The sequence below is a fragment of the Roseomonas chloroacetimidivorans genome, from assembly GCF_049629625.1.
Lineage (GTDB): Bacteria > Pseudomonadota > Alphaproteobacteria > Acetobacterales > Acetobacteraceae > Roseomonas > Roseomonas chloroacetimidivorans.
Genome location: NZ_JBNBZS010000003.1, coordinates 110,433 through 165,179, shown reverse-complemented (window position 1 = coordinate 165,179; position 54,747 = coordinate 110,433). Strand labels below are relative to the sequence as shown.

The 54,747-nt window shown below is 69.0% G+C and carries 57 protein-coding genes and 1 pseudogene (2 of these 58 running past the window's edge); 25 read left to right on the top strand and 33 right to left on the bottom strand.

Features of this window, described 5'->3' with window-relative positions; all coding sequences use genetic code 11:
* The 5 genes from ACO1BU_RS03035 to ACO1BU_RS03015 form a co-directional block, all read right to left on the bottom strand.
* Positions 1-625, bottom strand: partial view of a hypothetical protein gene (locus ACO1BU_RS03035; RefSeq protein ID WP_424134421.1) — the 5' portion only. Its footprint begins 128 nt before the window's first position; only the first 625 of its 753 coding nucleotides appear in the window; it begins with the start codon at positions 623-625; its stop codon lies off the left edge, out of view.
* A 121-nt stretch (positions 626-746) separates the two neighbouring features.
* Complete coding sequence (locus tag ACO1BU_RS03030) at positions 747-1,925, bottom strand: M20 aminoacylase family protein (RefSeq protein ID WP_424134420.1); 1,179 nt, start codon at positions 1,923-1,925, stop codon at positions 747-749.
* 80 nt (positions 1,926-2,005) lie between these two features.
* Positions 2,006-2,542, bottom strand: coding sequence for a GNAT family N-acetyltransferase (locus tag ACO1BU_RS03025; protein ID WP_424134419.1), 537 nt, complete (start codon positions 2,540-2,542; stop codon positions 2,006-2,008).
* A 21-nt stretch (positions 2,543-2,563) separates the two neighbouring features.
* Positions 2,564-4,243: an energy-dependent translational throttle protein EttA gene (gene ettA / locus ACO1BU_RS03020; protein ID WP_424134418.1), complete on the bottom strand. Its 1,680-nt coding sequence runs from the start codon at positions 4,241-4,243 to the stop codon at positions 2,564-2,566.
* Between the two features lie 104 nt (positions 4,244-4,347).
* A complete protein-coding gene (locus tag ACO1BU_RS03015) occupies positions 4,348-4,581 on the bottom strand; it encodes a hypothetical protein (protein WP_424134417.1) in 234 nt (77 codons plus the stop codon).
* A gap of 305 nt (positions 4,582-4,886) precedes the next feature.
* On the opposite strand from ACO1BU_RS03015, the gene ACO1BU_RS03010 reads away from it, so the two are divergent.
* Entirely contained in the window at positions 4,887-5,462 is a 576-nt protein-coding gene (locus tag ACO1BU_RS03010; RefSeq protein WP_424134416.1) for a LysE family translocator, read from the top strand.
* Between the two features lie 37 nt (positions 5,463-5,499).
* Here the strand turns inward: ACO1BU_RS03010 and ACO1BU_RS03005 are convergent, their stop codons facing one another.
* Together ACO1BU_RS03005 and ACO1BU_RS03000 are read right to left on the bottom strand one after the other, a co-directional pair.
* Positions 5,500-6,117 carry an SH3 domain-containing protein gene (locus ACO1BU_RS03005; RefSeq protein WP_424134415.1) on the bottom strand — a complete coding sequence of 206 codons (618 nt, stop codon included), beginning with the start codon at positions 6,115-6,117 and terminating at the stop codon, positions 5,500-5,502.
* 60 nt (positions 6,118-6,177) lie between these two features.
* The gene (locus tag ACO1BU_RS03000) at positions 6,178-6,633 is read right to left on the bottom strand and encodes a GNAT family N-acetyltransferase (RefSeq protein WP_424134414.1); all 456 of its coding nucleotides are present in this window, start codon (positions 6,631-6,633) and stop codon (positions 6,178-6,180) included.
* Between the two features lie 90 nt (positions 6,634-6,723).
* Between ACO1BU_RS03000 and ACO1BU_RS02995 the strand changes: the two genes are divergently transcribed.
* From ACO1BU_RS02995 to ACO1BU_RS02960, 8 genes are all read left to right on the top strand, one after another.
* The gene (locus ACO1BU_RS02995) at positions 6,724-7,149 is read left to right on the top strand and encodes an OsmC family protein (RefSeq protein ID WP_424134413.1); all 426 of its coding nucleotides are present in this window, start codon (positions 6,724-6,726) and stop codon (positions 7,147-7,149) included.
* 212 nt (positions 7,150-7,361) lie between these two features.
* A complete protein-coding gene (locus tag ACO1BU_RS02990) occupies positions 7,362-8,174 on the top strand; it encodes a carbon-nitrogen hydrolase family protein (protein WP_424134412.1) in 813 nt (270 codons plus the stop codon).
* Positions 8,175-8,211: 37 nt separating this feature from the next.
* A complete protein-coding gene (locus ACO1BU_RS02985) occupies positions 8,212-9,831 on the top strand; it encodes an ABC transporter substrate-binding protein (protein ID WP_424134411.1) in 1,620 nt (539 codons plus the stop codon).
* A 69-nt stretch (positions 9,832-9,900) separates the two neighbouring features.
* Entirely contained in the window at positions 9,901-11,166 is a 1,266-nt protein-coding gene (locus tag ACO1BU_RS02980) for an aminopeptidase (RefSeq protein WP_424134410.1), read from the top strand.
* 43 nt (positions 11,167-11,209) lie between these two features.
* Complete coding sequence (locus ACO1BU_RS02975) at positions 11,210-11,578, top strand: DUF2946 family protein (RefSeq protein ID WP_424134409.1); 369 nt, start codon at positions 11,210-11,212, stop codon at positions 11,576-11,578.
* A gap of 70 nt (positions 11,579-11,648) precedes the next feature.
* Positions 11,649-12,122, top strand: coding sequence for a copper chaperone PCu(A)C (locus tag ACO1BU_RS02970; protein WP_424134408.1), 474 nt, complete (start codon positions 11,649-11,651; stop codon positions 12,120-12,122).
* Positions 12,123-12,138: 16 nt separating this feature from the next.
* Positions 12,139-12,651, top strand: coding sequence for a YcnI family protein (locus ACO1BU_RS02965; protein WP_424134407.1), 513 nt, complete (start codon positions 12,139-12,141; stop codon positions 12,649-12,651).
* Between the two features lie 296 nt (positions 12,652-12,947).
* Positions 12,948-14,864, top strand: coding sequence for a PAS domain S-box protein (locus ACO1BU_RS02960; RefSeq protein ID WP_424134406.1), 1,917 nt, complete (start codon positions 12,948-12,950; stop codon positions 14,862-14,864).
* Positions 14,865-14,944: 80 nt separating this feature from the next.
* Here ACO1BU_RS02960 and ACO1BU_RS02955 read toward each other — a convergent pair whose 3' ends face one another.
* Positions 14,945-16,378 (bottom strand): MFS transporter, encoded by a 1,434-nt coding sequence (locus tag ACO1BU_RS02955; RefSeq protein WP_424134405.1) that lies wholly within the window; start codon positions 16,376-16,378, stop codon positions 14,945-14,947.
* 62 nt (positions 16,379-16,440) lie between these two features.
* A complete protein-coding gene (locus tag ACO1BU_RS02950; RefSeq protein ID WP_424134404.1) occupies positions 16,441-17,643 on the bottom strand; it encodes a phosphoserine transaminase in 1,203 nt (400 codons plus the stop codon).
* A 258-nt stretch (positions 17,644-17,901) separates the two neighbouring features.
* On the opposite strand from ACO1BU_RS02950, the gene ACO1BU_RS02945 reads away from it, so the two are divergent.
* Together ACO1BU_RS02945 and ACO1BU_RS02940 are read left to right on the top strand one after the other, a co-directional pair.
* On the top strand, positions 17,902-18,504 hold the full coding sequence (locus ACO1BU_RS02945; RefSeq protein WP_424134403.1) for a hypothetical protein: 603 nt from the start codon (positions 17,902-17,904) through the stop codon (positions 18,502-18,504).
* A gap of 86 nt (positions 18,505-18,590) precedes the next feature.
* Positions 18,591-19,625 carry an AI-2E family transporter gene (locus tag ACO1BU_RS02940; protein WP_424134402.1) on the top strand — a complete coding sequence of 345 codons (1,035 nt, stop codon included), beginning with the start codon at positions 18,591-18,593 and terminating at the stop codon, positions 19,623-19,625.
* A gap of 13 nt (positions 19,626-19,638) precedes the next feature.
* Here the strand turns inward: ACO1BU_RS02940 and thiD are convergent, their stop codons facing one another.
* The 13 genes from thiD to ACO1BU_RS02875 all read right to left on the bottom strand — a co-directional run bounded on the left by thiD (position 19,639) and on the right by ACO1BU_RS02875 (position 32,782).
* Positions 19,639-20,448 carry a bifunctional hydroxymethylpyrimidine kinase/phosphomethylpyrimidine kinase gene (thiD, locus tag ACO1BU_RS02935; RefSeq protein WP_424134401.1) on the bottom strand — a complete coding sequence of 270 codons (810 nt, stop codon included), beginning with the start codon at positions 20,446-20,448 and terminating at the stop codon, positions 19,639-19,641.
* Entirely contained in the window at positions 20,445-21,824 is a 1,380-nt protein-coding gene (gene glmM, locus ACO1BU_RS02930) for a phosphoglucosamine mutase (protein WP_424134400.1), read from the bottom strand. Before glmM ends, thiD begins: the two co-directional genes overlap by 4 nt.
* A gap of 89 nt (positions 21,825-21,913) precedes the next feature.
* A complete protein-coding gene (locus ACO1BU_RS02925) occupies positions 21,914-22,075 on the bottom strand; it encodes a hypothetical protein (RefSeq protein WP_424134399.1) in 162 nt (53 codons plus the stop codon).
* Between the two features lie 76 nt (positions 22,076-22,151).
* Positions 22,152-23,210 (bottom strand): dihydropteroate synthase, encoded by a 1,059-nt coding sequence (gene folP / locus ACO1BU_RS02920; RefSeq protein WP_424134398.1) that lies wholly within the window; start codon positions 23,208-23,210, stop codon positions 22,152-22,154.
* Between the two features lie 115 nt (positions 23,211-23,325).
* Positions 23,326-25,251, bottom strand: coding sequence for an ATP-dependent zinc metalloprotease FtsH (gene ftsH, locus ACO1BU_RS02915; protein WP_424134397.1), 1,926 nt, complete (start codon positions 25,249-25,251; stop codon positions 23,326-23,328).
* A gap of 91 nt (positions 25,252-25,342) precedes the next feature.
* The gene (gene tilS, locus ACO1BU_RS02910) at positions 25,343-26,503 is read right to left on the bottom strand and encodes a tRNA lysidine(34) synthetase TilS (RefSeq protein WP_424134396.1); all 1,161 of its coding nucleotides are present in this window, start codon (positions 26,501-26,503) and stop codon (positions 25,343-25,345) included.
* 50 nt (positions 26,504-26,553) lie between these two features.
* A complete protein-coding gene (locus tag ACO1BU_RS02905) occupies positions 26,554-27,480 on the bottom strand; it encodes a YbgF trimerization domain-containing protein (protein WP_424134395.1) in 927 nt (308 codons plus the stop codon).
* Between the two features lie 115 nt (positions 27,481-27,595).
* Positions 27,596-28,087: a peptidoglycan-associated lipoprotein Pal gene (gene pal / locus ACO1BU_RS02900; RefSeq protein ID WP_424134394.1), complete on the bottom strand. Its 492-nt coding sequence runs from the start codon at positions 28,085-28,087 to the stop codon at positions 27,596-27,598.
* A 37-nt stretch (positions 28,088-28,124) separates the two neighbouring features.
* Positions 28,125-29,468, bottom strand: a complete 1,344-nt coding sequence (gene tolB, locus ACO1BU_RS02895; protein WP_424134393.1) for a Tol-Pal system beta propeller repeat protein TolB — start codon at positions 29,466-29,468, stop codon at positions 28,125-28,127.
* A 141-nt stretch (positions 29,469-29,609) separates the two neighbouring features.
* The gene (locus tag ACO1BU_RS02890) at positions 29,610-30,836 is read right to left on the bottom strand and encodes a hypothetical protein (RefSeq protein ID WP_424134392.1); all 1,227 of its coding nucleotides are present in this window, start codon (positions 30,834-30,836) and stop codon (positions 29,610-29,612) included.
* Between the two features lie 7 nt (positions 30,837-30,843).
* Positions 30,844-31,311: a protein TolR gene (tolR, locus tag ACO1BU_RS02885; protein ID WP_424134598.1), complete on the bottom strand. Its 468-nt coding sequence runs from the start codon at positions 31,309-31,311 to the stop codon at positions 30,844-30,846.
* A 58-nt stretch (positions 31,312-31,369) separates the two neighbouring features.
* Positions 31,370-32,134: a protein TolQ gene (gene tolQ, locus ACO1BU_RS02880; protein ID WP_424134391.1), complete on the bottom strand. Its 765-nt coding sequence runs from the start codon at positions 32,132-32,134 to the stop codon at positions 31,370-31,372.
* Positions 32,135-32,356: 222 nt separating this feature from the next.
* Complete coding sequence (locus ACO1BU_RS02875; protein ID WP_424134390.1) at positions 32,357-32,782, bottom strand: YbgC/FadM family acyl-CoA thioesterase; 426 nt, start codon at positions 32,780-32,782, stop codon at positions 32,357-32,359.
* A 182-nt stretch (positions 32,783-32,964) separates the two neighbouring features.
* On the opposite strand from ACO1BU_RS02875, the gene ACO1BU_RS02870 reads away from it, so the two are divergent.
* A complete protein-coding gene (locus tag ACO1BU_RS02870; RefSeq protein ID WP_424134389.1) occupies positions 32,965-33,273 on the top strand; it encodes a hypothetical protein in 309 nt (102 codons plus the stop codon).
* 57 nt (positions 33,274-33,330) lie between these two features.
* On the opposite strand, the gene ruvB is transcribed toward ACO1BU_RS02870, so the two are convergent.
* The 6 genes from ruvB to rplU form a co-directional block, all read right to left on the bottom strand.
* A complete protein-coding gene (ruvB, locus tag ACO1BU_RS02865) occupies positions 33,331-34,371 on the bottom strand; it encodes a Holliday junction branch migration DNA helicase RuvB (protein WP_424134388.1) in 1,041 nt (346 codons plus the stop codon).
* Positions 34,372-34,466: 95 nt separating this feature from the next.
* Positions 34,467-35,687 carry a class I SAM-dependent DNA methyltransferase gene (locus tag ACO1BU_RS02860; protein WP_424134387.1) on the bottom strand — a complete coding sequence of 407 codons (1,221 nt, stop codon included), beginning with the start codon at positions 35,685-35,687 and terminating at the stop codon, positions 34,467-34,469.
* 313 nt (positions 35,688-36,000) lie between these two features.
* Positions 36,001-36,264, bottom strand: a complete 264-nt coding sequence (locus tag ACO1BU_RS02855; RefSeq protein ID WP_424134386.1) for a hypothetical protein — start codon at positions 36,262-36,264, stop codon at positions 36,001-36,003.
* Positions 36,265-36,378: 114 nt separating this feature from the next.
* On the bottom strand, positions 36,379-37,380 hold the full coding sequence (gene obgE / locus ACO1BU_RS02850) for a GTPase ObgE (RefSeq protein WP_424134385.1): 1,002 nt from the start codon (positions 37,378-37,380) through the stop codon (positions 36,379-36,381).
* 72 nt (positions 37,381-37,452) lie between these two features.
* On the bottom strand, positions 37,453-37,722 hold the full coding sequence (gene rpmA, locus ACO1BU_RS02845) for a 50S ribosomal protein L27 (protein WP_424134384.1): 270 nt from the start codon (positions 37,720-37,722) through the stop codon (positions 37,453-37,455).
* A 29-nt stretch (positions 37,723-37,751) separates the two neighbouring features.
* The gene (rplU, locus tag ACO1BU_RS02840) at positions 37,752-38,066 is read right to left on the bottom strand and encodes a 50S ribosomal protein L21 (protein WP_424134383.1); all 315 of its coding nucleotides are present in this window, start codon (positions 38,064-38,066) and stop codon (positions 37,752-37,754) included.
* Between the two features lie 667 nt (positions 38,067-38,733).
* On the opposite strand from rplU, the pseudogene ACO1BU_RS02835 reads away from it, so the two are divergent.
* From ACO1BU_RS02835 to ACO1BU_RS02800, 8 genes and pseudogenes are all read left to right on the top strand, one after another.
* Positions 38,734-39,094: pseudogene (locus ACO1BU_RS02835) on the top strand (hypothetical protein).
* Between the two features lie 256 nt (positions 39,095-39,350).
* On the top strand, positions 39,351-40,769 hold the full coding sequence (locus ACO1BU_RS02830; RefSeq protein WP_424134382.1) for an MmgE/PrpD family protein: 1,419 nt from the start codon (positions 39,351-39,353) through the stop codon (positions 40,767-40,769).
* Positions 40,766-41,716, top strand: coding sequence for a branched-chain amino acid ABC transporter permease (locus ACO1BU_RS02825; RefSeq protein WP_424134381.1), 951 nt, complete (start codon positions 40,766-40,768; stop codon positions 41,714-41,716). The genes ACO1BU_RS02830 and ACO1BU_RS02825 overlap by 4 nt, the downstream gene beginning before the upstream one ends.
* A gap of 5 nt (positions 41,717-41,721) precedes the next feature.
* Positions 41,722-43,497 (top strand): branched-chain amino acid ABC transporter ATP-binding protein/permease, encoded by a 1,776-nt coding sequence (locus ACO1BU_RS02820; RefSeq protein ID WP_424134380.1) that lies wholly within the window; start codon positions 41,722-41,724, stop codon positions 43,495-43,497.
* Positions 43,484-44,191 carry an ABC transporter ATP-binding protein gene (locus tag ACO1BU_RS02815; protein ID WP_424134379.1) on the top strand — a complete coding sequence of 236 codons (708 nt, stop codon included), beginning with the start codon at positions 43,484-43,486 and terminating at the stop codon, positions 44,189-44,191. Before ACO1BU_RS02820 ends, ACO1BU_RS02815 begins: the two co-directional genes overlap by 14 nt.
* A gap of 46 nt (positions 44,192-44,237) precedes the next feature.
* Positions 44,238-45,497, top strand: a complete 1,260-nt coding sequence (locus tag ACO1BU_RS02810) for an ABC transporter substrate-binding protein (protein WP_424134378.1) — start codon at positions 44,238-44,240, stop codon at positions 45,495-45,497.
* Between the two features lie 22 nt (positions 45,498-45,519).
* Complete coding sequence (locus ACO1BU_RS02805; RefSeq protein ID WP_424134377.1) at positions 45,520-46,236, top strand: SDR family NAD(P)-dependent oxidoreductase; 717 nt, start codon at positions 45,520-45,522, stop codon at positions 46,234-46,236.
* 44 nt (positions 46,237-46,280) lie between these two features.
* Entirely contained in the window at positions 46,281-47,273 is a 993-nt protein-coding gene (locus tag ACO1BU_RS02800; RefSeq protein ID WP_424134376.1) for an Ldh family oxidoreductase, read from the top strand.
* A gap of 42 nt (positions 47,274-47,315) precedes the next feature.
* On the opposite strand, the gene ACO1BU_RS02795 is transcribed toward ACO1BU_RS02800, so the two are convergent.
* Entirely contained in the window at positions 47,316-48,314 is a 999-nt protein-coding gene (locus tag ACO1BU_RS02795) for a Bug family tripartite tricarboxylate transporter substrate binding protein (RefSeq protein WP_424134375.1), read from the bottom strand.
* A gap of 147 nt (positions 48,315-48,461) precedes the next feature.
* Here ACO1BU_RS02795 and ACO1BU_RS02790 point away from each other — a divergent pair, with 147 nt between their 5' ends.
* The 3 genes from ACO1BU_RS02790 to ACO1BU_RS02780 are packed head-to-tail and all read left to right on the top strand — an operon-like array spanning position 48,462 to position 50,523.
* Positions 48,462-48,797 (top strand): carboxymuconolactone decarboxylase family protein, encoded by a 336-nt coding sequence (locus tag ACO1BU_RS02790; protein WP_424134374.1) that lies wholly within the window; start codon positions 48,462-48,464, stop codon positions 48,795-48,797.
* 5 nt (positions 48,798-48,802) lie between these two features.
* Positions 48,803-49,738, top strand: coding sequence for an NAD(P)-dependent oxidoreductase (locus ACO1BU_RS02785; protein WP_424134373.1), 936 nt, complete (start codon positions 48,803-48,805; stop codon positions 49,736-49,738).
* Complete coding sequence (locus ACO1BU_RS02780) at positions 49,735-50,523, top strand: N-acyl homoserine lactonase family protein (protein ID WP_424134372.1); 789 nt, start codon at positions 49,735-49,737, stop codon at positions 50,521-50,523. Before ACO1BU_RS02785 ends, ACO1BU_RS02780 begins: the two co-directional genes overlap by 4 nt.
* Positions 50,524-50,558: 35 nt before the next feature.
* On the opposite strand, the gene ACO1BU_RS02775 is transcribed toward ACO1BU_RS02780, so the two are convergent.
* The gene (locus ACO1BU_RS02775) at positions 50,559-51,470 is read right to left on the bottom strand and encodes an NAD(P)-dependent oxidoreductase (protein WP_424134371.1); all 912 of its coding nucleotides are present in this window, start codon (positions 51,468-51,470) and stop codon (positions 50,559-50,561) included.
* Positions 51,467-51,880, bottom strand: coding sequence for a carboxymuconolactone decarboxylase family protein (locus ACO1BU_RS02770; protein ID WP_424134370.1), 414 nt, complete (start codon positions 51,878-51,880; stop codon positions 51,467-51,469). Before ACO1BU_RS02770 ends, ACO1BU_RS02775 begins: the two co-directional genes overlap by 4 nt.
* Before the next feature lie 170 nt (positions 51,881-52,050).
* Here ACO1BU_RS02770 and ACO1BU_RS02765 point away from each other — a divergent pair, with 170 nt between their 5' ends.
* Positions 52,051-52,770 (top strand): GntR family transcriptional regulator, encoded by a 720-nt coding sequence (locus tag ACO1BU_RS02765; RefSeq protein WP_424134369.1) that lies wholly within the window; start codon positions 52,051-52,053, stop codon positions 52,768-52,770.
* Between the two features lie 103 nt (positions 52,771-52,873).
* On the opposite strand, the gene ACO1BU_RS02760 is transcribed toward ACO1BU_RS02765, so the two are convergent.
* A complete protein-coding gene (locus ACO1BU_RS02760) occupies positions 52,874-53,200 on the bottom strand; it encodes an NIPSNAP family protein (protein ID WP_424134368.1) in 327 nt (108 codons plus the stop codon).
* A gap of 170 nt (positions 53,201-53,370) precedes the next feature.
* Here ACO1BU_RS02760 and ACO1BU_RS02755 point away from each other — a divergent pair, with 170 nt between their 5' ends.
* The gene (locus ACO1BU_RS02755; RefSeq protein ID WP_424134367.1) at positions 53,371-54,339 is read left to right on the top strand and encodes a Bug family tripartite tricarboxylate transporter substrate binding protein; all 969 of its coding nucleotides are present in this window, start codon (positions 53,371-53,373) and stop codon (positions 54,337-54,339) included.
* Between the two features lie 36 nt (positions 54,340-54,375).
* Here ACO1BU_RS02755 and ACO1BU_RS02750 read toward each other — a convergent pair whose 3' ends face one another.
* A protein-coding gene (locus tag ACO1BU_RS02750) for an NAD(P)-dependent oxidoreductase (protein ID WP_424134597.1) crosses the window boundary here: on the bottom strand, positions 54,376-54,747 show its 3' portion. 564 nt of this gene lie beyond the right edge of the window; 372 of the gene's 936 nt are visible here — the last part of the coding sequence; its start codon lies off the right edge, out of view; its stop codon occupies positions 54,376-54,378.

Here is a 54,747-nt window from a genome sequence, read left to right as displayed (position 1 = left end):
GGGGCTGGAGGTGAAGGCCGGAAGAGGGCGAGTTGAAGCGGTCGAGCACGGCGTTCACGGCGATGATCTGCTTGGCCTTTACCTCGGAGGAAGCGGTCCTGGGGATCGGGATCTTCCTCTGGATCTCCTTCTGCACGCCATTGACCATGATGGGCGCGCCCGTCTTGGAATTAAACAGCTTCTCCAGCACGATCTTTTCGGAGGCCGGGGTCACGATGACCCGGCTCTCCTTGAACTGTGCGCCATGCAGGAGCGCCGCGAGCTTGTTCTGGTTGAGGTAGTGCACCACGACGCGGGGAACGCCTGTATCGAGACGCCTCAGCGCGAGCTGCCCGATCTCGGAGTTAAGGAGCTCGCACAGCAGGATCGCCATTTCCCCCTTCCCCATCCAGGCTGAACTGAGATTCTCCGGGCTGTTCAGGAAGCGATCCGCGAAGTCCTTCTCGCCAATGCCAAGGCCGCGCGAGCCTGGTGCCCCGCGGAGAAGGTGACGGCCAATGGAATGCGCGACATTGCCTTCGGTAACCATATTCGTCATCCGGCGGCCGTTACGGACCATCAGTGATTCTGACTGATTGATGATCTTGATGGTATCGGAAGGAAAATACTCTCTCGCCAGGGCCATCGGGCCGATCCTCGCCAGTGCTGGCAAGCATCATGGAAACGATCTCAATCTACTGTCCACAGCGACGTGATCCCCCTGCTCCGAGCAGTATCGGACGGAAGAACGCCTCGCCTGGATGGCATCATGCCCCTGCCAATTCACGCTCCACGATCCGTACAAGACAGCTTGCCCCGATCGGAAGCAGGTCGTCGTTGAAGTCGTAGCGACCGTTATGGACTGGGGTGCGGCTGGTCTCCGCCTCCCCTGCCTGGCCGAGCAGGAGGAAGGCGCCGGGCGTCTCGCGCAGCATATAGGCAAAATCCTCGCCGGCGGTCAGCGAGGGCAGGTCGGGCTTGATGCCGGCCTCCCCGACCACATCGGCCGCAGCCTCGGTGGCCAGCATGGCCTGGGCGGGCGTATTGATGGTGGGCGGATAGGAGTAGTTCAGGTCCAGCTCCAGCCGCACGCCATGGGCGGCGGCGGTACCCTCAACCATCTGGCGGAACAGCGCGGCCAGACGGTCATGCGTCTCGGGGCGCAGGGTGCGAATGGTTCCGCGCAGCTCCACCATCTCCGGCAGCACGATGTCGGAGGTGCCGGCATGGAACTGGCCGACGCTGACGACAGCCGTGTCGTGCGGGTCCGTGCGGCGGCTGACCAGGGTTTGCAGCGCGTTATAGATCTGCACGGCGCAGGGCAGCGGGTCGAGGCCGTTATGCGGCTCGGCGCCGTGGCTGCTCTTCCCGAAAAGGCGGATGCTGAAATAATCCACGGCCGCCAGCACCGTGCCCGGGCGGATGGCGACCATGCCCAGCGGCATGCTCGGATGGTTGTGCAGCCCGTAAACGGTGTCGCAGGGAAACCGCGTGAAAAGGCCCTCCTTCACCATTTCCAGCGCGCCGGTCAGGCCTTCCTCGGCAGGCTGGAAGATGAAGTGGACCGTGCCCGGGAAGTCGCGCGTGGCGGCCAGGTGCTTGGCGGCGCCGAGCAGCATCGCGGTGTGGCCGTCATGGCCACAGGCATGCATGGCATTCGGATTGGTGCTGCGATGCGCGAAGTCGTTCAGCTCCGGCATGGGCAGCGCGTCCATATCGGCGCGCAGCCCGATGCTGCGATTGCCCGGGCGCTTGCCGCGCAGCACGCCGACGACACCTGTCCGGCCGATGCCGCGATGCACCTCGATGCCCCAGGATTCCAACTTCTCCGCCACGATCCCGGAGGTGCGAATCTCCTGAAAACCCGTTTCGGGATGGGCGTGGAAGTCGCGGCGCCACTCCTGCATCTCCGGGCGCAGGGCTTCGATGGGGGCAAGGGTCGGCATGGTAGGGCTCCCGGCAGGACCGCCCGAGGATGCGGCGGGAAGAACCAGTCGGCAACCGGTCCTGCCAAAGGCTGAATGCCCTAACGGACGCTCTCGAAGACCAGCATCCGGTGCCCCTGGTTCCGGAACTCACCAGCAGGGGTCATCCCGATATCGGCCATGACGGCACAGGAGGCCGTGTTCGTCTCCCGCGCGACGGCAATGATACGGCGCAGGCCGGCAGCGTGGCCGTATTCCAACGCCGCCTTTGCCGCCTCCCGCGCATAGCCATGACCGCGGCAATGCGGCCAGAGCGCATAGCGCAGGGCGACGCCGCGCCCATCCGGGCGCTCCATCAGCCCGACGATGCCGAGGAACTCGCCATCCTCGGTGCGGTGCACGGCCCAGGTGCCATAGCCCCGCACCTCCCAGAAATCGATGTCGTCCTCCAGCTCCTCCTGGGTGCGCTCCGGCGTGCGCACGCCATGAAGCATCAGCCCGAAAGCCTCGGGATCAGCCTTCAGGCGGATGAGGTCGGGAAGGTTTTCCTTCCCGACAGGCAGAAGCGTCAGCCGCGCCGTTTTCACGACGCGGGAATAGATGAGCTGCGAAGCGGCCTGCATCGTGCCGCTACCCAATCAGATGCGTCATCCTGACCCTCACCGGGTCAGGGGACGGTACTTGATCCGATGCGGCTCATCAGCCGCCGCGCCCATGCGGCGTCGCTTGTCGGCCTCATAGGCCTGATAGTTACCCTCGAACCACTCGACATGGCTGTCGCCCTCGAAGGCGAGGATGTGGGTCGCGAGGCGGTCCAGGAACCAGCGGTCATGCGAGATGATCACCGCGCAGCCCGCGAAATCCGTCAGCGCCTCTTCCAGGGCGCGGAGGGTGTCCACGTCCAGGTCGTTGGTCGGCTCGTCCAGCAGCAGCACGTTGTGCGGGTTCTTGAGCATCTTCGCGAGATGCACGCGGTTGCGCTCACCGCCCGAGAGCACGCCGACCGGCTTCTGCTGGTCGCCACCCTTAAAGTTGAAGGCAGCGCAATAGGCGCGCGACGGCACCTGGCGCTTGCCCATGGTGATGAGGTCCTGGCCCTCGGAAATCTCCTGCCAGACCGTGTTCTTGTCGTTCAGCGTGTCGCGGCTCTGATCGACATAGCCGAGCTGCACGCTGTCACCGACGACCAGGGTGCCGCTATCGGGCTTGTCGCGGCCGGTGATCATCTTGAACAGCGTGGTCTTGCCGGCGCCGTTCGGGCCGATGACGCCGACAATGCCGCCGGGCGGCAGCTTGAAGGACAGGTCGTCGATCAGCAGGCGGTTGCCGTAGCCCTTGCGGATGTGCTCGGCCACAATGACCGTGTTGCCCAGGCGCGGCGCAGGCGGAATCTGAATCTCGGTGGGGTCCGGGGCCTTGTCGAGGCTCTTCTGCAGAAGCTCCTCATAGGCCTGGATGCGCGCCTTGCTCTTGGATTGGCGGGCGGCGGGGGAACGGCCGATCCACTCCTGCTCCTCGGCCAGCTGACGCTGGCGGGCGCTCTCTTCCTTCTCCTCCTGCTGGAGGCGCTTGCGCTTGGCGGCGAGGTAGGAGGAGTAGTTGCCCTCATACGGGATGCCGCGGCCACGATCGACCTCGAGAATCCAGTTGGTCACGTTATCCAGGAAGTAGCGGTCGTGGGTCACGACCAGCACGGCGCCCTCGTATTCGCGCAGCGTCTTTTCCAGCCAGGACACGCTCTCCGCGTCCAGGTGGTTGGTCGGCTCGTCCAGCAGCAGCAGGTCGGGCTTCTCGAGCAGCAGCTTGCAGAGGGCCACGCGGCGGCGCTCACCGCCGGAAAGATGGGTCACGGCGCTCTCGGCCGGCGGGCAGCGCAGGGCGTCGAGGGCGATGTCCACCGTACGGTCGAGATCCCAGCCATTGGCGGCGTCGATCCGCTCCTGCAGCTCGGCCTGCTCGGCCAGCAGGGCGTTCATCTCGTCCTCGGACATTTCCTCGGCGAACTTCATGCTGATCTCGTTGAAGCGCTCGAGATCGGCGGTCAGCGTGCCAAAGGCGTCGCGGACATTCTCGCCCACGGTCTTGGTGGGATCGAGATGCGGCTCCTGGGAGAGATAGCCGACGCGCACGCCCTCGGCCGCCCAGGCCTCGCCGCCATACTCCTTATCCTGCCCCGCCATGATCCGCATCAGGGTCGACTTACCCGCGCCATTGGGGCCGAGAACGCCGATCTTGGCGGTGGGCAGGAAGGACAGGGTGATGCCTTTGAAGACCTCACGGCCGCCCGGATAGGACTTGGTGAGGTCCTTCATGACGTAGACGTACTGGTAGGCGGCCATGGTAGGGCTCCGGTAGGCGTGCTGCAGCGCCGCGTTCTAACCGCGGCACCCTGCCACGCCAAGGCAAGGGTTAAGGAAGGTTCAGGAGAGGGTACGGGGCGCGGTCAGCGCCATTTCGGGGTGCGGTCCCGCGCCCGGTGGGTAGGGGCATGGAAGTCCGGTGGCTTCCCGGCCACCCAGGCCAGAAATCCGGCCAGGCGCGGCTCCGCGCGCAGGGCGCCCGGATCGGCTAGTTCACGGGCCAGCTCGGTCTCGCTGAAGTGGGCATGGATGGCCTGGTGACAGATATGATGCAGCCGGACCGTTCCTCTATGCGTGCCGCCCTTTAGCCGGGGCACCAGATGATGGCGGCTGGCGCGCGCGCCGGGCGGAATCGGGCGCTGGCAGAGCGGACAGGGCGCATCGGCGTCGACCGGGGGTGGGGCTGCGCGATCACTGCGCGCGGCACGTTTCTCGTGGCGACGGGACACACCCCTAATATGGGAAGGCGATGGCGCCGGGGAAAGCCCATTCGCTCTTTGGTGCAGCAAAGCCAGAACGATCCGGCTTTTGCCGCCTTGGCCGCCTGGTGGCCCCGGCGATAGAAGCTCCCCTGACGGGCTGCCGCAGGGGATGCGCCACGGGGCCCGACCCCGGAGAGGCCATGCAGGACCCGACCCTTTTCGTTCTGACCGTGTTGCTGATCCTCGGCACACCCGGCCCGACCAACACGCTGCTGGCCACCGCGGGCGGAACCATGGGGTTCCGGCGGGCGCTGCCCCTGGTGCCGGCGGAGGCCTGCGGATACCTGATTTCCATCCTGAGCGTCGGCCTGGCGCTCGGGCCGGTGATCGCCTCCATGCCGGCGGTGGCTATCGGATTGCGGCTGGCGGTCGGGGCCTATCTGGCCGGGCTGGCGGTGAAGCTGTGGCGGCGGGGGGCGGTGGACCTCTCCGTGGCGCCGGTCACCCCCCGGCAGGTCTTCGTGACGACGCTGCTGAACCCCAAGGCGCTTGTCTTCGCCCTGGGTGTCATTCCCTTCGGGACGGCGGTCTGGTGGCCCTATCTGCTCGGCTTTGTCGGGCTGCTCGCCGGGGTAGCGCTGAGCTGGATCGCCCTGGGCGCGGCGCTGGGCCGCGCGGCCGGCACATTGGGGCACGCCGGGCTGGTGCCACGCCTCGGGGCGGCGGTGGTCGGCGCCTTCGCCGTGGTGCTGGTGGTCGGGCCGATGTTCCGCTGAGGGGAAGGGGCTCGCCCCCTCCCCGCGCGGACAAGGGCTATTCGTGGCGGTCGCGCCGTTCCTCGCGGCGGTCCTGGCGCTCCTCGCGCCGGTCCTCCCGCCTGTCCCGCCGCTCATCGCGCCGCTCGTCCCGCCAATCGCGGCGATCGTCATGGCGGTCATCCCGCCAGTCCGCCCGGCGGTCGTGCGGGCCGTCGCGCCGATCGGGGCCTCGGTCGGGGTGCCAGCCGGGAGGCGGCGGCCCGCGGAAGGCCGCGCGCGGAGGCGGCCCTCCCCAGCGGTCGCGGTCCGCGTACCAGGGCCGGCCGCGGTAATGGCTGCCCCAGTAGTCGCCGAAGCTGAAGGCAATGATGGGCACGCCCACCCGCGGCGCGTATTCGACCAGCGGCACGCGGCGGCTCTCATAGAGATTTTGCAGGTAGTTGGACGAGACCCAGCCGCGCACCTGGCCAAAGCCGACATCGCACCAGCTATAGCCCTCGAGGCAGCCGAAAATCTCGACCGGAGCGCCGGCCGGGACCACGGTCACCTGGGGATAGTTAGTGCCGGGGCCGGCGCGCAGGTTGACATTGCCGGTGGCGAAGCCGGGGGCGGCGGAGGCCGGCGCGGCAAGGGCCAGGAGCAGCGCGGCGGCCGGAAGGAAGGCGGATCGCATCGGGTTCTCCTGCGGTGTCCGGGGTGAACGTCTCTTCGTGCCCTGCGATGCGCGGCAGGATTATGGCGTATCGATACTGCGCTTCCGGAGAGGACGGGCGAAATTGCTCCCCACCCCCGTAAAGCCGAGGGCCTGGAGAAAGGCCGTCGCGCCTCCCTCCTCCGGCGGGGCGGCTTCCAGCAGGTCGCAGCCGGCGGAGCGGGCGGCCTGGGCGCCAGCCTTGATGAGCAGGCGACCGATGCCGTTGCGGCGTTCCTCCTCCGCCACCGCCAGGGCGGTGATCCGGGCCAGGGGGCGGTCCGTGGTCAGGGTCGGGTGCCAGTGCAGCGCGATGACCCCGATCGCGGCGCCGTTCCAGCCCGTGGCGACAAGGACGGCCGAGGCAGGGTCCTGCGCCAGCGCTTCCAGCCGCTGGGCCATTCCGCGCGGGGTGCCACCGAGCAGGGCCGCGAGGTCCGAGGAATCGGCCGGCAGCGCGGCACGAAGATCCACGCCGTATCGTGTTCCCGGTGCCATGTGTTCTTCCCTTGCCTGCCGGGCGTCGCGCCGCCCCAATGCTCTGACGGGGCGGGCGCGTCGTCGGCCCATGTTATGAGGAGAAGCGCGATGAAGAGGCACGGTTCCGCCAGCTGGCAGGGCGGCTTCAAGGACGGCCGCGGCACCATCTCCACCGAGAGCGGAGCGCTGAACGCCCATCCCTATGGCTATGCCATGCGCTTCGAGGGGGTGAAGGGCACCAATCCCGAGGAGCTGATCGGCGCCGCCCATGCCGGCTGCTTCACCATGGCGCTCTCGGCCGTGCTCGGCGGGGCGGGGCTGACGGCGGAGCGGATGGACACGGGCGCGGAGGTCACCTTCGACAAGGTGGGCGAGGGCTGGGCGATCACCAAGATCCACCTGACGCTGCGCGCGAAGGTGCCGGGCACGAATGACGCGCAGTTCCAGGAGCTGGCGGCCAAGGCGAAGGAGAATTGCCCGGTCTCCAAGGTGCTGAACGCCGAGATCTCTCTGGACGCGACCCTGGAGGCCTGATTCGCGCGGCTGCGGCCAGTGCCGGACGGCGTGGGCGCCCCAGAACGCCCGCGCCACCGGCACGTCCATTGCACCGGACGGTCGGATGCCGCGGCCCGGCACGCCATGTCCCTGTCGGGCTTGCGCGCGCTCTGGCACGGCCGGATTGTACCGGGATTCGCGTGCCGCGTCGGAACGACTCCCCACGCGATCCGTCCGACCGGAGAGGAACGATGCCGCATGTGACAATCGGGATGCTGAAGGTGAACAAGAACACCTTCGGCCCGGATTCCAGCAACCGGATCACGGAATTCGGGATGACCGTCATGCAGGCCGATGCCGTGCTACGGGCCCAGCAGGCCGGCCGCCCCGGTGTGCGCATGCTCCTGGCGCCGGAGTATTTCTGGTCAGGCTATGGAGAGATCGGCCAGCGCTACAGGCAGCAGGGCGCGCTCGCCATGACGCGCGGCGCAAAGCACGGCCTCTATTCAGGGCTCAAGAAGATCTCCTCCAAGGCCGGGTCGCTGGTCCTGGTGGCGGGATCCATCTTCTACCAGAAATCCGATGGCACCCGCACCGTCGCATATAATCTCTGCCCGGTGCTGCGGGGCGGCAAGTTCCTCCTGAAGGCCTACAAGGACTTCGACGACGGCACCGCGGGAAAGATCAGCGCGGACCTGGTCTATGACACGAAGAGCAGCGATCCGTTCTTCAGCGTGGAAGGGGTCAATTTCGGCCTGGAAGTCTGCGGGGACCATAACAGCGTGGGTGGCAAGGGCGGTAAGTTGAAGAGGTGGAACGCCAGCGCCAACAAAGCCATCGACGTGCATATTCTCGTCTCGGATTCCATGACGGTTCTGGCGGGCAGCGTGGCCGCACGGCCAGGCGGTTATGTCGCGCAATGCGACATCGGCGGCGCCGATATGGGGATTGCCGTCTATCCCGCTGGCGGTCCCTATGACAGGAACAGCGCCCTTCCCGCCTCGGGCATCTCGAGCGCGCAGGTCAATGGCGGCAGCATAGTGTACTACTCGCTGGCCGTCTGAGCGGAGAGGCTCCGCCGGCATGAATGGGAGAGGGCCAATGACATCACGCCGCACCCTTCTGGGCACCGCCGCCCTGGGTACCGCTGCCGCGGCGATGGTCCGCGCAGCCCCCGCGATGGCCCAACCCGGCATCGTGCAAGGGGAGGCGGCCCATACGCTCCGCTTTATCCCGCAGGCGGATGTGGCGCAGATCGATCCGCTCTCCTCCACCTCCTATGCGCTGCGCAATCACGGGCATATGTGCTGGGACACGCTCTACGGGCTGGATGCGGATTACCGGCCGCAGCCACAGCTCGCGGAGGGGCATGTGGTGGAGGATGACGGGCGGCGCTGGGTCTTCACCCTGCGCGACGGCCCGACCTTCCACGACGGGGAGAAGATCCGCGCCGCCGACGCGGTCGCCTCCGTCCGGCGCTGGATGGCGCGCGACACGCATGGGCAGACCCTGGCCGCACGGATGGACGAAATCCGCGCCCTGGACGACCGGCGTTTCGAGATCCGGCTGAAGCGGCCCTTCGGCGTGATGCTGGACGCCCTGGGCAAGGCCTCCTCCTACCCCTGCTTCATCATGCCGGAGCGCTTCGCGAACCTGCCGGCGACGCAGCAACTGACGGAGATCGTGGGGTCCGGCCCCTATCGCTTCGTGGCGGAGGAGCGCCGCTCGGGATCGCAGGTCGTCTATCGCCGCTATGACCGCTACGTCCCGACACCCGTGGGCACGCCCGGCGTGACAGCCGGGCCGAAGCTCGCGCATTTCGAGCGGATGGTCTGGCTGAACATCGCCGATCCCGGCACGGCCAGCGCCGCGCTGCAGGCCGGGGAGGTGGACATGTGGGAGCGCATGCAGAACGACCAGCGCCCCATCCTGGCCCGCCGGCGGGACGTGGTGATCGACCGGATCGAGACGGTGGGCACGGTGGTGATGCTGCGCCCGAACCACCTGCACCCGCCCTTCGACGACCCGGCGGTGCGGCGCGCCCTGTGGCCCGCGATCGTGCAGTCCGACTACATGCAGGCCATCATGGGCGATGATCGCCGCCTGTGGTCCGATGGCGTCGGCTGCTTCCCGCCGGGCTCCGCCCTGGCCTCGGATGAGGGTCTTTCGGTGCTGACGGGGCCGCGCGACATCGCGGCCGCGAAGGCCGCCGTGGCGGCTACCGGCAAAGCGGGCGCGAAAGTCGTGGTGCTGGATCCGGCGGACCAGCCGAACAACAACGCCCTGACGCTTGTCGCGATCGACATGCTGAAGAAGGTCGGCTTCGAGGTGGAGGACGCGGTCTCCGACTGGGGCAGCATGCTGCAACGGCGTGGCAACAGGGCGCCGCCATCCCAGGGCGGGTGGAACGCGGTTGTCGTGCTGTTCGGGGGCGATGACCTTTCCAACCCCGGCGGGCATCCGCTGCTGCGGGCCAATGGCCAGGATGCCTGGTTCGGCTGGCCGACTATCCCGCGGCTGGAAAGCCTGCGCGACGAATGGCTGGAAGCACCCGACGCCGAGGCGCAGAAGCGCATCGGCCGGGCCATCCAGGCGCAGTTCTTCCAGGATGTTCCTTACTGGCCGCTGGGCCAGTATTTCGTGGACTGCGCCTACCGCCGCGGGCTCCAGGTGGGACGGCGGGGGATGACCCTGCCGCTGAACGTGAAGCGGGAGGCCTGATCGGGGGTCCCTCCCCCCTTGCCCATCCCTGTCCCGGCTTCGATCTTCGCGGGGACAGGAGATTTGCCTATGGACCTCGCTCCCTTTACCGCCGCCTCCTCCCCCGACACGGCCTCCGATGACGCCCGCCTGAACAAGCTGGCGGAACTGGCCGTGAAGGTGGGGCTAGGGCTAGTGCCCGGGCAGGAACTGATGATGACGGCGCCAGTCGAGGCGCTGCCCCTGGCCCGGCTGATCACCGAGCATGCCTACAAGGCCGGCGCTTCCCTGGTGACGACCATCTTCTCCGACGAGAAGTCCACCTTGCTGCGCTACCAGCATGCACGGGACGAGAGCTTCGATGTCGCGGCCGGCTGGCTCTATGAGGGCATGGCCTCGGCCTTCCGCGGCGGCGCGGCGCGGCTGGCCATTGTGGGTGCGGATCCCTCGCTGCTCTCTGCGCAGGATCCGGCGAAGGTGGCGCGGGCCAATAAGGCGCTGTCGCGCGCCTATCGCCCGGCGCTGGACCTGATCACGGACGGCTACATCAACTGGACCCTGGTACCCTTCGCGCATCCGGCCTGGGCGCAGGCGGTGTTCCCCGACGCCACGCCCGAGGAAGCCGTGGGTAAGCTGTGGGACGCGATCTACTCGATCACCCGCGTGACCACGCCCGACCCGATCGCCGCCTGGGCCGCGCATAACGCCAATCTCAAGGCGCGGCAGGATCGGCTGAACGAGCAGCGTTTCCACGCCCTGCATTTCCGCGGGCCGGGCACGGACCTGATCGTCGGGCTGGCAGAGGGCCATGCCTGGATGGGCGGGGCGAGCACCGCCAAGAACGGCGTCTATGGCAACCCAAACATCCCGACGGAGGAGGTCTTCACCACCCCGCACCGGGCGATGACCCAGGGCGTCGTCTCCGCCACCAAGCCGCTCTCCCACCAGGGCACGCTGATCGACGGCATCCGCGTGCGCTTCGAGGCAGGCGCGATCGTGGAGGCGCATGCGACGCGCGGCCAATCCGTGCTGGAGCAGATGATCTCCACCGATGCCGGCGCGCGGCAACTCGGCGAGGTGGCGCTGGTGCCCAGCTCCAACCCCATCGCGAAGAGCGGGATCCTGTTCCTGAACACGCTCTTCGACGAGAACGCGGCCAGCCACATCGCGCTCGGCCAGGCCTATTCCAAGTGCTTCGTGGACCAGTTCTCCGAGGAGGAACTGGTGCGACGCGGAGCGAACCGCAGCCTGATCCATGTGGACTGGATGATCGGCTCCCCGGAGGTCGAGGTGGACGGGCTCGACGCGGCCGGGAATCGCACGCCGGTGATGCGCGGCGGCGAGTGGGTCTCCTGACCGGCGGGTGACTTCAGGAGGCGGCTCGGCTAGAGCCGTCTCCATGCGCCGCCTGCGGTCCGGCCTGGTTCGCCTTCTCGCCCTTCTGCTGCTGCTCCAAGGGGCATCGGCGATGGAGCCGCATGCGCGCGCCCTGGCCGCGCTGGGCCGCGCCAGTGCGGTGGAATTGTGCAGCGCCCATGGCCCTCGGACCATCCTGGTCGGAGAGGATGGGCAGCCGGCGGATCATCAGACCGTGCCGGATTGCTGCGCGCCCTGCCTGGCGCCCAGCGCCGCACCGCCGCCCACGCCGCTGATCCTGCCGGTTCCCACGGGATACGCCCTGCCCGCCACGGCACCCGAGCGGCCCGGGCTCCCCCCGCTTCCGCCCCGCGCGCCGCCTCAGCTTCCGCGCGCGCCACCCTTCGCCTGATCCGTTCCTTCCGAACCCTTTGATACGGGCGCTGCTGCGCGCCCATCCTTCGCTTCAACGGATCAGAATCATGTCCCTTTCCCGTCGCGCCGTGGCCGGGCTGGCCGCGCTGGGCGCCCTTGCCTTCATTCATCCTCTTGCCGCGCAGCAGGGCGGCATTGCCGTCGAGCAGCCCTGGGCCCGCGCGGCCATCAAGGGCGGCACCGGTGGCGCCTTCCTGACCCTGCGCAACACCGGCAGCCAGCCGGACCGACTAATTTCCGCCTCCACCCCCCTGGCCCGCAGCACCGAGGTGCATGAAACCGTGCGGGACGGCGAGGTGATGCGGATGCGGCCCGTGGCCGGGCTTGAGGTGCCGCCGGGCGGTAGCGTCACGCTGCGCCCGGGCGGGGCGCATCTGATGATGATGGGACTGACCGAGGCGCTGCGGCCCGGCACCACCCTGCCCCTGACCCTGACCTTCGAGCATGCGGGCAAGGTCGAGCTGCAGGTGCCCGTGCAGGCCGCAGGCGCCACCGCGCCCGCCATGCAGCATCAGCACTAAGCGGGAGGGACGGACCATGGCCCTTCGTTCCGCAGCGGCCGCGCTCGGCCTTCTCGCAATCCTTGCTGCCCCGGCCCACGCACATGTCGTGCTGGACCGGGCCGAGGTGCCGGCGGACAGCTATGTCCGCCTGACCTTCTGGGTGGGCCATGGCTGCCAGGGGGCGGCCACCACGGGCATCCGCATCACCGTGCCGCCCGAGCTGCGCGCCGCCCGGCCCATGCCGCATCCGGGCTGGATGCTGGGCGTCAGCCCGGCACCGGTGGCTGACCATGCCGGCCATGCCGGGCACCACGCCGCCCCTGCTCCGGGCGAGATTGCCTGGACCGGCGGGCGGCTCGACGACGCCTTCTTCGACGAATTCGTGCTACTCGTCCGAACCCCGGCCGAGCCAGGCGGGGTGATCACCTTCCCCGTCCTGCAGGAATGCGAGGGCGGGGCCGTGTCGCGCTGGATGGCCCGGCCCTCGGCCCCAGGGGAGCGTGTGCGGGATCCAGCGCCGGCCGTGCGCGTGGTGGCGAAGCCGTAGCGCCGACGACGCGCCTGGGGCGGGAGCTTTCTCGCCCCATCCGCCTTGCCCTTGCGGACCCTGTGCCGACCGGCCTGGATATGGCGTGGCAGGTTCCACCCGAACCGGTCCGTGATGAGGCCGCATTGCCCTGTCCAACTTCTACGTCAGGGCAGTCGCCCAATCTTAGGCCCTGGGCAGCACAGGCAGGGTGAGATGACCCTCATCGCGCCCGAAAGTTTCAGAACTAACAAATAACGGCCACGTGACGCCTGGACCGTGATATCCTGGACACAAGGTCTTTGGAGTTAACGCCTTTGGCCCTCAGACTTATGACGGCTACCCAGCCCCCCTGGTCCGGGTGGTTCAGCCGCGACCTGATCGAGAATATGCCGGTCGCGGTTTATGTCTGCGATGCAGAGGGGGTTCTGGTCGCCTACAACAGGCGAGCCGAGGAGCTCTGGGGCGTCACTCCCGCTCTTGGGAACACCCAGCAGCGCTTCTGCGGGGCGCACCGCCTCTATCTGGCCGACGGTACCTACGTACCACATTCCGAAACACCCTTGGCCGATGTCCTGAGAACCAGGAAGGCCATCAGCTTCGAGGCGATCGTCGGACGCCCGGACGGCACCCGGCGCAACGTATCCGCCAATGTCGCCCCGCTGTTCGACGACTCCGGCACCTTCATGGGTTTCGTGAACTGCGTTCTCGACAACACCGAGATCAAGCGGGCCGAGGCAAGCCGGGACCGCATGTGGCGGCTCTCGGCCGATCTCCTGCTGGTCACGACGCTTGAGGGTACCGTCACCGCCATGAACCCGGCCTGGACGGCCCAGCTCGGCTGGACCGAGGCCGAATTGCTCGGGACGAACTTTCTTGACCTGATTCATCCGGATGATGTCGCCGCGACGGGTAAAACTGCGCGTTCTCTGAAGGCCGGGCAGCCCGCGCCGCGCTTCGAGAACCGCTGCCGCACCCGGGACGGGGGCTACCGCTGGCTATCATGGACCGCCACCCGGGATGCGGAGTTCCTGCACGCCACGGCACGCGACATCACGACCGAGAAGGAGCAGGCCGCAGCCTTGCTGGCCGCTGAGGAGGCCCTGCGCCAATCGCAGAAAATGGAGGCGATCGGCCAGCTCACGGGCGGCGTGGCGCACGACTTCAACAACCTGCTGACCATCATTCGCTCCTCCGCCGACCTGCTCCGCCGCCCCGGGCTGCCGGAAGAGCGCCGTCAGCGCTACGTCGATGCCATCGCCGACACTGCAGACCGCGCAGCCCGCCTGACCGGCCAGTTGCTTGCCTTTGCGCGGCGGCAGGCGCTCAAGCCCGAGATATTCGATGCCTGCGAACGCGTCCGCTCGGTCGCGGAGATGATACGGACCCTGACGGGCTCTCGCGTGGCGGTGCAGGTCGATCTCGACTACCAGAAATGCGCCGTGGTGGCCGACATCAGCCAGTTCGAGACGGCCCTGATCAATCTCGCCGTGAATGCCCGGGACGCGATGAACGGGGAAGGCCGGCTTACCTTGCGTGTCCGGCAGACCGACCGGGTGCCGCCGGTGCGGGGCCACACGGGAGCCGCAGGCAGGTTCGTGGCGGTTTCGGTGTCCGATACGGGCTGCGGCATCGCCCCTGAGGCGCTGGTGCGGATCTTCGAGCCATTCTTCACGACCAAGGAGGTCGGCAAGGGCACCGGCCTCGGGCTTAGCCAGGTCTATGGCTTTGCCAAGCAGTCCGGCGGAGAGGTCCAGGTCGAGAGTGAACCTGGCCGCGGCAGCAGCTTCACGATCTATCTTCCCGAGGCCAGGCCGGAATCGGCGAGTGGCTCGCGGCCGCACCTGATGGAGGAAGGAGCCGCCGAGCTTCGCGCACGGATCCTGGTCGTGGAGGACAATTCCGAGGTCGGCGAGTTCTTGACCCAAATGCTGCGCGAGATGGGGCACGAGACAACCTGGGCACCCAATGCCCAGACAGCGCTCATGCTCCTGGACCGGGATCCAGGGGCCTATGACGTCGTGTTCAGCGATGTGGTGATGCCGGGCATGAGCGGCCTCGAACTGGCCGAACACATCCGCGCCACCCATGCGGACCTGCCTGTGGTTCTCACGAGCGGCTACAATCACGTGAGCGCCCCGGAAGACGTGCATGGCTTCGAGCTGCTGAGAAAGCCCTATTCCATCAGCGCGCTGTCTCGCGTGCTCATGCGGACCCTGATGGAACGGGTTTGAACCGGAAGGGCGGCATGGGTGGCCTCACCGCCGCCTTCACCACATAGCGGCGTGCCACGAGGTCAGGTGCATCGCAGGCCTCAGAGGTCGGCCGCCTGCGACAGTGGCCGCGCCACATCCTCCAGCGAGCGTCCTTCCGCCGCGAAACCGAGCTTCCACTCCGTGCCTGCCGCCACGAGCATCAGCGCCGCGCCGAGCAAATAGCCCCACATGATGTCGCTACGGTCGCCACCCTCGATCAGCCAGCCGAACAGCGCCGGCCCCACCACGCCGCCAATGGCGGTGCCGAAGGCATAGAACAGCGCGATGCCCATGGCCCGCATTTCCAGTGGGAAGCTCTCCCCTACCGTCAGATAGGCTGCCGAAGCGGCGGCTGAGGCGAAGAAGAAGATCACCGTCCAGGCCAGGGTCTGCTCCCAGGCGCTCAGCCAGCCCTGGGCGAAGGCGAAGCCCGTTGCGGCCATCAGCAGGCCTGCCAACCCGTAGGTGGCGGTGATCATGGTCCGCCGCCCGATCGTGTCAAAGAAATGCCCGAGCAGCAGCGGGCCCATCAGGTTGCCCAGGGCGAAAGGCAGCATGAACCAGCCAATATGGGCAGATTGGATGCCGTAGAACTGCGTCAGCACCAGCGCGTAGGTGAAGAAGACCGCATTGTAGCAGAAGGCCTGGCAGGCCATCAGCACGATGCCCAGCAGCGCGCGCTGCGGGTAGGTGCGGAACAGCGTGGTCGCGACCTCGCCAAGCGTGGTGTGAGTGCGCGGATCGATCCGGATTGGCTTTCCCGTGATTGGCGGTAGCGGCCCCTTCTCCTGCGCCACCCAGGCCTCGATATCGCCGACGATCTTCTCCGCCTCGGCCTTTCGGCCATGCGTCATCAGCCAGCGCGGGCTTTCCGGGATCCAGTGCCGCAGGAACAGCACGGAGATGGACAGCATCCCCCCCACCCCGAAGGCCAGCCGCCAGCCCAGTTCCGGGTCGATCACCTGGGGATTGAGCAGAAACAGCGAGGCCGCCGCCCCCAGCGCCGCACCGCCCCAGAAGGTGCCATTCACAGCCAGGTCCGTCGTGCCGCGCCGCCGCGCCGGGATCAGCTCCTGGATGGCCGAGTTCACCGCCGAATACTCGCCGCCGATTCCCGCCCCGGTCAGGAAGCGAAAGAAGGCGAAGGACCAGAAATCCCAGGAGAAGCCGGTGGCCACCGTCGCCACCAGATAGACCAGCACCGTCAGGGTAAAGAGCTTCTTGCGCCCGAGACGGTCGGTCAGCCAGCCGAAGAACAGCGCGCCGGAGACGGCGCCGATCAGATAGGCCGAGGCGGTCAGCCCCACCTGGGTTTCGGTCAGTCGCAGCCGAGGGCTTTCATGGATCGCCCCGGCCAGCGACCCAACCAGTGTCACTTCCAGCCCGTCCAGGATCCAGGTGATTCCCAGCCCCGCCACCACCAGCCAGTGGAACCGCGACCAGGGGAGCCGGTCCAGCCGGTTCGGGATGTCGGTGCTGAAGGTCTCGGCCATCGTTTCCTTCCCTGTGGTGCCGGGTGCGGAACCGCCCGGCACCAGGAAGGTTCCACGACACCTCAGGGCATGGCGGCTTCGTGCGCCAGTTCCACGGCCAGCTCGGCGAAGGCCCAGTCCAGCCAGGGCAGCAACGCCTGAATATCGGAGGTCTCGACCGTGGCGCCGCCCCAGATCCGCAGGCCCGGCGGCGCATCGCGGTAGGAGGCGATGTCGAACGCCACCCCCTCCTCCTCCAGGATCGCCGCCAGCCGCTTCGCCGCGCGGGCCTGACCGGCCGGATCCATCGCCTGGAACCAGGGCACGGTGATCTTCAGGCAGATCGAGGTGCAGGAACGCGTCTCCGGCTCCTCCGCCAGGAAATCCGCCCAGCCGCTGGTCGCGACCCAATCCGCCACCGCGGCGAGATTTGCCTCGCTTCGCGCCACCAACGCGTCCAGCCCGCCGATCGACTCCGCCCAGCGCAACCCGTCCAGCGCGTCCTCCACGGCCAGCATGGAGGGGGTGTTGATCGTGTCACCCTTGAAGATGCCCTCGATCAGCTTCCCGCCCTTGGTCAGGCGGAAGATCTTCGGCAGCGGGCGCCCGGCATTGAAGGATTCCAGCCGTGCCACCGCGCGCGGGGACAGCGCGAGCATGCCATGCGCGGCCTCCCCGCCCAGCACCTTCTGCCAGGACCAGGTCACCACATCGAGCTTGTCCCAGGGCAGCCGCATGGCAAAAGCGGCCGAGGTGGCGTCACAGATCGCCAGCCCCTCGCGCTGATTGGCGATGAAATCGGCATGGGGCAGGCGCACGCCCGATGTCGTGCCGTTCCAGACAAAGACCGCGTCCCGGTCAGGCGCCACGGGATCAAGCGCCGGCAGTTTCCCATAGGGCGCTTCGCGGATCGCGGCGTCGGACAGCTTCAGCTGCGTCGCGATATCCGTCGCCCATTCCTTCGAGAAGGACTCCCAGACCAGCACATCGACGCCGCGCGCGCCGAGCACCGACCACAGCACCATCTCCACCGCGCCCGTGTCAGAGGCCGGCACGACGCCCAGGCGCCAATCCGCCGGCATTCCCAGCACGGCCTTGGACCGCTCGATCACCTCCGCGATGCGCGCATGCGGCTCTTTCGCGCGGTGGCTTCGCCCGATCATGGCGCCTTCCAGCGCCGCCAGCGACCAGCCCGGCCGCTTCGCGCAGGGGCCGGAGGAGAAGCACGGATTGGCCGGGCGCATGGCCGGCTTCGCGGCGTTCGGGTCCTTCGGGACTGCGATCATCGGGTGATCTCTCCGGGCGCCCGCGCATCCGGTGCGGCGGCGGGACGGTGGGCCGGAGGGCTAGCCCCCGCCCGCCGCCCCGGTCAAGCGATGCGGCCGCGCCCTGGCGAAAGCCATCCGGCCGAACTCCGAACCCGTCCCGAATTTATTACGAAATCAGTGGTTTAGCGTTGTGGCCCACAGCGTCACTGCCCTAGGGATCGACCCGCGCCGTACCGAGCGGCGCTGTGGCCCCCTCCTTCGCCGAAAGAGAGTCCCATGCCCGTCATCGTCCAGCCGAAGCCTCCGCGGCCCGGCGAGCGCCCCCTCGCCCCCATGGTCGATCCGCGTTGCCCCACCGCGAAGCTGCGGAACAACCTGATCGAGGCGGAGCGCATCGTTCAGCTGGTTGGCCGCTACGTGCATATCGGCGCCACGAATCGCTGGGAGGACTGGAAAAGGTCGAAGCTCAGTCTCCTCGGCGCAGCCATGTCGGAGCGGTTCACCGCGAAGAACTTCCGGCGCATGACCGGCAGCATCGAGGGCACGCGCTGGGAAGACGTGCAGGACATCGCGGCCGCCACCAAGCGCAGCGGCTATGGCAACTGCATGGAGCAGTCCGCGCTCGCCTTCGTCCTGCTCTATGAAAGCGGTGTGCGGCCAATCAACCTGATGGAGGTGGAGAATGGCGACCATGCCTTCACCATCATCGGTATCCTGCCGGACAAGGCAGCCTTCGCCGCCTATCCGCAGAACTGGGGCCCGGACGCGGTGGTGTGCGATCCCTGGGCGAAGGCCTGGTATCCCGCCAGCGAGATCCGCCGGCGCCGCGACCCCGGCGAGGTCTACAGCAGCTATCTACGGGCCAGCATCGGTTCCTGAACGCGGCGTTTCACGCCACGGCAGAACCACCCGATGCCGGGGCACAAGGTGCGCAACCGCAGGCGCGATGCCCCGTTGCGCCGGGGATGCGCCATGACACCGCCACCCTTCTCATCTTCCTGGCGGCCATCGCGCTGCTCGGCTGGTTTGTGCCGGATGTGGTGCTGATTGTCTTCGCCGGCTGCCTTCTGGCCGTCGCGCTGCGCGCGGCCGGCGTGCCGCTGGCGAACCACCTGAACATCGCGCCGCATTGGGGGGTCATGCTGGTCGCGCTGCTTGCGCTGACCACCATCGGCCTGCTGCTCTGGTTCGGCTTCGAGAGCCTGGCCAACCAGGCCCGGGAGTTCACCCAGGCGGCGCCCCGCGTGCTGCGGCAGCTCCTCGGCGTGCTGGACGGCCTGCCGGGTTCGGACTGGCTGAAGCAGAATCTCTCGCCGGAGCAGGTGCAGCCTTCCGCGCAGACAGCGGCGAACATGGCGCTGGCGGGCGTTGGCGGCACGGTGGGCGCGCTGGGCAACCTGCTGCTCGTGCTGCTACTTGGCCTCTATATCGGTGCCGATCCCACGCTTTACCGGCACGGTGCCCTCGCCCTGCTCTCCCCCGGGCTCCGGCCGCGCGCGGAGGCCACGCTGAACGCCATGGCCCATGCGCTGCGCGGCTGGCTCCTCGGGCAGATGTTCGGCATGGCCTTCACAGGCATCGTCATCTTTCTCGGCCTCTGGGCACTGGGCATCCCACTGGCCGGGCTGCTGGCGATCATGACGGCCGTCTTCAACTTCGTGCCCTATCTCGGGCCGGTGCTGGGCTGCGTGCCCGCCGTGCTGATCGCTGCCTCGCAGGATCCCTCCATGATCCCCTGGGTGATCGCCCTGTTTCTCGTCTCCCAGAACATCGAGGGCAATTTCCTAACACCCATGGTGCAGGCGCAGTCCTCGGACGTACCGCCCGCCCTCCTGCTTGGCGCGCAGGCGCTGTTCGGCACGGGGCTTGGCGTGCTGGGCGTTCTTCTCGCCGCGCCGATCGCCGCCGCCGGCCTGGCGGCGGTTCGCGTCTCCTATGTGGAGGGCTGGGTGGAGGCCCCGAGCGACGCGACGGAGAAGCGGCTGATCCGGCCGTTCTGAAGAAACGGTCGTATCAGCGCAGCGCGATCAGCAGCGCCGGGTCCACCGTTACGCCATGATCCAGCGGGCCATGGCCCTTCCCAAAGCCGGGAGCCGAGCGGATCGCCGCCGCGACATAGGCCCGCGCCCGGATCACCGCATCGCGCAGCCCCAAGCCCTGCGCCAGCCCCGCCGCGATGGCGGAGGCCAGGGTGCATCCCGTTCCATGGGTGTGGCGCGTCTCGATGCGGGGGCTCTCGAACACCTCCACCCCGTCCTCGGTGGCCAGCACGTCCTGCACGACAGGCCCTTCCAGATGCCCGCCCTTCAGCAGCACCGCCGGCACGCCGAGCGTCAACAGCACCTCCGCCGCATGCCGCATCGCATCCAGGTCGGGGATGCGCATCCCCGACAGCACCTCCGCCTCCGGCAGGTTCGGGGTCAGGATCGTGGCCAGCGGCAAGAGCCGCCGCTTCAGTGTCTCTACCGCTGAAGGTTCAAGCAACGGCGCACCGCCCTTGGCCACCATCACGGGATCGGCCACCAGCGGCACGCCGCATCCGTCCAGCGCATCGCAGACCGCGTCGATCGTCGCGGCATCGGCCAGCATGCCCGTCTTGATGCAGTCGGCCCCGATGTCCTCCAGCGACATGCGGATCTGCAGCTTCAGGAAGTCCAGCGGCACCGGATGCACCGCGCGCACGCCTTCTGTGTCCTGCGCCGTCAGGGCGGTCACAGCCGTGGCCGCATAGGCGCCGAGCGCCGTGACCGACTTGATGTCTGCCTGAATTCCCGCGCCGCCGCCGGAATCCGATCCGGCGATGATCAGCACCCGCCCCTTCATTCCGCAGCCGCCCGCACCGGGGAGGCCGCCGCGGCGCGGATCACATCCGCCAGCCGCACCGTCAGGCTCTCCACCAACTCCGTCTCCTCGGCCTCCACCATCACGCGGATCAGCGGCTCCGTCCCGCTCGGGCGGATCAGCACGCGGCCGCGCGCGCCCAATTCGCCCTCGGCCTCCTTGATCGCGGCGATCACCCGCTTGTCCTTCAGCGGCGCGCCGCCGGCGAAGCGCACATTCACCAGCTTCTGCGGCAACGGCGTGAAGCGCCGCAGCACCTCGCTCGCGGGCCGCTTTTCCTCCACCAGCACCGCAAGCACCTGCAAGGCGGCCACCAGCCCGTCGCCCGTGGTGCCGTGGTCAGACAGGATCACGTGGCCGGACTGCTCACCCCCCAGGTTACAACCGCGCTCGCGCATCGCCTCGCCCACATAGCGGTCGCCCACCTTGGTCCGGTGAAGCGCCAGGCCTTTCCCTTCCAGGAAGCGCTCCAGCCCCAGATTGGACATGACGGTGGCCACCACCGCGGCACCGCGCAACCGCCCCTGCGCGGCCATGGAATCCGCAACCAGCGCCAGGATCTGGTCGCCGTCCACCACCACCCCGGTCTCGTCCACCAGAACCACGCGGTCCGCGTCGCCGTCGAGAGCGATGCCCAGATCGGCACGTCGTTCCCGCACCAGCTCGGCCAAGGCGGCCGGCGCCGTGCTGCCGCAACCCTTGTTGATGTTGAACCCGTCCGGCGCCACGCCCACGGAGACCACCTCGGCGCCCAGTTCCCACAGCACGGTCGGCGCGACCTTGTAGGCCGCGCCATGGGCGCAATCGACCACGATGCGCAGTCCCTCCAGGCTCCGCCCGCGCGGGAAGCTGGCCTTTACTGCCTCGATGTACCGCCCCGGCGCGTCCTCCAGCCGGGAGGCCCGGCCGAGCTTGGATGGCGCGGCCAGGGCCGCGGCCAGATCGCCGCCCATCAGCGCCTCGATCTCGCTCTCCTGTGCGTCCGACAGCTTCAGCCCATCCGGCCCAAAGAGCTTGATGCCGTTGTCCTCGAAGGGATTGTGGGAGGCGCTGACCATCACGCCGAGATCTGCCCGCAGGCTGCGGGTCAGCAGCGCGATGGCCGGGGTCGGCAGCGGCCCCACCAGGACCACATCCATCCCCGCTCCCACGAAACCGGCCGTCAGCGCCGGTTCCAGCATGTAGCCGGACAGCCGGGTGTCCTTGCCGATCACCACCCGATGCCGGTGCTGCCCACGGTTGAAGAACCGCCCCGCCGCCTGGCCGAGCCGCAGGGCCGTCGCCGCATCCATCGGCGCGCGATTGGCCACGCCCCGAATCCCGTCGGTGCCGAAGAGGCGTCTCTGGGCGTCACTCATGCTGGCCTCCCCCGCACATCGATAATCGAGAACGGTTTAGCGCAGCTTCCGGCTTGCGTCAGGGTGGTGGCTCTCCGGGAGGCTTTGCCTCACGGGCCCTCCGCCGGGGTCGCGACGGCGAGCCCGGAGCCCGCCACCTGCTCCAGGCACGAGGCATTGGGCGCGGTGCCGAAGGCCCTCAGCGGAACGGCCAGGCAGCACGGGCTGTCGGAGAACCCGAGTCCCTCGGCCAGAATCCAGATCTGGACCACGAGCGGATGGAAGTTCCAGGAGACTCAGATGCCCGGCGAAAAAACGGGGCGGCTGAGCCTCCAGGGGCCACAAGCGCTACGTCGCCTGCTGCTGCGCCCCTGCCACGCTCGCCCGCCATAGCCGCAGCGCCGCCACGGTTTCCGCCACATCATGCACCCGGACCATCGCGGCGCCCCGGGCAGAGGCGGCAATGGCCACACCGATGCTGCCGGCCATGCGGTCCCGCGGCGAAGTGGCGCCGGAAATGGTTCCGATGAAGCGCTTGCGTGAGGCGCCGACCAAGATGGGGCAGCCCAGGCCCAGCAGGATGGGCAGGCGGTCCAGCAGGTCCAGGTTGTGCTCCATGGTCTTGCCGAAGCCGAGGCCGGGATCGATGGCGATCCGGTGGCGTGGAATGCCCGCTTCCACGCAGGCCGCGATGCGGGCGGCCAAGAACTCCGTTACCTCCAGCACCACATCCTTGTATTCGGCGTGCTGCTGCATGGTGGCGGGATCGGTGCCGGGCATGTGCATCAGCACCACGGGGCAGCCGGCCTCGGCCACCACGGCCATGGCCTCGGGATCATGGCGCAGGGCGGTCACGTCGTTCACCACCTCGGCGCCGGCATCCAGGGCGGCGCGCATGGTCGCGGCGTGGCGCGTGTCCACGCTGACCGGGGCGTCCTTCGCGATCTCCCGGATCACCGGCAGGACCCGGGCGATCTCCGTTTCCGCATCAACGGGCGGGGCACCGGGGCGGGTGCTCTCGCCGCCCACATCAATGATGTCCGCGCCTGCCTCCAGCATGGCGTTGGCGGCCATGATCGCTGTGCGCGGGTCAAAATGCTTCCCGCCATCCGAGAAGCTGTCTGGGGTGACGTTCAGCACGCCCATGACAAGCGGGCGCCCCAGGCTTTCCGCATCCGGCAGCCCGGCGAAGGGCTGGGGGGGCCGGGTCAGGGCCAGAACCGCCTCCTGCCAGTCCTCCGGCGTCTCCACCGCAGGCATCAGCCCCACAACCGCCCCGTTCTCGATCAGCCGCACCAGGGTGAAGGCAGCAGTGCCGCTCTCCATCGGCAGGGCAGCCCCGGCGGCACAGGCGGCAAAGGCAGCGCGCCCATGCAGGAGCCCCATCGGTTCGACCCAGCGCGCCATCGGTCCTCCCATCGCCGGGCGTTACCAACCCCCGACGGAAACGGGGGCCACTAAGGGCCCCCGTTCTATTCAAGCGCTTCGCTGCTGACTGCGCCAGAGGGGCGCGGGCGAGATTTCAGGCCCCTGAAGGCGCCGGCTGCATCCCACCGGTGTCCGGCCGAGGGTTCGAGCGGCCGGAGGTCGGTACACTGCCCCGCCCCTGGTTCACCGGCTCATCCGGCCGGTCCCGCACGATCGGGTCGCCACGCAGCACCTGCTTGATCTCGTCGCCCGAGAGCGTCTCGTATTCCAGCAGGCCCTTGGCCAGGGCGTGCAGGTCCTCGATCCGTTCCGTAAGCGTCTTCTTCGCGCGCTCATAGGCACTGTCGATGATCGCCCGGATCTCGCTGTCGATGGCCTGGGCCGTCGCCTCGGAGAGATTCTTCGACTGGGTCACCGAATGGCCGAGGAAGACCTCCTGGTCGTTCGAGCCATAGGCGACCATGCCGATCTTGTCGGACATGCCCCATTCCGTAACCATCCGGCGGGCCAGGTCGGTCGCCATCTTGATGTCGCCCGAAGCGCCGTTGGAGACCTTGTCCGGCCCGAAGATGATCTCCTCGGCGACACGGCCGCCCATGGCCATGGCCAGCTCGGCCTTCATCTTGGACTTGTGCTTGGAGTAGCGGTCGCCCTCCGGCAGGGACATCACCAGGCCCAGCGCACGGCCGCGCGGGATGATGGTGGCCTTGTGGACGGGGTCGCACTCCTCCTCGCTCATCGCCATTAGGGCATGGCCGGCCTCGTGATAGGCGGTCATGCGCTTCTCGGCCTCGCTCATGACCAGCGAGCGGCGCTCAGCGCCCATCAGCACCTTGTCCTTGGCCTGCTCGAACTCGTGCATGCCGACGGTGCGGCGGCCGGTGCGGGCGGCCAACAGCGCGGCCTCGTTCACGAGGTTCGCGAGATCGGCGCCCGAGAAGCCCGGGGTGCCGCGCGCGATCACCTTCGGATCCACGTCAGAGGCCAGCGGCACCTTCCGCATATGGACGCGCAGGATCTTCTCCCGCCCGTTCACGTCGGGGTTGGGCACCACGACCTGACGGTCGAAGCGGCCAGGGCGCAGCAGGGCGGGGTCGAGCACGTCCGGGCGGTTCGTGGCCGCGATGAGGATCACACCCTCATTGGATTCGAAGCCGTCCATCTCAACCAGCATCTGGTTGAGGGTCTGCTCGCGCTCGTCATTGCCGCCTCCGAGACCGGCGCCGCGATGGCGACCCACCGCATCGATCTCGTCGATGAAGATGATGCAGGGGGCGTTCTTCTTGCCCTGCTCGAACATGTCGCGCACGCGGCTGGCGCCGACGCCCACGAACATCTCGACGAAGTCGGAACCGGAAATGGTGAAGAAGGGCACATTCGCCTCACCCGCCACCGAGCGGGCGAGCAGCGTCTTACCCGTACCCGGAGGACCGACCAGCAGCACGCCCTTGGGGATCTTGCCGCCCAGGCGCTGGTACTTCTGGGGGTCGCGGAGGAACTCGACGATCTCCTCCAGCTCACCCTTGGCCTCCTCGATGCCGGCCACGTCCTCGAAGGTCACGCGCCCCTGCTTCTCGGTCAGCAACTTGGCCTTGGACTTCCCAAAGCCCATGGCCCTTCCGCCGCCTCCCTGCATCTGGCGCATGAAGAAGACCCAGACGCCGATGAGCAGCAGCATCGGGAACCAGGAGATGAGGATCTGGAAGAGCGGATTGACGTCACTCTCCTCGGGCCGCGCGACGACGCGCACGCCCTTCTCCGTCAGCCGCTGGACGAGCTGCGGGTCCTCGGGCGTGTAGGTGCTGAAGGTCCGCCCATCCTGCAGAGAGCCGGAGACAATCCGCCCCTGGATGGTGGCATCACGCACATGCCCCTGCTGGACCTCGTTCAGGAAGTCCGAATAGGCAACCTGCATGCCCCGGTTGGTGGCAGTGCCCGAGGGCTGGAACAGGTTGAACAGCGCCACGAGCAGCAGGGCGACGATCACCCAGAGCGCGAGGTTGCGGCCGAAATTGTTCACTTGGCGGTCCCGATCTTCTACCGGCAAAGCCGGCACGGAGAACAAGATAGGGAGGCGGACCGCGTCAGGGAACCACTACATGACGTGGCATTCACGCGATCGCGCCTGAAACAGGACGGAATTCGAGCTGAGCCCCTCCATCCAGGGCCGGAACGGCGACCAACCGCCCTTCCGCATCCCGGATCGCGGGCAGTCCGGCGGCCACCAGGGCGGGCAGGCCGCCTCGCCTCGCCCCCCTCGCCCCGTCCGTGCCCCAGACCCCGATCCAGCTTCCCTTCGGGGCCGCCACCACATGCCATCGCGCGTCCCAAAGCGTGCCCGGCCGCGCGGGAATGGGCGGGGCGCAACGCGCTGGCTCCCGGGCGATCACCGCCCCGCGCCAGACGGCGCCACCCAGGCTGCCCCCGCCGCGCGCCAGCAGGGCGGCCACCGCTGCCCGCCCCGGCGGGTGCGCGCCGCCGCCCAAGGCCCTGACCAGAGCGGAGAGCGCCGCCTCCGCCACCGCATCAGATCCCAGTTCAGCCCGATCCAGCCGCGCCCAGCCGGTTTCGTAAAACTGCGCCGCCCCGGCCAGCCGCGCCGCGACCGCCGCGCGCATCCGGGCCCGCCGCAGCGCAAAGGCATCTGCCGCTGCCGCCAGCGCCGCCACGCCGGCCCCTTCCCCGCCCGGATCCCCCAGCACGCGGCGCAGCCGGGCGCGGGCGAAGCGAGGGTCCGAATTGGAGGGGTCGCGCACGGGCGCCAGCCCGCGCTTTGCCAGGAAAGCCTCGATTTCGCCCGGCGCCACGCCCAAAAGAGGCCGAAGGATCAGCGCCCCGCCCGCCGGTCGGGCCATGGCCATCCCGGCCAGCCCATCCGGCCCGGAGCCGCGCAGCGCGCGGAAGGCCACGGTCTCCGCCTGATCGGCCCGGTGATGCCCCAGCAACAGCCAGGGCGCGCCCCCGGCCTCCGCAGTCTCCAGAAGGGCCGAGAGCCGCGCGGCCCGCGCCCGTTCATGCAGCCCCGGCCCGGCGGTCAGCCCAAGCGGCAGCACCCGCGCCGGGATGCCGAGCCCGGCAAGCCGCGCTGCCACCCCGGCGGCCTCGGCCCCGCTCTCCGGCCGCAACCCGTGGTCCGCCACCAGGGCGAGCACCCGCCCGCCCCGCGCCGCCACCCAGTTCCTTGCCAGGAGCACGAGGGCGAGGCTGTGCGGCCCGCCCGATACGCCCACCGCCAGGGCAGGTGCCGGGCCGAAGGGCCCCAGCCCCGCCATTGCGGCCCCGAAAGCCGCTTCCAGCCCTTCCCCGCCATGCGGGTCGGGCGTCAGCGGCAGCCCGCGCGCTGGCGCGCCTGCCCTACCCGCTCCGCCAGATTGGCGGACATGCGGGGGAACTGGCTGCGCAGGTCGTCCAGGGTCTGGCAGGCCTCGCGCTTCGCGCCGAAGCCGTTGAAGGCATTCGCCAGCCCGAGCATCGCCTCCGGCGCCCGGCCGGAGCTCCTCGCCTTGCGGTAGGCGTCGTCATAAGCGAGCGCCGCGTTCTGGAAGTCCCGCTTTCCCATCAGGGCGTCGCCCAGCAGGATTCCCGCATCCTGCGCGCGCGGCGTGGAACGAACTGCCAGAACCTCCCGCGCCGCCGCCTCGGCGGTCGCATAATCACGCCGGGCGAGCGCCGCCTGTCCCTCGCGCAGCGCGACCTCCGGCGTGCGGGGGGCGGGCGCCGAGGGCTGGCCGGGCGGAACGGCGGGGGCGTCGGGCTGGCTACCGGGCGGGTTCAGCGCGCCCGGCTGCCCGCCCGCGGATCGCCCCGCCGCGGGAGCCCCTCCGCCGCCCCGGCTTTCCAATGCATTCAGCCGGTAATCCATGTCGCCCCGGAGCTTCTCCAGCTGCTCCTGGAGGGTGCGGCTCGCATATTCCGCCTGCTCGGCCCGGCCGCGCAGGCGGCGGACCTCATCCTCCAGCCCGCCCACCCGGTCCAGGAGCTGGCCGATCAGTTCCCCGCCACCGGCGATCGCTCCGCCACGCCCAGGCGGCGGCAGCTGCGGCGCCACCGGCACCGCGCCACGCTGGCGCATCATCTCGAGTTCCTGCCGGAGCTGCAGGATCTGGTTCTGGAGGTAGATGCCCTCCCGGCTCTCCGCCTGCGCATGCGCCGTACCGGAAGGCAGGAACCCGGACAGGGCCACCCCCGCCAGCAGCGCCGCGCGCCACACCCGCACCCCGCGCATTGCACCAAGAGACCCGCTTCGCATCCTCACCCCCATCCGCGGCACGGGCATCCCGTGCCGTGTCTTGCCGAGCCCCTCCGGGAACGGCGGAGCCCGGCGCGGCCTTGGCCGCGCCGGGCGAAGCATCAGCCGAAGCCGATCAGCGGACCACCGTCACAGCGCGGCGGTTCTGCGCCCAGGCGCTCTCGTCCGAGCCGAGCGCCGCCGGGCGATCCTTGCCGTAGGAGATGGTCTGGACACGCTGGCCGGAGACACCATTGGCCACCAGCAGGTCGCGGGCCGAGTTCGCACGCCGCTGGCCGAGGGCCAGGTTGTACTCGCGGGTGCCACGCTCGTCGGCATGGCCTTCCATGTACACGGTCACCTGCGGGTAACGGGCGAGCCAGGCGGCCTGCCGCGCCAGCGTGTCGCGGCCGTCGGCGCGCACCTGGCTGCTATCGGTGTCGAAGAAGACGCGGTCGCCAACATTGGCCACCAGGTCCTCCTGGCTGCCCGGGCGCACCACGCCGGCGCCGGCCACGCCGCCAGAGCCACCGGCCCCGGTCGCCGCGGCATTGGACGCCGCGTCGTCCGAGGAGCAGGCCGCCAGCATGGCCATGGCGCCCAGTGCGCCGAGAAGCTTCATATTCACTCTGTTTCTCCTTCGATCAGGTTCACATTCGATTGGATCAGGCGAGAAGCGGTGACCATGACGGATCGGTTGCATCGGTCGGGGTCACCATTTGCCGTTCATTAAATCCGGCGATGTCGATCTGGGCCAGACGCGCCGAATAGCCCCCGCCGCGCGAATCGCGCGCCGCGGTCTCCCGGTAAAAGGCAAGGACGCGCCCATTTGGGGCAAAAGTTGGGCCTTCCATGCCCCAACCTTCCGACAAGATGCGTTCGCCGGAACCATCCGGCCGCATCACGCCGATCCCGAACTGGCCGCCGGACATGCGGGTGAAGGCGATCAGGTCCCCGCGCGGCGACCAGACGGGGGTGGCGTAGCGCCCACGCCCGAAGGAGATGCGCCGCGCGCCGCCGCCGCCCGCGCTCATGACGTAAAGCTGCTGGTCGCCGCCCCGGTCGGAGTTGAAGACGATCTGCGAGCCGTCCGGGCTGTAGCAGGGCGAAACATCCAGCCCGCCACCGGAAGTGAGCTGCCGCTGGGCGCCCGAGCCGACATCCACCGCGAAGATATTCGCGTCGCTTCCCCTGGCGAAGGAGAGCACGACGGTGCGCCCATCCGGCGAGAAGCGCGGCGAGAGCGTCATGCCGGGGAAGGAGCCCAGCACCTGCGAGCGGCCGCTGTTCAGATCGAACAGGTACACGCGCGGCTGGTTCTGGAAGTAAGACATGAACACGATCTGCTGCGCGTTCGGATGGAAGCGCGGTGAGAGCACCTGGAAGGAGCCGTCGGTCAGGAAGCGGTTGTTCTCGCCATCCTGGTCCATGATGGCCAGGCGCCGCACACGGCGGTCGCGCGGGCCGCTCTCGGCCACATAGACGATGCGCGTGTCGAAATAGCCCTTCTCGCCCAGCAGGCGCTCATAGATCACGTCGCTGATCAGATGCGCGATGCGGCGCCACTGCGCGGCCGGGGCGGTGAAGGCGGTGCCCTGGATCTGCTGCTCCGGCAGCACGTCCCACAGGCGGAATTCCACGCGCAGCCGCCCGCCCTGGTCCTCGACCCGGCCAGTCACCAGCGCATTGGCGCCGATCACCCGCCAGTCCTGGAAGCGCGGCGTCGCGGCGGCGGCCTCGGCGCTCTGGATGAAGGCTGCGTTGTCCACGGGGCGGAACAGGCCGGAATTACGAAGATTGGCCTGGATGACGCGGGCGATGTCAGCGCCCCGCCCGCCACCGGCCAAGGCTGGCACGGCAATCGGAATCGGATCGGTGCGCGCGCGGGTGATGTCGATCACCGCGCCCTGGGCCGTTCCAGCCGCGGTCCCCTGGGCACGTGCGGTCGCCGGCACGGTGAGCAGGGCGGCACCCCCCAGGATCAGGCCACGCCGGTTGGTCGTCATCATCGATGGAAACCCTCGGAGTTGCGGGACCGGGAAAGAGCCGAAGCAGCGGCGGGACGCAACCCGTCCTCCGCCGCAACGGCCCCCTTCCCCCCGAAGTTGATCAGGGAAGATCCTGGAAGCTGAACCCGGCACTTCCCGGGATCAACGAGCCAGACCTCTCGGATTGAAACGGAAGGTGGAGGCATTGATGGCCGCCAGCTTGTCGCGCGGGAAGGGCAGCGGCGAGCATTTGGGGTCCAGTAGCGCGCGCCGGGCGGCCTCGTACACCGCCCGCGCCCGCGGGTCGGAGGGGATGCTGCCCGCCGGCATCACCCGGCGCACCACACCCTGCGGATCGGCCTCCACCTTCAGCTCCACAACGATACTCGCGATATCCGGCGCGCCGGCATCGACCGACCAGCACTCGCTGATCTTCTCCGCCACACCCCGGATCTCGCCCGAGGTCAGGGCGGCGGTGCCGGTCGGCGCCCCGCCCCCGCGGGAGGGGCTGCCCGCGGCCGGGTTAACCCGGGAGGTCGGCGCCTGGTTCTGCGCCTGCATCGCGCGCAGCCGCTCCAGCGTGTTCTGCACGGAATTGCTGCGCTCCGCGGGCTTGTCGACCGGCGGTGTCTGCCCGGTACCCGGGCGGTTGTTGCTCTCCCGCGCCGGGGGCACGGGTGGCTGGTTGGGCACGGGGTTCGGACGCGCCGGCGCGTGTGGCGCCGGCGGCGAAGCGGCGGCCTGCTGCTGCGGAGCCGGCTTCGGCGGGGCCGGTGGGCTGGGTGGCGTCGGCGTGGGCGCCGGACGCTGCGGTGCGGGCGGGCTGGGCGTCGCCTGCGCGATCCCCTCGGGCGCCGGCGGCACGGGCGCGGGCGGGGGAGGCAGGGGCAGCGGTGGCGCGGGCGGCGTCGGCGGCTGGGCCTGCGCCTGCTGCGGCGGCGCCGGGGTGGGCGGCGTCGGACGTGGCGGCGTGGGGGCCGGCGGGGCGGGCGTCGGAACCGGCGGCGTCGGCAAGGCCTGCGCCGTCACCGGCGGGGTGGGCGTGGGCGGTGCCGGCATGGGCGCGGCCGCCGGGTTGGGTGGCGGGGGCGGCGGCAGTGGCGTCGGCGGCTCGTTGCGCGGCGGCTCGGGCGGCGTCGGGTTCGGGCTCGGCACGGGCGGCGCGTCGGGCGCCGGGGGTGCGGGCAGTGGCAGGGGCTCGGGCGCCTGGGCGAGCTGCGGCACGTCCGGCATGATCACCTCCACCGGCACCGCCGTCTCCACGGGCTCCGGCAGCTCGGGGGCCGGCAACCCGATCAGCAGCAGGGCGAAGATCAGGGCGTGCGTCGCAAGGGATGCCGCGATCCATGGACGGAGCCGGTCCTCCGTCGTGCCCAGGGCCTGCGCCATCGTGGTTCTACCGCTGGGGCGCGCCCGCCGGGCGGGCCGGCGGGGCGGCGGGGCGCGCCGGGGCCGCGGCGCCCGAACGGGCCGGCTGACCGGCCGGTTGCTCGGCCAGGAGCGCGACGCGCGAGAAGCCGGCGGAGGAGACAATGCCCATCACCTCCATGACCCGCCCATAGGCAATGCTCCGGTCACCACGCACGAAGATGCGCCGCTCCGGCTGACCCTGGGGCTGGTTCTGCATGATGGCCTGGAGCTGCGGCACAAGGTTCTCGGCCTGCACCTCGGTCTCCTGGAGGAAGATCTTGCCTTCCGGGTTCACCGTGATGGTCAGCGGCTCCTGCTCCTGGTTCAGCGCGGCCGCATTGGTCTTGGGCAGGTCCACCGGCACGCCCACCGTCATCAGCGGCGCCGCCACCATGAAGATGATGAGCAGCACGAGCATCACGTCCACCAATGGGGTGACGTTGATCTCGGCCATGGGGCGGCGGCGGCGACCGGCGCCCCGCCCGCCCGTGTTCAGGGAAGCGGCCACGGGATCAGACCTGGGCCGGCTGGCGCGGGGGCGCGTTGGGCGGCGGGGCGGCCGGCACTTCGTCCGCCTGGCGGGAGAGGATGGCGCCGAACTCGGCCGCGAAGCTCTCCAGCCGCCCGGTGAAGCGCGACAGGTCGGTGTTGATCTTGTTGTAGGCCAGCACCGCCGGAATGGCGGCCACTAGGCCGATGGCGGTGGCGAAGAGCGCCTCCGCGATGCCCGGCGCCACCACGGCGAGATTCGTGTTGTTCATGCCGGCAATGGCCGAGAAGGAGTTCATGATACCCCAGACCGTGCCGAACAGCCCGATGAAGGGGCCGACCGAGCCGACCGAGGCCAGGAAGGTCATCCACTTCTCCAGCCCGTCCATCTCGCGCGAGATGGCCACGTTCATCGCGCGCTCGGCGCGCTCTTTCATCCCGGTCAGCGCCAGGACGCCGGTCAGGCCGAGATCGGCGGCACGCTGCCATTCCCGCATCCCCGCGCCGAAAACGGCGGCCATGGGGTGGGTGGGGCGCTCACCCTCCAGGCGGTAGAGATCCTCCAGGCTGCCGCCGGACCAGAACTTGTCCTCGAAAGCGTCGGCGGCGCGGTTCACGCGGCGCATCGTGTTCCACTTCTCGAAGACGATGGCCCAGACCCAGACGCTTGCCAGGAGCAGGCCGATCATCACCAGCTTCACGACCCAGTCGGCCTGGAGGAAGAGCCCCCAGAGCGAAAGGTCGTGCCCGGCCGCGGCCAGGTTCTGCGTCGTCACACCACCGTTCACGGGCGGCCTCCTTCAACAACCCGCCCCCCCGGGGCGACCGTGACCCATGCCCCTTGCGGAGCCATCCCCTGCGCCCGGACCGGGCGCCTTCCCCAGGACCCTCGCGGGCCCAACCACACGGAATGCCCGAAGGCACCCCAAAATTCGCCGCGGACCCTGCTGGTCCCCCCGGACGGCATTGCGGCAGCCCCCGCCACCGCATCGCCGCATTCCCGGGAGGGCCTAGCCCTCCACCGCGTCCTCCGGCGCTGGCCGCAGGGCCGAGCGCCAGGGTTCCGGCATCGGCACCGGCCGCAGCGTTTCCTGCGACACGCAGACCAGGCCAACCTTCAGCCGCGCCAGCATGCCCCCATCTTCCGCCACTACGTCCTGCCCGACATCCAGCGAAGCGGCCCCGGCCTTCAGTACCCTGGTCTCCACGACCACCGCGTCATCCAGCCGGGCGGGGCGCAGATACGCCACTTCGACGCGCCGCACCACAAGCAACGAACCGTGACGTTCCATCATAAGTTGATGGGGCAAGCCAATGTCGCGCAAGGATTCCGTCCGGGCCCGTTCCGCCCAGCGCAGATAATTGGCGTGGTAGGCCACGCCGCCCGCGTCGGTATCCTCGAAATAGACACGAAGGGGATAGCGGTGGACGGCCATGGGCAGCGCCGTAGCGCCGATCCGGCGAAACGGCCAGAGGCGTGCAGACCATGCGAGCCCCCTGCTTTCCGGGGAGCACGAGGCCGTCACGGCATTTCTGGTTACGGAACGAAGAGCTGCGGCGTTAAGGCTGCCAGCGGCCCAGCCCCTCCGGCCGTATCCGTGCAACGGGAGACGACGTGATGGTACTGATCAAGCAAGCCTGCCTGGCCCTCGCCCTGCTGGCCGGGACTGCCCTGGGTGCTCAGGCCAAGGCCCAAACCGGTTCCCCTTCCGGCACGAGCACAGGAAATCCAGGCCCGGCGAGCCCTGGCATGAATTCCACCATGGGCGGCCGGTCGGCCGACACGGCGCGTTCCGGCAGCGGAACGGGCGGCACAGCCATGAGCGGCCCCGGCACGGCCAATTCCGAGATCGGCACGGGCTCCGCTGGCTCATCGGTGCCGGGCCGTCCAACTTCTCCGGGCACCTCGACGGGGCCAAGCCGCTAGCCAAGGGCCCGGGCGGGCGTCTCTCTCCGGTGGGCCCGCGGCCCTACCGGGCGACGCTTACAGCCCCGGATCGTCCAGCAAATCCCCCTGGGCCACGGCCGCGCTGCGCGGCGGTGTCATGCCCAGATGCTTCCAGCCCGGCAGGCCCAGCACCCGCCCGCGCTGGGTCCGCAGGATAAGCCCTTCCTGGATCAGGAAGGGCTCGATCACCTCCTCCAACGTGTCACGGCTCTCGGCAAGGGCGGCGGCCAGGGTTTCCACCCCCACTGGCCCGCCGCCGTGATGATCCGCCAGGCGGCGCAGATAGCGCCGGTCCATGGCATCCAGCCCGAGCCGGTCCACCTCCAGCCGCTCCAGCGCCGCATCGGCCAGCGCCTGGTCGGCAGGCCGCCCGGCCACGGCCGCGAAGTCGCGCACGCGGCGCAGCAGGCGCCCTGCGATCCGGGGCGTGCCGCGGCTCCGCGTCGCGATTTCCCGTGCGCCATCGGGGGTCAGCACGAAGCCCAGCTTCTGCGCGCCGCGGGCCACGATCCGCTCCAGCTCCTCCGGCGTGTAGAATTGCAGCCGCAGCGGGATGCCGAAGCGGTCTCGCAGCGGCGTGGCCAGCAGGCCGGCGCGGGTGGTGGCGCCTACCAGGGTAAAGGGCGGCAGGTCGATTCGCACGGTCCGCGCCGCCGGCCCCTCCCCGATGATCAGGTCGAGCTGGAAATCCTCCATCGCCGGGTAGAGCGTCTCCTCGATCGCCGGCTGAAGCCGATGAATTTCATCGACGAAGAGAACGTCGCGGGGCTGAAGATTGGTCAGGATGGCCGCCAGGTCCCCTGCCCTTTGCAGCACCGGGCCGGAAGTGGCGCGGAACCCCACCCCCAGCTCCCGTGCCACGATCTGCGCCAGCGTGGTCTTGCCTAGGCCAGGCGGGCCGAAGAGCAGCACATGGTCCAGCGCGTCCCCGCGCGCCCGCGCCGCCTGGACGAAGACCGACAGGTTCTCCCGCAGGGCCGGCTGGCCCGTGAAGTCCGCCAGGGTCTGGGGGCGCAGCGTGGCTTCCGCCGCGTCCTCCTCCTGCAGGTTGCCGGCGGTGATGCGATCCATACTCATGGGGGGAACATAGTGTGACCGGGCGCCCCTGTCGCCGTCCCCCTTCCCCGGTTCGGGCTGGCGTTACCCGGCCGATGCGATCTGGCGAAGCAGGTTCAGCTCCGGCGGAGCAGCAGCAGGGTTCCGGCCACGGGGGCGCCCCGCTCCTCCCGCAAGGTCGTCTCCTCCTGCGCCACCGACCCGAAGCCGGCCGCATCGGCCAGGGCGAGGACATGGGCGGGGTTGTGGCGGTAGCGCATGCCCGGACCGAGTGCGTAAGGGGCGTCACTGCCCGTCTCCAGGCTGAAGGCGGCATGGCCGCCGGGGCGCAGGGCACCGGCCATGGCCCTCAGCGCGGGAGCGAGGTCGCCCAGGTAGTTCAGTACATCGGCTGCCGCGACGAGGTCATAGGCCCTCGGATGCTCCATGAGGAAGGCGACCAGGTCGGCCTCTTGCAGCACGTCGTAGATGCCCTGCTTCCCGGCCTCCTCCAGCATGCGGGGAGAGAGGTCCACGCCGGTCAGGCGCCGCGCCCAGGGGCGCAGGGCGAGGCCGGACAGGCCGGTACCGCAGCCGGCATCCAGCACATCCAGCGCCTCCTCCGCCACCAGCCCTGCCCGGGGCAGCAGTGCCGCGAGTTCGTCCGGCGTGCGGTAGGCGAGCGTGCCCGTCAGCTCCGCCTCGAAGCGCGGGGCGTAATTGTCGAAGAGGTTGCGGACATAGCCCACCGGCGGGCGGGCGGGCGCCTCCCCCTCCCCGAGCGAGGCCAGGAGGAAGCGGGCCTGGGCACCGACATCACCGCCGGCCGTGGTGGCCAGGCGGGCGGCCTGGGCGGCACCGGGCTCGCCGGCTTCGCGCAGGCCATGGGCCAGGGCAAGCTGGGCCTCAGCGTCGCCGGGGGCCATGGCTACCGCCTGACGCAGATGCGGCAGGGCCTCCTTCGCGCGGCCGAGGGCGCACAGGGCCTGGCCGAGATTGCGATGCGACATCGCATCCGCCGGGCGGATTTCCAGCGCCCGGGAGAGGATCCCGACGGCCTCCTCCAGCCGGCCGGCCTGGGCCAGGGTCGCGCCGCGGGCGGCAAGGAAGACCGGGGAATTCGGCATCACGGCCAGGGCGCGCGCGGAAAGCGTCAGCGCCGCCTCGATGTCACCTTCCTGCCGGGCGATGAGGCCGAGCAGGTGCATCGCATTGGGTTCGTTCGGCTCAAACTCGAAGGCGCGGCGGTAGAGGGCGATGGCGCCCTGCACATCGCCGATGCTTTGGCGCGCGGCGCCCTCCCGCACCAGGGCGGCGGCCGCCTGCCGGGGATCGGGGGGCGAGGTGGGCTGCTGCATTCGGCTGCTCCGGGAAGGGCCGGTCGAAGGGCTCCGCAGGCGCGGGACGGCTCGGGGAACCGGACCGGGCGGCGGCGCGGAGCGCGATCCCTAAACGGGCGCGCCCGCCCGGGCAATCCGGGGGATTGGCCCGAAGATTGGCTGCACCGCTTCGCTTCCTCCATTGGCCAACCGGAACAGGCACATGGATGTGCGATAACCCAGCCGAGCGGAGCAGTCCTTTCCCTCGAAAGCCCTGTTCCGATCCCCGACAGTCCGTGGGCCGAGTGGATGGCCCGAGGTCGCCTGGGCGTTCTCAGGGCACCATCCGTCATCATGCCGCCCTCGATGCCGTCTCTCGCTCGTCCGGAGGATGCAGGAACTCGCCGCCGTCGCGTCGCGAGGGGCCGAAGGGGCACCGGATCGGGCCGCGGTCCGGCATGCTGCGGACCATCTCGGGGCCGCCTGGCGCGCCGCCGCGATCTTCGCCGGCGGGACGGAGGCCGCCGCCCTGGTCACCGGGGTGCGGCACCTGGCCACGGAGCTTTCGGCGATAACGGAAACGGATCTCCGGATCGATCGGCCCCCAGGCGGCCACCCGCTGATCCTGCCGCCCGACCGGGCGCGCGCCCTAGCCAAGCCGGTGGAAAGGCATTTCGCCAGCGCGGCCGAATTTATCGAGGCGCTACGGCCTCTGGCCGCCAGGGAGGCGCTATTCCTCCCGGGCAGCCTTCACGGCATCGGCAAGGGCTCGCAGCGCCTCCGGCACGCCGGCGCCGGTGGCGCCGCTGATCAGCAGCGGCTCCTTCCCGAGCACGCGGGTCAGCGCCTTGATACGGCTGGTGCGGGCCTGCGGGGTCATGGCGTCCAGCTTGTTCAGCGCCACGATCTCCGGCTTCTCGGCGAGGCCACCGCCATAGCCCTCCAGCTCCGCCCGCACGGTGCGATAGGCATCCACCGGATCGGCCTGGGTGCCGTCGATCAGGTGCAGCAGCACCGCGCAGCGCTCGATATGGCCGAGAAAGCGGTCACCCAGGCCCGCGCCTTCATGCGCGCCCTCGATCAGGCCGGGGATGTCGGCGAGGACGAATTCCTCGGTAGCATTGAGACGCACGACGCCGAGCTGTGGGTGCAGGGTGGTGAAGGGATAGTCCGCGATCTTCGGCCGCGCGGCGGAGCTGGCGGCCAGGAAAGTGGACTTGCCGGCATTGGGCAGGCCGACCAGCCCGGCATCGGCGATCAGCTTCAGCCGCAGCCAGACCCAGCGCTCCTCCCCCGGATAGCCCTTATCGGCGCGACGGGGGGCGCGGTTGGTGCTGGTCTTGAAATGGGCATTGCCATGGCCGCCATCGCCGCCACGGCAGAGGATGGCGGTCTGGCCCGGCTTGGTCAGGTCCGCGAGAACCGTCTCCTTGTCCTCCGCCAGGATGACAGTGCCGACGGGGACCCTGAGGATGACATCCTCTGAGGCCGCGCCGGTGCGGTCGGAGCCGGCACCGTTGCCGCCCTTGCGGGCCTTGAAATGCTGGGCGTAGCGGTAGTCGATAAGGGTGTTCAGCCCCTCCACCGCCTGGGCGATGACATTGCCGCCGCGGCCGCCATTGCCGCCATCGGGGCCGCCGAACTCGATGTATTTCTCACGCCGGAAGGCGACCACGCCGTCCCCGCCGTCACCGGCCTTCAGGTAGACCTTTGCCTCGTCGAGGAACTTCATGGTGGAACGTTATCCAAAACGAAAACGGGGGCCGCGAGGGGCCCCCGTGATGCGTCGCGCTGAGGCGAAGCCTTACTCGGCCGCGAGGGCCACCGGCTCCACCGAAACCGCCACGCGGTTGTCGGCCTTGCGCTCGAACTTCACGGTGCCGTCCACGGTTGCGTGGAGGGAGTGGGTCCTGCCCACCAGCACGTTGCGGCCCGGCATCATCTTCGTGCCGCGCTGGGTCACGATGATGTTGCCGGCGCGGACAACCTGGCCGCCGAACAGCTTGACGCCGAGGCGCTTACCAGCGGAGTCGCGCCCGTTGCGGGAGGAGCCGCCGGCCTTTTTATGAGCCATCTCTCAGATCTCCTGTCTCAGACCGCCGCTCAGACCGCGAAGTCGCCGATGCGCAGCACGGTCAGGTGCTGGCGGTGGCCGTTCTTGCGGCGGCTGTTCTGCCGGCGGCGCTTCTTGAAGATGATCACCTTGTCACCGCGCTTCTGCTCCACGACCGTGGCGGTCACGGAGGCGCCGGGGACGGTCGGGGCGCCGACCTGGAGGCCGTTCTCGCCGCCAATCGCCAGCACGTCGTGGAAGGTGATGGTCGCGCCGGCCTCAGCCTCGAGCTTCTCGACGGTCAGGACGGCATTGGGGGTCACGCGGTACTGCTTGCCGCCGGTGCGGATCACTGCGTAGGTCATGGGGCTGCGGGTCCGCCTTCGTCTCGGCCTTGGGTCTCGGCGTGTCGATCGTGCATGAACCGGTAAGGCCCGCACCAAGCCTTGGGCGGGGGGCCTCACCGGAAGAGGGGCGGCGTATAGCGGGGTCGGAGGGCAGAAGTCAATGGCGCGCTTTGGCCGCGACGGAGACAATTTGCGCGCAACGCATGCGTTGCGCGGCGTGGCCGGTCGCTTCATAGGGCCATCCTGCCCGGCGCAGTGCCAGAGTGGCCGACTGGGTCGGTCTCGAAGTTCGACTGCCCCCTCCTGCTACGGCACTGATCCGACGTAGGCTTCTGATCTTGCTCGGTTCCCGCTGGCGCAGATCGCGCGATTCGCGCAGAGAGGTCGGCACGCAGCGGGAACATCGGAAATGTTCCGGCTGCGGCCTTTCCCCTGTCCCGGGAGACGGGAACCCGCAGGCCGTTACGGATACGAATTCCAAGACCCCAGACGTAGAACGACCTGCTCTCCGTCCGCCCCGGGCAAGGTGTGGGATCCAATAGCGAAACCGGCCCGCTGAAACGAGGCCGGCATGTGGCGGGCATTCGCAAGTTGACGGGCAGTGGCCGAAATAACGGAGGCCGGGCTGTGTAACGGAAAGACGTCAGACCCCGCCACCTAGCTTGGGTATCGTTTCCCGGCAGAGATCATCAGCCACGCCGTGTGGCTCTATCATGTGGTCAGCTTGAGCCTGAAGGACGTGGAAGTAGTCCTGGCGGAACGGAACATTACCGTCACGCGCGAGCTCCTGCGAGGTGCGGCATCGGAGCAGCCGGCACCTGAACAACCGGGCGACCAACTCGCACAGACCCACCCGGCGGCGAGAGCGGCAGATGCAGCGCTTTAGGTCAGCCGGGCAGGCCCACAGATTTCTCTCGGCACACAGTATGACCCACGGCCATTTCGGTCCTCGCTGGCACCTGATGACGGCCGGCGATGATCGGCGCGCCCGGATCAAGGCCTTCCGGACATGGCACCAGGAGACCTGCGCCCAAGCGGCCATTTGATCCTGCCGCCCCTCCCCTTCCGGCCGAATTCGCCCTCTCACCCAACAACTTGCCGATGCCTGCCCCGGGGTTCGCTGTCACGGCCAGGGTACAGGTCGGTCCAGCGGCACAAAGTTTTTGTCAGACAATATGCCGTTCTTGACTCAGCCCCGCCTTGTCTCCAACCATGCAATGAAAGCCCGTTCAGAGGGTGTGAGGAGACGTTCGTGACCAGAGACGATGCGGCCTTCCCGCCGCGCACGTTCGGCTGCTTCAGATGAGCGCGCACCTCCCGTCACCTGCGGCGCTTACCCAGGGCCGAATGCTCGAAGCACCGGCGGCGCAGCATGTGGCAGAACCTCTCGCACGGCAGGCCGCCGAGGCCGCTCTGGAGCAGAGGCGGCACGACGACGAGGTCGTCCGCAAGGTGCAGACTTGTGTTCTGGATGTCATCGGCGCGGCGCTGGAAGCGCGGCATCTTCCGTGGGGCGATCAGGCCGTGCAGCTCGCGAGCCCCTGTCCGGGGGGCGTCCGGATCATCGGATCGTCGCGCCGTACGACGCCGGGGGATGCGGCCTTTGCCAACGCCGCTCTCGCCCATGGGCTGGTGCGAGAGGACATGCACGCGGGCTCTATCAGCCACCTCGGCGTGGTCGTTATCCCTGCTCTTCTCTCGCTCGCGCAAACTCGGCGGGTGGACGGCGGGACCTTCGTGTCGGCAGTCGTCGCGGGCTACGAGGTCGGGGCGCGGATCGGCGCCGCCCTGTTCACAACCGAGCTTGCACGCCTGTTCCGCCCGACGGGCATCACCGGCCCGATCGGCGCCGCCGCCGCAGCGTCCCGGCTCCTTGGCCTGAATCGGGCGCAGGCCACCAGCGCGATTGCCCTTGCCGCGAATGCCACAGGCGGCCTGAACGAGTGGCCAGCGGTCGGAGGGGAGGAAATGTTCTTCCATCCGGGCTTCGCCGCGCGGAATGCTCTCACGGCGGTCCAACTCGCGGAACTCGGCGCCGTGGCATCGGAAACCGCGCTGGACGGGCCTTCAGGCCTCTTCGCGGCCATGCGCCGGGACAGTACCCGGCCGCAAGTATCGTTTTTCGACGGGCGGCCGGAAATTCTTGCCGTCTACAACAAGCCCGTTCCGGCCTGTAATTTCGCGCAGACGGCATGCCAGGTCGCGTTCCGCCTCTCGCGGAAGCACGCCTTGCGGGCAGAGGAACTACGCGCCATCCGCATCCGCGTGCCCCGCGCCGCCGCCCGCTACCCCGGCTGCGACAGCACAGGTCCGTTCGACCGGTTGCTCCAGGCCAAGATGAGCATCCCCTTCGGCGTGGCCGCCACGCTCTGCCATGGCAGGATCGAGGAAGCGAACTACGCCCTCCCGGTCAGCCCCGAGATCGCGCGCCTGATCAGCATCACCTCGCTGGAAGAGGACGAAACGCTGACGGCGGCCTTCCCGACCAGGCAGGGCGCCACCATCGAACTGCTGCTGGACGGCCAGACCCTGACCGGACACCTGGACGATGTGGTCGCGGCAACACCCGGCGAGGTGCGCGCGCGTTGCGAGCGCGCGGCAACCGAGGTTCTGGGAGCGAGGGCAGCCCGGGCGATCCTCGACTTCGTGGAAAACCTGCCGGAGGCCGCGGATGTGGGCGCGATCGGAGAGCTTTTCGCCTCACCGGAGGACGCGGCATGAACGCGGGGCTGGAAGGATTTCTGCAGGCCCTCAACGCGGGGCTGCTGCTCGGTGCCCATTACGGTCTGATGTGCGTCGGGCTGAGCCTCATCTTCGGCGTCATGCGCGTTATCAACTTCGCCCATGGCGACTTCATGATGGCTGGCATGTATGTCGCCTTTCACCTCTTCGCGCTGCTCGGCCTGGGCGCGATCTTCGGGGCGGAGGCCGGGCCTTTCATCGCGGCCCTGCTGGCCGCACCAGTCCTCTTCCTCCTCGGCTATCTCGCGCAGCGCTTCCTTATCTCACGCGTCACCGGGACGCGGGTTGGCGCATTGGAAGGCGAGGGTCACTACGCCCAGCTGATCCTGACGCTCGGCCTTTCCCTGATCCTCCAGAGTGGAGGGCAGATCCTCTTCGGCAGCGTTCCCGTCTCCCTCCCCAGCGACATCTCATCCGAGGCCTGGGAGATCGACCTTGCCGGAGGAGACATCGTCGTCTTCATCAACCAGGCACGCGCATGGGGCGCCGTCATTGCCGTGGCAATCGTGGCCTTGCTCGTGCTCCTCATCACGCGCTCCCGACTTGGCAAGTCTCTGCGTGCCGCCGCCGATAACGTTCAGGCCGCCCTCTACATGGGAATTGACGTGGATCGCGCGCACCGCATCACCTTTGGGCTTGGCGTCGCGATCACCGCGGTAGCGGGCGGTCTGCTCGCCTCCAGCTATCCATTCACACCCTATGTCGGGCTTGAATACGTCATCATCATGTATGCCGGCGTGGTGCTGGGCGGCCTCGGCTCAACGATTGGCGCTTTCTGGGGCGGGCTGCTGATCGGCGTGATCCAGCAGTGCTCAGCGCTGCTCCTGCCGACGCAGCTGCAGAACACCGCCATCTTCGTCGTCTTCCTCCTGGTGGTCTTCCTGCGGCCGCAAGGGCTGCTCGGCCGCGTGTCGGAAAGGACCTAAGCGCCGTGTTCCGTCCGCTCTCACCCGCGCGCATGGTGTGGCCCATCCTCCTCTTCTGTGCGGCCTACGCGCTGCTCGGGCTCTTCGTCACCAACTCCTACCATCAGCTCACCCTTACCCTCGTGCCGGTCTGGGCGATCTTCGGCCTGTCCTGGAATCTGCTGTCGGGGATGACAGGGCTGATCTCATTCGGCCACGCGGCCTTCTTCGGGCTGGGCGCCTATACGGTCGCGCTGCTTTTCGTGAAGCTCGGGCTGACGCCCTGGCTGGGCATCCCCGTCGCTGGGCTGGTGGGCGGGCTGTCGGGCTTGCTGATCGGCCTGCCCACCTTCCGGCTCCGCGGCCACTACTTCGCCCTGGCAATGCTGGCCTATCCGCTGGCCCTGCTGAACGTCTTCCTCTGGCTCGGCTACCAGGAAGTGTCACTGCCGCTGGTGCGGGAACGCGGCTGGGCCTTCATGCAGTTCACCGACCACCGGGTCTACATCTATCTCGCCCTCGGCCTTCTGCTCGTCACGATGGTTGCGATGCGCCTGGTCGAGCGGTCGCGCTACGGCATGGCGCTGATGGCGATCAAGCAGAACGAGGCAGCGGCTGAGGCAGTCGGCATCGACGCGCGCCGCCTCAAGCTCCTCACCATCACCTTGAGTGGCGCGCTGGCCGGCGCCATTGGCGGCTTTCACGCGGTCATACTCCTTGTGGTCACGCCGGAGGCGGTGTTTGGCATGCTGATCTCCGCCCAGGCGCTGACAGTCGCCATGTTCGGCGGCGTCGGTACGGTCTGGGGCCCGGTGATCGGCGCCCTCATCCTCATCCCGCTCGGCGAGACGCTGCACGCGCAGTTCGGCGCGGTGCTGCCAGGCATCCAGGGTGTGGTGTTCGGTACTGCCATCATCGCCGTCATCCTGTTGGCACCAGAGGGTCTCTACTGGAAGGCGCACGACCTCCTTCGCCGCCGCGCGGCGCCGCAGCCGCAGGACGCGGCGGTGCCGTTGCCGCCTTCCCTTGCCCCTGGCCCGGTGCGGGTCGCGCCCCCAGAGGACGCGCCGCTCATCCTGCGTGCGGAGGGCATCTCGCGCGCCTTCGGCGGGGTGAAGGCGGTGCGGGACGTCACCTTCTCGGTGCGGCAGGGCGAGATCCTCGGTGTGATCGGCCCAAACGGGGCGGGCAAGACCACCCTGTTCAACCTGCTGAATGGCTTCGTGCGGCCGGACGCGGGGCGCGTGCTGCTGGACGGGCAGGATGTCACCGGCCTGCCGCCGAACCGCCTCGCGCGCCTTGGCGTGGGGCGCACCTTCCAGGTCGTCCGGCCTTTCGCGCGCATGTCGGTGGCCGACAACGTCATGAGCGGCGCACAGGTCCACGCCACGAGCATCGAGGAGGCGCGCGAGATGGCGCAGCAGGCCATGCGGCGCGTCGGGCTGGAAGCCATGGCGGACGCGCGGGCAGGAACCCTGAGCAACCTCGATCTGCGCTTGATGGAGCTCGCCCGCGCCCTGGCCGGGCGGCCACGCCTGCTGCTCCTGGACGAGACCTTCGCCGGCCTGGGCGGGCCGGAGGTGGACCAGCTCCTGCCCGTCATCCGCGGCATCGCAGCAGAAGGCACCACGGTGGTGATCATCGAGCACACGCTCCACGCCATGGTGCGTCTGGTGGATCGCTTCGTTGTCCTCGACCACGGCGCCGTCCTGGCGGAAGGGCTTCCGGAGGAGGTCACCAGCAACCGGGCCGTCGTTGAGGCCTATCTCGGCAGCAAGTGGAGCGCCCATGCTGGAGCTTGAGGATCTGCATGCCGGCTATGGCGGCGCGCCGGTGCTGAAGGGCGTGAGTCTCCGTGTGGAGCAGGGCGAGTTCGTGGCCGTGGTGGGCCCGAACGGTGCCGGCAAGACAACCCTGTTCAAGGCCATCTCCGGCACGGTGGCGGCGCGGGCCGGGCGCATCCGCTTCCGCGGCACGGATCTGTCCTCGGTGCCGGCCGCGCACCGCCCGCATCTCGGCATCGCCCATGTGCCGGAGGGGCGCCAGCTCTTCCCCTCTCTGACGGTCATGGAGAACCTGGAGATGGGCGCCACCACGGCGGCCGGGCGACGTGACTGGGCGGAGAACCTGGCTCGGGTGTTGGACTGGTTCCCCATCCTGAAGGAGCGCCGGAATCAACTCGCCGGGACGCTCTCGGGCGGGCAGCAGCAGATGGTGGCGGTGGGGCGCGGCCTCACCTCCTCCCCACACCTGCTGATGCTGGACGAGCCCTCCATGGGCCTCGCGCCGGCCGTGGCGGATTTCATCTTCGAGCGCCTGGCGGAGATCCGCCGGCAGGCCGGGCTGACGATCCTGCTCGTGGAGCAGCGCGTTGCCGAAGCCCTGGACTCAGCCGACCGGGGCTACGTGTTGGAGGCAGGACGGATCGCGCTGGAGGGGCCCCAGGAGACGCTCCGGCGCGACGACCGCGTGCGCCAGGCCTATCTGGGAATGTGAGGTAAGCGGCAGCCGGAGAACCGGCGCCGGGATGGGAGGACGAAGCATGGACGAAATCAGGAAGGCAATCGCACCCAGCCGGAGGGCCCTGCTGGCCGGCGCGGCGACGTTGGCCGGAACGGCGATGGGCCTCGGCGCGGCGCGCGCGCAGGCGCCGGCGGGCGGGACCGTCAAGATCGGGCTGCTCGTGCCGCTCTCGGGGCTCTACGCCCGGTTCGGCCAGCTCATGCGGATGGGCGCGGAGCTCGGCGTCCGGCACGTCAACGAGCAAGGGGGGATTCCTGCGCTCGGCGGCGCGAAGCTGGAACTGCTGCTCTTTGACGCCGGCGATTCCACGGAGAAGGCGAAGAACGCCGCGCAGCGCATGGTGGCGGACCACCCGGATCTCGTCGCCTGCTCCGGCGCCTACCTCTCCTCCTTCACCCTCTCGGCGACCGAGGTGACCGAGCGCGCGGAGCTGCCCATGCTCACGCTCAGCTACTCCGACCTTATCACCTCGCGCGGGTTCCGCTATGTCTTCCAGACCTCCGCACGCGCGGGCGATCAGGCGAAGGGCGCGCTGCCCATCATGCTCGACCTCGCCGAGCAGGCCACCGGGAAGCGGCCGCAGACCGTCGCGATCCTGACGGACAACACTGCCTCGTCCCTCTCCTTTGTGCAGCCCGTTCGGGACGGGGCGGCGGGCTTTGGCCTGCGCATCGTGATGGACGAGACCTTCACCCCGCCCTTGTCGGACGCAACGCAGCTCATTCAGAAGGTCCGCACTGCGCGGCCCGAGATGCTGGTGATGCCCATCACCGTCATCTCGGACGTGAAGCTGCTCGTCGAGAAGATGAACGAGTTCGGCCTCGGTCGTGGCCGGGTGCCGACCATTGGTGCCGGCATTGCCATGGCCCAGTCCGACCTCCTGCAGAACATCCGCCCGGCGCAGATGGAAGGCTTCATCACGGTGGTCGGGAATTGGGATGCCAAAGGGCAGGAGGCGATGATTGAGGAGTTCAAGCGCGTCTCCGGCGAGCCTTGGATGGGCCAGAACAGCATCGCGACCTACGGCGACATATGGATCATGCGGGACGCGTTGCAGAAGGCCGGCCGTGCCGACCGGCGAGCCGTGGCAGAAGCCCTCCGCAGCATCGACATCACCGAGGGCGCGGCCCTCTACTATCCCGGGCGCCGGGTGAAGTTCGACTCCACCGGGCTGCGCGAGAACGCTCCACCCGTGGTGGTGCAGTGGCAGAACAACCGGCCGGTGACGGTCTACCCGCGAGATTCAGCCACGGCCGAAATCTTCTGGCTCAAGCGCTGACACGCCCCGGGAGAGCACGGATATGCGGATTGCGATCACCGGCGCGGGCAGCGGCATCGGCGCCGCTACCGCGCGGCTCCTCATCAAGCGCGGCCACCAGGTAGCCTGCCTCGACCGCGACCTGCCCGCGGCACAGCGGGTGGCCGGGGACGGCCATCCCGCCATTGGCGTGGACGTCGCGGACGAGGATGCGGTGGTGCGCGCCTTCAGGGCGGTGCGCACAGCGCTGGGTGGCCTCGACGCGCTGGCCACCTGCGCCGGCATTTACGAGACCACGGCCTTCGACAACACCACGGTTGCCATGTTCCGGCGCGTGCACGACGTGAACGTCATTGGTACCTTCCTATGCATGCGGGAGGCCGCGGCGATGATGGAGCCCGGCGCGCGTATCTGCACCGTGGCCAGCGTTGCCGGCCTGCGCGGCGGCGGGCTGGCCGGCACCGTCGCCTACGCCACCAGCAAGGGCGCGGTGCTCGCGATGACGAAGAACGCGGCGCGCGTGCTCGGGCCACGGGGGATTGCGGTGAACACCATTGCCCCCGGCATGATCGATACGCCCTTCGCTGCCGGCCCGCTGGGCGACCCGGCCATCCGCGCGCGGATCGAGGGCATGACCTCCTTCGGCCGCCTTGGAACGCCGGAGGAGATCGCGCCCGCCATCGCCTGGCTGCTCTCACCGGAGGCGTCCTACGTGCATGGCGCCACCCTCGTCGCGGACGGTGGCATGGTCATGTACTGACCCGCGCCACCCGGCGCTGGGTCCCTGTCCCTGGAGGAACCGGCATGAGGATCGGGATCGAGGAGGCACGGCGGCTCGCCGTGCGAGGGCTTTGCGCCCTGGGCCTGCCGGATCACGACGCAGCGCGCGTGGCCGAGCACCTGCTGGACTGCGAACTCCGCGGGCTGGGCTATGCGGGGCTCGCGCGGGTGCTGAGCATCGCGGAACGCTTCGCCGACCGGCCCTATCAGGGCCGCCCGATCGCCGTCATTTCGGAAACGCCGGTGTCGGCTCGGATCAATGGTGGCGACAATGTTGGCTACCTTGTCGCCCATGAGGCAACGCGGGTCGCGATCGACAAAGCCGGGCAGAGCGGCATTGCGATCGTTGGCGCCAACGACACCTGGTACACCGGGATGCTGTCCTTCTACGCGGAAATGGCGGCGGCGGCCGACCTTGCAGTCATGATCGCCTCCAACGCCACGCCCTGGGTTGCACCGGCCGGCGGCACGGAGCCGCGCTTCGGCACCAACCCGATCTGCTTCGGCTTCCCCGGCGAGGCCGGGCCGGTGATCTGGGATATTGGAATTTCCGATATCATCCATGCCCAGGCCGTCATGGCCCGCCGGCTGGGGCAAGCCCTGCCGGACGGCGCGGCATTCGACGCCGGGGGACATCCAACCACCGATCCCGTAGCTGCGCTCGGCGGGGCCTTCGTCGCCTGGGGCGGCCATCGCGGCAGCGGGCTCGGGATCGTCGTGCAGATACTCGGCATGATGGCCGGATCACCCGCCACTCCGGATCACCTTGCCGACTTCGGCTTCCTCATCATCGCCTTCAAGCCGGATCTGCTGACCCCGCTCGACAGCTTCAGGCGGAAGGTCTCGGCCTATGCCGACCTCATCCGCGCCACGCGGCCGGTGGAGGGCGGGCCCGCAGTCCGGATGCCGTTCGACCGCTCCGCGGCCCTGCGCGCCGCAAGGCTGGCCGAGGGCTCGATCGAGATTCCCGATCCTGTCCTCGACGCTGTGCGAGCTCTCGCCGGCCCTCCAGCCTGATTGCTTCGCGCAATCAGCCGCGACCAGCCGCGCGCCCCGCCTCTACCGCGGTGCCAGGCCGGCCTTGTTGACCACCTCCGTCCAGCGCGCCACATCGGCCTCGATTCGCGCCCGCATCGCGGCCGGGCCGCGCTCCTCGGGCGGCGGCGCCGTGGTGGCGAGATCGGCGAAGCGGGAGGCCACAGCGGGGGTGGCGAGCGCCGCATCAATCGCCTTTAGCAGGCGGTCCACCCGCGCCTGCGGCATGCCGCGCGGGCCTGCGATCGCGTTCCAGATCACCATGTCGAACTCGGGCACGCCGGCCTCGGCGAAGGTGGGCACCTCCGGAAGCTGAGGAAGGCGCCGCGCGCCCGTGACGGCCAGCGCCACCGCCGTGCGTCCCTGGTGCGCGGGGATCATCGTCACGGTCTGGTCGATCACCGCCTCCACTGTGCCAGCGGCGAGGTCGCTCATGGCCGGTCCCGCGCCGCGATAGGGAACCAGCATCGCCTTTGCGTTGAGGATGGAGAGAAGATAGGCCGGTGCGAGATGGCCTGTGGTGTTCGTACCCGGCGTGCCGAAGGTCACCTCTTCCCCCCGCGCCCGGATACGTTCCACGAGGCCGCGCAGGTCCCGTATGCCGGAGCGCGGGCTGGTCGCGATCACCATGGGCACATCCGCCACGATGCTGATCGGTGTAAGGTCCCGGCGCGGGTCGAAGCTGGGATCGGCGCCGAGCGCCACGGTGGCCGCCATGGAGGCGAGATTCCCGAAGCCGATGGTATAGCCGTCGGGTTCCGAGCGGACGAGGCGCTGCGTGCCGACCACGCTGCCCGCACCGGTGACGTTCTCTACGACGACGGTGCGGCCGAGATCCGCACCCATGCCTTGCGCCAGGAGGCGCGCAAGGGCGTCCAGCGTCCCGCCTGGCGCGGAGGGCACGATCAGCGTGATCGTGCGAGTGGGATATTCCTGTGCGTCGGCGCGGCCCGCCGTGAAGCCCGCACACAGGATGCAAGCGAGCCCGAGCATCGAGACCTGCCGCCGGAACCTGTGGCCCATGGCGTATCCTCCCACCGGTTTGTTCTGAGGCCAGCTTAGTCACGCTGATCCCGCACACTCAAGTCTTCTGTCTGACAATCTGCCACTCTTGCGGCATCCCTCGACCCGGCATTACGCTGCTGCGTCCAGAACACACGGGGAAACGCCATGAGCACGAAGCCCATCCCGCAATCCGCCCAGCGCGACCGCGTGCGGAAGACGGTTCCGGCCCTTGTCGAGTACACGGAGGGAGTCCTTTACGGCGATCTCTGGGAGCGAGCCGACCTGTCCAAGCGGGACCGGAGCCTCGTCACCGTCGCGGCACTCGTCGCGACCTACCGGCCGGAGCAGCTCTCCGTTCATATCGGCCGCGCGCTGGATAACGGCGTGACGCGCGAGGAGATCGCAGGCCTCATCACGCATCTCGCCTTCTACGCCGGCTGGCCCGCCGCCATGTCGGGCGCCCAGGTCGCGACCGAGGTGTTCGAGAAGCGGGAGGGTTGATCGCCATGCGCGTCGGCTTCATCGGCCTGGGCACCATGGGTGCCAGCATGGCCGCGAACCTTGCCAAGGCGCCGGACGTGACCCTTGTAGTCCATGACGTCAGGCAGGAGGCGGCGGAATCCCTCATCGCGGACGGTGCGGAATGGGCGGCCGATCCCCGGGCGGTCGGCAGCGCGTGCGAGGTGGTCTTCACCTCCCTTCCCGGCCCTGCCGAGGTGAAGGCCGTGGGCGCGCAGCTTCTGGAGGCGATGCGGCCGGACACGGTGATCGTCGATATCTCCACCAACGCCGTCTCCAGCGTGCGGGAATTGTACGCGGCCGGCGCGGCGCGCGGGGTGAATGTGCTGGACGCGCCGATCAGCGGCGGTCCGCGCGGCGCGAAGACGGGCAAGCTCGCCTTCTTCGTCGGCGGGGACGCGGCAGTGTTCGAGCGCTGCCTTCCCCTTCTCTCCGCCATGGGGGACCGCCCCATCCTGGTCGGCGATATCGGCGCCGGCAGCATCGCCAAGCTCGCGCACAATCTTTCCGGCTACGCGCTCAACGTCATCATGGCCGAGGTCTTCGCCATGGGGGCTAAAGCGGGTCTTGATCCCCTCGCGCTCTATGCAGCTATTCGGCAGGGCGTGCATGGCCGCCGCCGGACCTATGACGGCGTGACGGAACAGTTCCTGCCCAACAGCTACGACCCGCCGGCCTTCCAGCTCCGCCTGGCACACAAGGACGTGTCCCTCGCCTGTGCCCTGGGCCGGGAGGTGGGCGTGCCCATGCGGATGGCCGCGCTCACGCTGGAGGAGATGACGGAGGCGCTGAACCGTGGCTGGGGGCACCGGGACTCCCGAAGCGCCATGCTGCTGGAGCTGGAGCGGGCCGGGGTGGAGATCGCGGTGGACCGCGCGGCCATGCAGGAAGTCATCGATGCCGACGGAGCCGTGAGGCGATGACCTACGAGATCCACGCGATCCGCTATGCTAGGCGCGACGCCACGCGATCGCAGCACTTCATCGGCGGCGATCCGCATGACGGCCCCATGCCGATGGACTACTTCGCCTGGGTGATCACCGGTGGCGGCCGCGCCATCGTGGTGGACACAGGCTTCACCGCAGAGGTGGCGCGAAGGCGACAGCGGGAGTTCCTGCGCTGCCCCGTGGAAGCGCTATCCCTTCTTGGCGTCGATCCCGCTACGGTGGAGGACGTCATCCTCACCCATCTGCATTATGACCATGTCGGCAACTTCGACCGCTTTCCGAAGGCGCGCTTCCATCTGCGGGAAGAGGAAGTGCACTACGCCTGCGGCCGCTACATGCGACACAAGCAGCTCTCTCACTCCTTCGAGGTCGAGGACGTGGTCGGCATTGTTCGCATGAACTACGCCGGCCGCGTGGTGTTCCACGACGGGGTGGTAGAGCCCTGGCCCGGCATCCGCCTCCACCCCACGGGCGGCCACTCCGCCGGATTGCAGTTCGTCTCCGTGGAGACAGCCCGCGGCCGCGTCGTGCTCGCCTCCGACGTCACGCATTTCTACGAGAACATGGAGAGCGGCCGCCCCTTCACCACCGCCTTCCATATCGGCGAGATGCTGGAGGGCTTCGACCGGCTGCAGGCCGTGGCCGACAGCCCTGCCCACATCATCCCCGGGCACGACCCCCTGGTGATGCGGCGCTATCCGCCGCCCCGCCCGGAACTGGAGGGGATCGTCGCACGGCTGGACGTGCCGCCGCGCGAGTAGGGTTCGGCTGGGGAGGGTTGCCCCTCCCCGCCGGATCACGCGCGGTTGCCGCCGCCGAGCGTCTCGCCAGCCAGCCGCTCTGAGAACTGCGCCATTGCGGTATGGTCCTGGCCGGGCCCCAGCAGGCCTTGGGCACTGACCCACAGCTCCCGGCACAGAGCGGCGAAAGGTGTCGGCGTGTTGGTCTCGCGACCGACCTCCAGCGCCACCGACACGTCCTTTGCCATCAGGTCCAGCCCGAAGCCCGCATCGAAGCGGCGGGACAGCACGAACTGCTTGAACTTCTTCTGCGTACTGTTGTTCATGCCGGTGGAAGCGTTCAGCACGTCCACCATGACAGCCGGATCGAGCCCGAAGCGCTGGCCGATGAGCAGCGCCTCCACGCCGATGAGGAAGCCGGCAGCCCCCATCAGGTTGTTCAGTGCCTTCATGGCCTGCCCGGCTCCGACAGCGCCGACATGGGTCAGCGTCGTGCCCATGGCTCGCAGTACCGGATCAGCGCGCCTGACCGCCTCGGCTTCCCCGCCGAGCATGATGGCGAGTTCGCCCGTCTTCGCGCGCGGCACGCCGCCGGAGACGGGCGCGTCGATCATCGTCACGCCCTTCTCCGCCAGGCGCTTGGCGAAGCCCTGGGTCGCGGTCGGCACGCCGGAGCTCATCTCGATCACCAGCGCGCCCGGGGCCAGGGCGTCACCCATCGCCTCCAGCGCCTGCCCCACATGCTTCGAGGTCGGCAGGATGGTAATGATGGCGTCCGCGCCGCGGACGGCGGAGGCCGCGTCAGCTGCCGTCGTGCCGCCGACCTCCTGCGAGAAGCGCGCAGCGCGATCCGGCGCCGCGTCGAAGGCAACGACCTCAAAGCCAGCCTCCACGAGACGGGCCGCCATGGGCCAGCCCATGTTGCCGATGCCGATGAAGGCGATCCGACGCAGATCCCCGCCGCTCATTCGGCGGCCGGGCGAGCGGGTTCACCGCTCAGCGCGCCTTCCTTCACCAGCACCTCGTGCGCGGCCTTGAAGGCATCGAGCCCGGCCGGGATGCCGCAATAGACCGTGGCATGAAGCAGGACCTCCTTGATCTCCTCCACCGTCACGCCGTTGGTGAGCGCGCCCTTCACGTGAAGCTTGATCTCAGGCGTTCGTCCCAGCGCCGTCAGCATGGCGAGGTTGAGCAGGCTGCGCGTGCGCCGGTCCAGCCCCGGGCGGGTCCAGGCATAGCCCCAGCACCACTCGGTAGTAATGCGCTGGAACGCCATCATGAAGTCGTCGGCTTTGGCGATGCCGCCATCGACATATTCGGCGCCCAGGACCGCACGGCGGACCTCCAGCCCCTTCTCGAACCATGTATCATCGGACATGACGTTACCTCCCGGATGACACAACGTTAGAGATTTGACGGATTGTCCGTCAACCTGGATACGTGCGCATGGGAGCTTTTTGCTGGACGCCCAGCCGGGTCGCCACCACATTGCATGATCGTTAGCCTATATGGGCGACACATCGGTCGGTTCCCGAGGACAGGAGAGAGATGCCGGACGACGGTTCCCTGAAGGTGACGCCCCAGCCCGTGCGGCGGCAGGTCGAGGACCGCCTGCGCGAGGCCATCGTCGACGGACGCTTCATGCCAGGCGATCACCTGTCGGACCGCTTGCTGTGCGAGTTGTTCGGCGTCAGCCGCAGCGTGATCCGGGAGGCGGTGCGCCGGCTCGAGGCGGAGGGACTGGTGGATGTCCTTCCCAACCGTGGCCCCTTCGTGGCCTTCCTCTCCCCTGCCGAGGCGACGCAGGTTTACGAGGTGCGGGCTGTGCTTGAGGCCCTTGCCGGCCAGGGCTTTGCAGAGCGCGCCTCCGACGACGAGGTGGCCGAGCTGCGCGCCGTGTTCGAGGAGATTGCCGCGACGCCACCCGGCACAGACCGCGCAGCCCTGCTTCGCCTGAAGCGGCGCTTCTACGATGTCCTGCTCCGCGGCTGTCGCAATGCCTATGTGGCCCGCATGCTGGATCAGGTGCTGAACCGGAACACGCAGCTCCGTGCCACGACCCTGTCCGATCCCAAGCGGTTGCCACACACCGTGGCCGAAATCCGGCGGATCGTTGAGGCGATTGAGCGGCGCGACCGCGAAGGCGCCTGGGAAGCCTGCCGGGACCATGTGACCCAGGCTGCCCGCGTTGCACTGCGAATCCTGAACCGTCAGGCGCGGGAGAAGACCGAGAACGAACGACGCGGATCCGCCGCCACGGCAGCCTAGAGCATCTCCCTACGCCTTGCCTTGCTTCAACCACCCCAGTTTCTTGTTTGAAAAGCCGATCCCGTTCCAGTGATTCTACCGGAACGGAATCGGCTCCAAGGGCTCACCGCACGGCGGAGAAGTTGGTGGGCTGCAGGATCAGGTTGCTGACGCTCGCCACGATCGCGCCATCCTTCTCCGTCTCGGCACGCCGGGCGATCCACTCCGGGTCGGCCTGGAACGCGCCCCATTTCGTTTCCCGCTCCGCCAGGGACTCCCACTCCAACAGATAGTAGAGGTCCTGGTTCGAGTCTCCGATCGCGACCGTCCAGAAGCCGGCCTGACGAATGCCATGCTTGTTCCAGATGCCCAGCGTGATCGTCTCAAAGCGCCGGAGCAGGTCCGGCAGCCGTCCAGACACACAGTGATAGATCCGCAGCTCGTGGATCACGCTTCCATCCTCCTGTTCGTGAGCATCACCATGCCCCGCGTCGTTTTGACCGACAATATGTCATTTCTTGACAAGCCAGGAAGGTTTGCGGAACGATCACCCCAATAGGCCGGGGACGGAAGAAGAAAGCCGCACGCACGCCCCGCGAAGAGGAAACGACAGGAGCCACCATGACCTCGATCACGCGACGCGGCCTCCTGGGGGGGGCGGCCACACTTCCCCTCGCGACCCCGGCCCTCGCCGCCTTCCCCGAACAGCCGATCCGCGTGATCGTGCCCTGGAACGCAGGCGGGCTTGCGGATGTCGTCATCCGGGCACTCGCTCCCGCCATGTCCGGCCCCCTTGGCCAGCCGGTGGTGATTGAGAACCGCCCGGGTGCGAACGGCGCGGTGGGCACGCAGGCCGTCGCCCGCGCGGCGCCCGACGGGCATACGCTGATCCTGGCCAATGCCGAAACCCACGCGATCAACCCGCTGATCTACCCGAAGCTGGCCTACAACCCCGTCAACGACTTCACCCCCGTCACCCTCATCGCGCGCGGCCCTTTCGTGCTGCTCACGCGGCCGGGCTTCGGCACAGACAGCCTCGACAGCTTTCTCGCCAAAGTGCGCGCCGAACCCGGCAAGGTCACCTTCGCCTCCTGGGGCATCGGCAGCACCTCGCATCTCGCGATGGAATCGCTGATCAAGCAGGCGCGGCTGCAGATGCTGCATGTCCCCTTCACCGGCGCGGCGCCGGCCAGTACCGCGCTCGCCGGGGGGCAGGTGGACGCGATGTTCCTCAACGCGGGTCCGGCCGAGGCCATCGCGCGGGACGGAAAGGTCAAGATCCTGGGCGTCGGTGCGCCGGAGCGCATCCCGCTCCTGCCGGAGACGCCGACCATGGCGGAGCTTGGTCAGCCCGTAAGCGCGGGGAACTGGTTCGGCCTCCTCGGCCCCGCCCGCCTGGCCATGCCGATCGCCGAGCGCCTCTCCGACGTCGCCGCCGAAGGCCTGAAGGTTCCGGCGGTGCTGAACGTCTTCCGGTCCCAGGCCGCCCTCCCCGTCACCACCCGGCCGGAGGAAATGCGGTCCTTCATCGCCGAGGACCGGGCGGGCTGGGCCAATGTGGTGCGCGACCTCAACATCCATCTGGAATGAGGCCGCGCCGGTGAGGTGGCATTGGCACGGGGCGTCCTACGCCCCGCCGATCTCCACCCCCGCCCAGCCCTCGACCAGCCTCGCGACATTGGTGAAGTCGCTTCCCGGCCCGAAGGTGGCGCTGGTGACGGCGAGCATCTGCCGCACCGCGCTGCCCACCACCATCGGCACGCCCATGGCCCCGGCCTCATCCACGCAGAGACCGACATCCTTCAGCGACAGCGCGGTGGTGAAGCCGAAATCGAAACTGCGGGGAATGACGGCGCGGGGGAACTTGTCCTGCGTCGCGCTGTTGCGGCCGCTGCTGCTGTTGATGACCTCGCACATCAGGCTCGGGTCCAGCCCGGCCTTCACGCCCATGGCGATCGCCTCGGACGAGGCGACGAGCGCGGCGGCGGCGAGCAGGTT

Coding starts and splice junctions, on each gene's coding strand:
- ACO1BU_RS03030 (WP_424134420.1), bottom strand. CDS start 1,925: ATGCCGACCCTTGCCCCCATCGAAGCCCTGCGCCCGGAGATGCAGGAG.
- ettA (WP_424134418.1), bottom strand. CDS start 4,243: ATGGCCGCCTACCAGTACGTCTACGTCATGAAGGACCTCACCAAGTCC.
- ACO1BU_RS03010 (WP_424134416.1), top strand. CDS start 4,887: ATGCAGGACCCGACCCTTTTCGTTCTGACCGTGTTGCTGATCCTCGGC.
- ACO1BU_RS03005 (WP_424134415.1), bottom strand. CDS start 6,117: ATGCGATCCGCCTTCCTTCCGGCCGCCGCGCTGCTCCTGGCCCTTGCC.
- ACO1BU_RS03000 (WP_424134414.1), bottom strand. CDS start 6,633: ATGGCACCGGGAACACGATACGGCGTGGATCTTCGTGCCGCGCTGCCG.
- ACO1BU_RS02995 (WP_424134413.1), top strand. CDS start 6,724: ATGAAGAGGCACGGTTCCGCCAGCTGGCAGGGCGGCTTCAAGGACGGC.
- ACO1BU_RS02990 (WP_424134412.1), top strand. CDS start 7,362: ATGCCGCATGTGACAATCGGGATGCTGAAGGTGAACAAGAACACCTTC.
- ACO1BU_RS02985 (WP_424134411.1), top strand. CDS start 8,212: ATGACATCACGCCGCACCCTTCTGGGCACCGCCGCCCTGGGTACCGCT.
- ACO1BU_RS02980 (WP_424134410.1), top strand. CDS start 9,901: ATGGACCTCGCTCCCTTTACCGCCGCCTCCTCCCCCGACACGGCCTCC.
- ACO1BU_RS02975 (WP_424134409.1), top strand. CDS start 11,210: ATGCGCCGCCTGCGGTCCGGCCTGGTTCGCCTTCTCGCCCTTCTGCTG.
- ACO1BU_RS02970 (WP_424134408.1), top strand. CDS start 11,649: ATGTCCCTTTCCCGTCGCGCCGTGGCCGGGCTGGCCGCGCTGGGCGCC.
- ACO1BU_RS02965 (WP_424134407.1), top strand. CDS start 12,139: ATGGCCCTTCGTTCCGCAGCGGCCGCGCTCGGCCTTCTCGCAATCCTT.
- ACO1BU_RS02955 (WP_424134405.1), bottom strand. CDS start 16,378: ATGGCCGAGACCTTCAGCACCGACATCCCGAACCGGCTGGACCGGCTC.
- ACO1BU_RS02950 (WP_424134404.1), bottom strand. CDS start 17,643: ATGATCGCAGTCCCGAAGGACCCGAACGCCGCGAAGCCGGCCATGCGC.
- ACO1BU_RS02945 (WP_424134403.1), top strand. CDS start 17,902: ATGCCCGTCATCGTCCAGCCGAAGCCTCCGCGGCCCGGCGAGCGCCCC.
- ACO1BU_RS02940 (WP_424134402.1), top strand. CDS start 18,591: ATGCGCCATGACACCGCCACCCTTCTCATCTTCCTGGCGGCCATCGCG.
- thiD (WP_424134401.1), bottom strand. CDS start 20,448: ATGAAGGGGCGGGTGCTGATCATCGCCGGATCGGATTCCGGCGGCGGC.
- glmM (WP_424134400.1), bottom strand. CDS start 21,824: ATGAGTGACGCCCAGAGACGCCTCTTCGGCACCGACGGGATTCGGGGC.
- folP (WP_424134398.1), bottom strand. CDS start 23,210: ATGGCGCGCTGGGTCGAACCGATGGGGCTCCTGCATGGGCGCGCTGCC.
- tilS (WP_424134396.1), bottom strand. CDS start 26,503: ATGGCGGGGCTGGGGCCCTTCGGCCCGGCACCTGCCCTGGCGGTGGGC.
- ACO1BU_RS02905 (WP_424134395.1), bottom strand. CDS start 27,480: ATGCGAAGCGGGTCTCTTGGTGCAATGCGCGGGGTGCGGGTGTGGCGC.
- tolB (WP_424134393.1), bottom strand. CDS start 29,468: ATGATGACGACCAACCGGCGTGGCCTGATCCTGGGGGGTGCCGCCCTG.
- ACO1BU_RS02890 (WP_424134392.1), bottom strand. CDS start 30,836: ATGGCGCAGGCCCTGGGCACGACGGAGGACCGGCTCCGTCCATGGATC.
- tolR (WP_424134598.1), bottom strand. CDS start 31,311: ATGGCCGAGATCAACGTCACCCCATTGGTGGACGTGATGCTCGTGCTG.
- ACO1BU_RS02875 (WP_424134390.1), bottom strand. CDS start 32,782: ATGGCCGTCCACCGCTATCCCCTTCGTGTCTATTTCGAGGATACCGAC.
- ACO1BU_RS02870 (WP_424134389.1), top strand. CDS start 32,965: ATGGTACTGATCAAGCAAGCCTGCCTGGCCCTCGCCCTGCTGGCCGGG.
- ruvB (WP_424134388.1), bottom strand. CDS start 34,371: ATGAGTATGGATCGCATCACCGCCGGCAACCTGCAGGAGGAGGACGCG.
- ACO1BU_RS02860 (WP_424134387.1), bottom strand. CDS start 35,687: ATGCAGCAGCCCACCTCGCCCCCCGATCCCCGGCAGGCGGCCGCCGCC.
- obgE (WP_424134385.1), bottom strand. CDS start 37,380: ATGAAGTTCCTCGACGAGGCAAAGGTCTACCTGAAGGCCGGTGACGGC.
- rpmA (WP_424134384.1), bottom strand. CDS start 37,722: ATGGCTCATAAAAAGGCCGGCGGCTCCTCCCGCAACGGGCGCGACTCC.
- rplU (WP_424134383.1), bottom strand. CDS start 38,066: ATGACCTACGCAGTGATCCGCACCGGCGGCAAGCAGTACCGCGTGACC.
- ACO1BU_RS02830 (WP_424134382.1), top strand. CDS start 39,351: ATGAGCGCGCACCTCCCGTCACCTGCGGCGCTTACCCAGGGCCGAATG.
- ACO1BU_RS02825 (WP_424134381.1), top strand. CDS start 40,766: ATGAACGCGGGGCTGGAAGGATTTCTGCAGGCCCTCAACGCGGGGCTG.
- ACO1BU_RS02815 (WP_424134379.1), top strand. CDS start 43,484: ATGCTGGAGCTTGAGGATCTGCATGCCGGCTATGGCGGCGCGCCGGTG.
- ACO1BU_RS02810 (WP_424134378.1), top strand. CDS start 44,238: ATGGACGAAATCAGGAAGGCAATCGCACCCAGCCGGAGGGCCCTGCTG.
- ACO1BU_RS02805 (WP_424134377.1), top strand. CDS start 45,520: ATGCGGATTGCGATCACCGGCGCGGGCAGCGGCATCGGCGCCGCTACC.
- ACO1BU_RS02800 (WP_424134376.1), top strand. CDS start 46,281: ATGAGGATCGGGATCGAGGAGGCACGGCGGCTCGCCGTGCGAGGGCTT.
- ACO1BU_RS02795 (WP_424134375.1), bottom strand. CDS start 48,314: ATGGGCCACAGGTTCCGGCGGCAGGTCTCGATGCTCGGGCTCGCTTGC.
- ACO1BU_RS02790 (WP_424134374.1), top strand. CDS start 48,462: ATGAGCACGAAGCCCATCCCGCAATCCGCCCAGCGCGACCGCGTGCGG.
- ACO1BU_RS02785 (WP_424134373.1), top strand. CDS start 48,803: ATGCGCGTCGGCTTCATCGGCCTGGGCACCATGGGTGCCAGCATGGCC.
- ACO1BU_RS02780 (WP_424134372.1), top strand. CDS start 49,735: ATGACCTACGAGATCCACGCGATCCGCTATGCTAGGCGCGACGCCACG.
- ACO1BU_RS02775 (WP_424134371.1), bottom strand. CDS start 51,470: ATGAGCGGCGGGGATCTGCGTCGGATCGCCTTCATCGGCATCGGCAAC.
- ACO1BU_RS02770 (WP_424134370.1), bottom strand. CDS start 51,880: ATGTCCGATGATACATGGTTCGAGAAGGGGCTGGAGGTCCGCCGTGCG.
- ACO1BU_RS02765 (WP_424134369.1), top strand. CDS start 52,051: ATGCCGGACGACGGTTCCCTGAAGGTGACGCCCCAGCCCGTGCGGCGG.
- ACO1BU_RS02755 (WP_424134367.1), top strand. CDS start 53,371: ATGACCTCGATCACGCGACGCGGCCTCCTGGGGGGGGCGGCCACACTT.